The sequence below is a fragment of the Streptomyces sp. GS7 genome (assembly GCF_009834125.1).
In the GTDB taxonomy this organism is placed as follows: Bacteria; Actinomycetota; Actinomycetes; order Streptomycetales; family Streptomycetaceae; genus Streptomyces.
In genome coordinates this window covers 7,907,057-7,962,760 of record NZ_CP047146.1, presented here as the reverse complement: position 1 = coordinate 7,962,760, position 55,704 = coordinate 7,907,057, and the positions used below count along the sequence as shown (strand labels likewise).

Sequence of the window (55,704 nt, the reverse complement as noted above, 5' to 3'; positions counted from 1 at the left end):
TGACCGCCGTGGCCAGCACGAAGCCCAGCCGACGGAGCTTCGCCTGCGCTTCGCGCAGCTCCTCGGAGGGTTCATCGGGCGGATCGGACCACAGCATGACTTCGATCTTCGCGTCCGACACGGCGGCGGCGCCTGAGTACGCGTACTCAGGCGCCGCACCGCGAAGGACTAGTCAGTGCACGATGCACCGACCGGATCCCGCCAATGTCAGCGTGGCCAGAAACTGGTCCGCCAGGCCCCCGGCCCCGGGTGCGGCAGCCGCGAGCGCGCCGGGACCGTCGCCGCCGGATCCGCCCACTCCGAACGCCGCTCCGGCCTGCCCGGCGCGACTGCCGCGGCGGCGGCCGCGCGGGCCTGAACCACCGCCAGTGCGGCGGCCAGCTCCTCGGGTGTGGGATTGCCCCGTACGACCTTGATCATCGTCAACCGACCTCCTACGGCGGACTACAGCCGGACTACAGCGGGATGTTGCCGTGCTTCTTCGGCGGCAGCGCCTCGCGCTTGTTGCGCAGCGTGCGCAGCCCGCGGACGATGTGCCGGCGCGTCTCGGACGGCATGATCACCGCGTCGACATAGCCCCGCTCGGCCGCGACGTAGGGGTTCAGCAGGGTGTCCTCGTACTCCTGGATCAGCTCCTGGCGGCGGGACTCCTGCTGCTCCGGGTCCTCGATCGCGGCGAGCGTGCGGCGGTGCAGGATGTTGACCGCGCCCTGGGCGCCCATGACCGCGATCTGCGCCGTCGGCCAGGCCAGGTTCAGGTCCGCGCCCAGGTGCTTGGACCCCATGACGTCGTACGCGCCGCCGAACGCCTTGCGGGTGATGACGGTGATCAGCGGGACCGTCGCCTCCGCGTACGCGTAGATCAGCTTGGCGCCGCGCCGGATGATCCCGTCGTACTCCTGGTCCGTGCCCGGCAGGAAGCCCGGCACGTCGACGAACGTCAGCACCGGGACGTTGAACGCGTCGCAGGTGCGCACGAACCGCGCGGCCTTCTCGCTCGCGTTGATGTCCAGGCAGCCGGCGAACTGCATCGGCTGGTTGGCCACGATGCCCACCGAGTGGCCCTCGACGCGCCCGAACCCGGTGATGATGTTCGGCGCGAACAGCGCCTGGGTCTCCAGGAATTCGTTGTCGTCCAGGATGTGCTCGATCGCGGTGTGCATGTCGTACGGCTGGTTGGCCGAGTCCGGGATCAGCACGTCCAGCTCGCGGTCCGCGTCCGTCACCGCCAGGTCCGCCTCCTCCGGGAATGCCGGCGGCTCGGAGAGGTTGTTGGACGGCAGGTACGACAGCAGCCCCTTGACGTACTCGATGGCGTCCTTCTCGTCGCCCGCCATGTGGTGCGCCACGCCCGACGTGGTGTTGTGCGTCCGGGCGCCGCCCAGCTCCTCGAAGCCGACGTCCTCGCCCGTCACGGTCTTGATGACGTCCGGTCCCGTGATGAACATGTGCGACGTCTGGTCGACCATCACCGTGAAGTCCGTGATGGCCGGCGAGTACACCGCGCCGCCCGCGCACGGGCCCACGATCAGCGAGATCTGCGGCACCACGCCCGACGCGTGCACGTTGCGCCGGAAGATCTCCGCGAACAGGCCGAGGGCGACCACGCCCTCCTGGATGCGGGCCCCGCCGCCGTCGTTGATCCCGATGACCGGGCAGCCGTTCTTCAGCGCGAAGTCCATCACCTTGACGATCTTCTCGCCGTAGACCTCGCCCAGCGAACCGCCGAAGATCGTGAAGTCCTGCGAGTACACGCACACCGGCCGGCCGTCGACGGTTCCGTACCCCGTGACGACCCCGTCCCCGTACGGGCGGTTCTTCTCGATGCCGAAATTCGTCGACCGGTGCCGGGCGAACTCGTCGAGCTCGACGAACGAGCCCTCGTCCAGGAGCAGCTCGATGCGCTCACGCGCCGTCAACTTCCCCTTGGCGTGCTGCTTTTCGACCGCGCGGGCGGAACCGGCGTTCGTGGCTTCGTCGACCCGCCGCTGCAGATCCGCCAATTTGCCCGCGGTGGTGTGGATGTTTGCTTCCGGCTCGGACATCGGGATGCGGCTCCTGCTCGTCCTGGACTGGCACTCGTACGGAGGGTGGTACGGGTGTGGCTACCGACTCGTAGCGTATCGGCGGGACTGCTCTGCGGCACTGCGTCGTTGACCACACCTAGGCTGGCCCCATGACGCCTCAACCACCGGAAAACCGGGACAAAGACGCCGGCCGCTGGAGCGATCTGGACCGCCCGCCGCTGAACGCCGCCGCGCTGCGCCGGGCCCTCCTGCGCCCCGGCTCGCTCTGGTCCTCACTGGACGTCGTCCCCGTGACGGGCTCGACCAACACCGACCTGGCGGCGCGGGCCGGCAGCCTCACCGAGGGCGCCGTCCTGATCGCCGAGGAGCAGTCCGCCGGCCGCGGCCGCCTCGACCGCCGCTGGTCGGCGCCGCCCCGCTCCGGCCTCTTCTTCTCCGTCTACCTCACACCCCGCGTCCCGCAGGACCGCTGGGGCTGGCTGCCGCTGCTGACCGGCGTGGCCACCGCCTCGGCGGTCGCCCGCTCCGCCGGTGTCGACACCGTCCTCAAGTGGCCCAACGACCTGCTGGTCACGGTCGACGACACCGAGCGCAAGATCGGCGGCATCCTCGCCGAACGGGCCGCCGACGGCGTGGTCGTCGGCATCGGCCTCAACGTCTCGCTCACCGCCGAGGAACTCCCCGTTCCCACCGCCGGCTCGCTCGCCCTGGCCGGTGCCCGCAACACCGACCGGGACCCGCTGCTGCGGGCCGTCCTCCGCTCCCTGGAGCACTGGTACGGCGCATGGCAGGAGGCGAACGGCGACCCCGGCGCCAGCCGCGTCCAGGAGGCGTACGCCGCCGGCTGCGCCACCCTCGGCCGCTCCGTGCGCGCTGAGCTGCCCGGCGACGAGACCATCCAGGGCGAGGCCGTGGCCCTCGACGCGGACGGCCGCCTCGTCCTGGCCACCGCGGACGGCGTCCAACGGCCGGTGGCCGCCGGCGACATCATCCACCTGCGGCCCACCAGCGGGGACGGCTACTCCGCGCCGTGACGCGCCGCGGCGGACGGCGCGGCGCCCGCCCGTTGTGGCCGACGGCGGCCGGCGCCGCGCGGTTCCCTTCCGGCGCACGCCCAACACGTACGCGTCAGGGGAGCGCAGCGACCACGTGAGGCAGAGCACACCTGCCGTATCGTGGGGGCGGTCCGTCAGGGAACGGATCATGGGCGAGCAGTGATCGGAAGGGCAGTGCGCAGGGATCGGACAGGGAGCGGCCGGTGACCGGCGACGACGCGGGGGCCACCCCGCGCGACGCGGACACCGGGGGCGATGCGGTGGCCGTGCCCACCGGCGACCCGGCAAGTGACCCCGCGGGGACCGGAACGGACCCGGTGGGGACCGAGGGCGACGGCGGCACCGCCACCGAAGGCGGCACCGGCGACGCCGACGACACCGGCAACGACGGCGACAACGGCAACGACGGCGACGACAGCAACAACAGCAACAACATCGCCGTCAAGCTCGAACAACTCATCCTCGGCGCCGACCGCCGCTACACGCCGTTCCAGGCGGCCCGCAGCGCCGGCGTCTCCATGGACCTCGCGGCCCGCTTCTGGCGGGCGATGGGCTTCGCCGACATCGGCCAGGTCAAGGCGCTCACCGAGGCCGACGTGCTGGCCCTGCGCCGGCTGGCGGGTCTCGTCGAGGCGGGCCTGCTGAGCGAGGCGATGGCCGTCCAGGTCGCCCGGTCCACCGGCCAGACCACCGCCCGGCTCGCCGACTGGCAGATCGACTCCTTCCTGGAGGGGCTCACCGAGCCGCAGGACTCCGGGCTGACCCGTACGGAGATCACCTATCCGCTGGTCGAGCTGCTGCTCCCGGAGCTGGAGGAGTTCCTCGTCTACGTCTGGCGGCGGCAGCTCGCGGCGGCCACCGGCCGGGTCGTCCAGGCCCAGGACGACGCGGAGATGGTGGACCGGCGGCTCGCCGTCGGCTTCGCCGACCTGGTCGGCTTCACCCGGCTGACCCGGCGGCTGGAGGAGGAGGAACTGGGCGAGCTGGTCGAGGCGTTCGAGACCACCGCCGCCGACCTGGTCGCCGCGCACGGCGGGCGGCTCATCAAGACGCTCGGCGACGAGGTGCTGTTCGCGGCCGACGACGCGGGCGTCGCGGCGGAGATCGGGCTGCGGCTGATCGAGACCATGACCCACGACGAGACGATGCCCGAACTGCGCGTCGGCATCGCGTTCGGCACGGTCACGACCCGGATGGGCGATGTCTTCGGCACCACCGTCAATCTGGCCAGCCGGCTCACCTCGATAGCGCCGAAGGACACCGTCCTGGTCGACGAGGCGTTCGCGGAGGAGCTGGGGCGCACGGGCGAGGCGCCGGTCTCCGAGGCGGACGCCGCGGCGGCGGAGAAGGCGGCCCAGGAGGGCACCGGCAGCCCGCCGCCCCCGTACCGCTTCGCGCTCCAGCCGATGTGGCAGCGCCCGGTGCGCGGTCTGGGCGTCGTGGAGCCGTGGCTGCTGACCCGGCGGGGCTGAGGGGCGCTCCGGCCGTTCGCCGGCGGCCCCTGCCGTAACGGGCGCCGGGATGACATCATCGCCGTCGGATCGTGTCAACGATCGTTAACCGGACGCGGTCGTGCCATCGGATGCGGGAGGGCTGTATGCAGCGGTACGGGGCGGATGAATGGGTCGGCGTCGAGCGCCACGGCTTCGTGGCGGAGCTGGTGATGGACCGGCCGAAGGCGATGAACGCGGTGTCCACGGCCATGGCGGAGGCGCTGGCCGAGGCGTGCGCCGCGCTGGCCGCCGACCCGTCCGTACGGGCGGTGGTGCTCAGCTCCACCCATGAGCGGGCGTTCTGTGTGGGCGCCGACCTCAAGGAGCGCAACTCCTTCACGGACGCGGACCTGATGCGCCAGCGCCCGCGCACCCGCGCCGCCTACACGGGCGTACTGGAACTGCCGATGCCCACCATCGCCGCCGTCCACGGCTTCGCGCTCGGCGGCGGCTACGAGCTGGCGCTGGCCTGCGACCTGATCGTCGCGGACGGCACGGCGGTGGTCGGACTGCCGGAGGTGTCGGTGGGCGTCATCCCGGGCGGCGGGGGCACGCAGCTGCTGCCGCGCCGGGTGGGTGCGGCACGCGCCGCCGAGCTGGTGTTCACCGCCCGGCGGGTGCCGGCGGCCGAGGCGGCCGGGCTGGGGCTGGTCGACCAGCTCGTGGCGGACGGCGAGGACCGGGCCGAGGCGCTGGCGCTGGCGGGCCGGATCGCCCGCAACTCGCCGGTGGGGCTGCGCGCGGCGAAGCGCGCCCTGCGGCTCGGGCACGGGCTGGATCTGCGGACCGGGCTGGATCTTGAGGACGGCGCCTGGCGGAGCGTGGCGTTCTCGGGCGACCGGGCGGAGGGCGTCGCGGCCTTCAACGAGAAGCGGGAGCCGGACTGGCCCGGGGAGTGAGGCCGGCGCCCGACCCGCCGGGCGGGCCCTGGGGCGCCGCCGGGGGCTCGGCGGTCCGGCGGTCGCCCCTGAGAGTGTCGGTTCTCCGCCGGAAGGGGCGAATCGGGCCAATCATTCCTACGCTGTAGTACAGAGCGTGCTCACGGTGACGGAATGCGAGGATCCGGTGACGGGCGAGGGCGAGGGCGATGCGAGGCTGCGGGCCGTGGTGGAGCTGGCCCAGGCGATGGCCGCCGTGCACACGCCGTGCGACTCGGCGCGGGCGGCGGCGCAGGGGGCGCGCCAGGCTCTGGGTGGCTCCTTCGCGGCGATCTCGCAGTGGGAGCGTGAGCTGGGGCAGCTCCGGGTGCTGGCCAATGTCGGCGAACTCGCCCCGGGGGAGACGGAGTTCCCGGACGACGAGACGTATCCGGTGCACGAGTTCCCGGAGATCGTCGGCTTTCTGCACGAGCAGTGGGCGGGCGGCGGCGAGCCCAACGCCTGGGTGGAGGTGGCCGAGGGCGAGCCCGGCGGCGTGCCGCCCGCGGAGGGCCGCTACAACCACCAGAGGGTGGCCGCGCTGCGCCGCCGCGGCCGGGGCTGCTGCGTGGTGGCGCCGATCGTGCTGCACGGCCGGGCGTGGGGCGAGCTGTATGTGGCGCGGCGGGCCGGGGAGCCGGTGTTCCGGCGGGCGGACGCCGACTTCGCGACCGTGCTCGCCGCGGTCACGGCCGCGGGCATCGCGCAGACCGAACGCCTGGCGGAGGCCCGGCTGCTGGCCTTCACCGACGCGCTGACCGGCCTCGCCAACCGCCGGGCCGTCGACATGCGGCTGGACGAGGCGCTGGAGCTGCACCGCGCGGAGGGGGCGGTGGTCAGCCTGGTGGTGTGCGACCTGAACGGGCTGAAGCGGGTGAACGACTCGCGCGGCCATGCGGTCGGCGACCGACTGCTGGAGCGCTTCGGTTCGGTGCTGTCGCTGTGCGGGGCGATGCTGCCGGGCACCCTCGCGGCGCGGCTCGGCGGGGACGAGTTCTGTCTGCTGGCGGTCGGGCCGCGGTCCGACGAGGTGGTCAAGGTGGCCGGTGAACTGTGCGACCGGGCAGGTGAGTTGGACCTGGGCGAGGGGGTCGCGGTGGGGGTCGCCTCGACCGGCGACCCGATCGGCGCGGTGCCCAGCGCGCGCCGGCTCTTCCGGCTCGCGGACGCCGCGCAGTACCGGGCCAAGGCGGCGAAGTCGGGGGAGCCGGTGGTGGCCGGGCGGCACGGCGGGGCGGACGACCCGGTCGTACGGCTGGCGGACTCGCCGGAGCCGCCGCCGGGGCCGGAGCGCCGGCGGTTCCGGAGATGAGCTGCCGGGGCGCGGCGGCGGAGGGGTGTCCCGGGGGCGGTGATCGGTAAGGGGTGATCCGGAAATCGGGTGGTGACATCCAGCGATTCAGTCTCTAGGGTGCCTGAATATGGATATGCACACTGTGGTGCTGGGGACGTCCGGCACCACCGCACAGGACGTCATCGCGGTGGCCCGCGGCGCGGCCCGGATCGAGCTGTCCGAGGAGGCCCGCACGGCCGTCGCCGCCTCCCGCGCCTTCATCGACGAGCTCGCCGCCAAACCGGACCCGGTCTACGGCGTCTCCACCGGCTTCGGCGCGCTCGCCGTACGCCACATCAGCCCCGAGCTGCGCGCCCAGCTCCAGCGCAACATCGTGCGCTCGCACGCGGCCGGCATGGGCCCGCGGGTGGAGCGCGAGGTGGTCCGCGCCCTGATGTTCCTGCGGCTGAAGACCCTGGCCTCCGGGCACACCGGCGTCCGCCCGCTGGTCGTCGAGACCATGGCCGCCCTCCTGAACGCCGGCATCACCCCGGTCGTGCACGAGTACGGCTCCCTCGGCTGCTCCGGCGACCTCGCGCCGCTCTCGCACTGCGCGCTGACGCTGATGGGCGAGGGCGAGGCGGAGGGCCCCGACGGCGTCGTACGGCCCTCCGGCGAGCTGCTCGCGGAGCACGGCATCGCCCCCGTCGAGCTGCGCGAGAAGGAGGGGCTGGCCCTCCTCAACGGCACCGACGGCATGCTCGGCATGCTGGTGATGGCCTGCGCCGACCTCGCCCGGCTGTTCACCTCCGCGGACGTCACCGCGGCCCTCTCCCTGGAGGCGCTGCTCGGCACGGACAAGGTCCTCGCCCCCGAGCTGCACGCCATCCGGCCGCACCCCGGCCAGGCCGCCTCGGCCGCCAACATGCTGAAGGTGCTGGCCGGATCCGGCTTCACCGGCCACCACCAGGACGACGCCCCGCGCGTTCAGGACGCGTACTCGATCCGCTGCGCCCCGCAGGTCGCCGGCGCCGGCCGGGACACCCTCGACCACGCCCGCCTGGTCGCCGACCGCGAGCTGGCCGCCGCCGTCGACAACCCGGTCGTGCTGCCCGACGGCCGCGTCGAGTCCAACGGGAACTTCCACGGCGCACCGGTCGCCTACGTCCTGGACTTCCTGGCCGTCGCCGCCGCCGACCTGGGCTCGATCGCGGAGCGCCGCACCGACCGGCTGCTGGACAAGAACCGCTCGCACGGGCTGCCCGCCTTCCTGGCCGGGGACCCCGGCGTGGACTCGGGCCTGATGATCGCCCAGTACACCCAGGCCGCGCTGGTCAGCGAGCTGAAGAGGCTGGCCGCGCCGGCGTCGGTGGACTCCATCCCGTCCTCCGCGATGCAGGAGGACCATGTCTCGATGGGCTGGTCGGCGGCCCGCAAGCTGCGGACCGCGGTCGACAACCTGACCCGGGTCCTCGCCGTCGAGCTCTACGCGGCGACCCGCGCCATCGAGATGCGCCAGGGCCTGACCCCGGCGCCGGCCACCCGCGCCGTCGTGGACGCCATACGCGCCGCGGGCGTCCAGGGGCCGGGCGAGGACCGCTTCCTGGCGCCGGACCTGGAGGCCGCGTACGCCTTCGTCCGGGACGGGAAGCTGGTGGACGCCGCCGAGTCGGTGACCGGGCCGCTGGTGTGACGCTCCGTCAGGAGTGCGGTCCGGCAGGCGGTCCGGCGGGATGACGCGCCGGACCGCGGCCGGACGGACCGCGGCCGGACGGACCGCGGCCGGACGGACCGCGGCCGGACGGACCGCGGCCGGACGGGCCGCCGTCGGCGGGTCGTCCGGGTCCGCGCGCGGGCTCAGACGGCTTCGTCGCGGGTGCGGCGTACCGAGTAGCTGACCAGCGCGGCGCCGAGCGCCAGGCAGGCGGCGCCGCCGATCACGTACGGCGTGGTGTCCGGGCTGCCGGTGTCGGCGAGGCGGTGCCCCCGGCCGCCGTCGGGCGCGGTGCCGCCGGGGTGCGTGGTGGTGGAGTGGCTCTCGGCGCTCTGCCGGTCCCGTGCGGCGCCGCCCGGGTGGCCGGCCCGGCCGTCCGCGGCACCCGATCGGCCGGGTGTCCCGGAGAGTTCCGCCCGGCCGGCACGGGCCGGTGCGGAGGCCGTCCGCAGACCGGAATGTGTCGCTCCGTCATCTCCCACGATCGCGTTGGCGGACGGCACGAACCACAGGGCGAGCAGCACCGATCCCGCGGCAGCGGCGGTCAGTAGTGGTCGTCGTGCGGTCACGAAAGCTATCCCCCTTGTGGGTTCGGCGAATTGGCCGTTGACCGCAGATGTTAGTGACCGCCGCGGGTCGCGGGGAAGTCGGGACCCGTACGTGCTTACGCTCCGTGCTATGAGCAATGGTGAGACATCACGTTTTGTGCGGCTTCACGTCGAACTGGTCATGGAGATCACCGACGCCGACCAGCTGACCGGCGCCGCTCTCGACCACATCAACGCCGACCCGACGCTCCCGGAAGAAGAGCGCCGGCAGTCCGAGGAAACGGTGAGAGACGATCCGGCGGAGGCGCTGGCCCACCTCGTCGATCCCTTCGACCTGGTCACCAGAGTGCCCGGTACCGAACTCGCGCAGGCTTCCTGGAGCAGCGAGGAGATGACCGACTACGACCCCGACGCCGAGTGGGACGCGGCGGAGTGGGATCTGGCCGACGACGCGGACGGGGAGGGCTGACCGGGCGACCGCCGCCCCCGTCCCCGCCCCGCCGGCCGGCGGCGCACCCACCGCCCGGCGACCACGCGACGACCACCCCGCGGCCCCCGTACGGCACCCCGCCGTACGGGGGCCGATGACGTGATGGGCGGAGCGTCGTTATACGCCGTCGGGGACTGTGACGCCGGCCATGGTCGGACGGCGGGGGGTGTGGCACGATCTGGAGCAATTCCCGAATATTGGCCTTTTTGCCGCATTGAGTGGCCTTCCCCACATTCCTCCGAGGGGCGGAACGGGTGAATCGGAAAAGGCGTTCACAGGGAGTCGGCCGGAATGCCTGCGTCCAGATATGCCTGCGTTCAGTTGGCGGCTCGCTCGGGGATTTTTCGCAATCTGTAGCAATGGAGAAGCGTGTGATGACGGACAGCAAGCGCCGCAAGGGCCTGATAGCCAGTGCCGCGCTGCTCGGGGGCGTACTCACGGTCGCCGCGGGTGGTACCAGCAGCGCCGCCGACCACAGTGACGCCGCGAACGCCGGCCACCACGAGAGCACCCAGCAGGTGGACGACGCGGCCTCCCAGGCGGCCTCGCAGGCGAACATCGACATCGTGCCGGGGGACGGCGCGACCGACGTCGGCACCGGCGGCACCAAGGTGACGGTCAGTGGCGGCAAGCTCACCGACGTGACCATGGCCACGGTGAACGGCGGCCGGACGGTCGCCGGCACCCTGTCCGCCGACGGCACCTCCTGGCGGCCCCAGCAGGCGCTGGCCCACTCGACCGCGTACAAGATCACCGCACAGGCCGTGGACTCCAAGGGCCGCAAGGCCGTGGCGAACTCGACCTTCAGCACCGGGTCCCCGGCGAACATGTTCATCGGGCACTTCACGCCGGAGGACGGATCGACCGTCGGCGTCGGCATGCCGGTGTCGATCAACTTCGACAAGCCGATCAGGAACCGCGCGGCCGTCCAGTCCGCGATCAGCGTGGTGTCGAGCAGCAACCAGCAGGTCGTCGGCCACTGGTTCGGCGACAAGCGGCTGGACTTCCGCCCGAAGGACTACTGGAAGCCGAACTCGCACGTCACCATGAAGCTCGGCCTCAACGGCGTCGCGGCGTCCCCCGGCGTCCACGGCGTCCAGAACAAGACCGTCGACTTCACCGTCGGCCACTCGCAGGTCAGCACCGTCGACACCAAGACGCACATGATGACCGTGGTGCGCGACGGCAAGGTGCTCAGGACCGTCCCGATCTCGTCCGGCGACAAGGACCACCCGACCTACAACGGCCAGATGGTCATCTCCGAGAAGTACCAGCAGACCCGGATGAACGGCGCGACCGTCGGCCTCACCAAGAAGGACGGCAAGGGCGAGTACGACATCCCCGACGTCCCGCACGCCATGCGGCTGTCGAACTCCGGCACCTTCATCCACGGCAACTACTGGGGCAAGGGTGTCTTCGGCAAGGTCAACACCAGCCACGGCTGCATCGGCCTCCAGGACGTCCAGGGCGCCAAGGACCAGTCGACCGACGGCGCGTGGTTCTTCAACAACTCGCAGCTCGGCGACGTCGTCAAGGTGATCAACTCCCCGGACCGGACCATCCAGCCGGACAACGGGCTCAACGGATGGAACATGTCCTGGACCCAGTGGGTCGCGGGCAGCGCCGTCTGACCGCCCCCCCCCCCGGCGGGGTGACCGGACCTGAACGACGCCCGGCGTCGCCGTGATCGCGGCGCGCCGGGCGTCGTGCTGTACGTACCGCACGGGGCGGCGAGCGGTGTGCGGCCGGCGGCGCCGACCTCCAGGTGCGGAAGGCCGCCTCGCACGCCCTGGCGCGTACCGATCCGGGCGTGGCCCGCGGCCATCTCCCGCTGCTGGTCGAGGCGTTGGGCGACGACGGCATCGGCGTCTGACGGGACACCGCCTGGGTGGCGGACGAGGCGGTCCGCGCGGCGCTGACGGAGGCCCTGGCGGCAGCCACCCGGGCCCTCCGTACAGTGACCGGGTGAGCGAGCACGCAAGAGGCAGCCGGCGCGACGGCCGGGGCACCCGCGCCACCCCGCCCGCCGACGCGGCCGCCGAACTGGTCGGCGGCGTCCTGGGCCGGGTCCGCTACGCGGCGGACGGGGCGGCGGCCGAGGACGCCATGGAGGCTGGAGCCTCGGTGCTGGCCGCCGCGGCGCCCGGATGGGAGGCCGTGAGCGGGGCCCTGCTGGCCGCCGCGGCGGACGCCGTACGGCGGTGCTGGGTGGGCGGCTGGCAGCCCGCGGACCTGGAGCGGATGGTCCGGCGGGACGCCCCTGACGCCACACTGGCGGCGCTGGCCGTCGACGCCGTCGCCGCCGAGGAGGCCCGCCGTCCCGCGGCCGGCGCACCCCACGACCCCCGCTGGCAGGCCCAGCTGGACCGCCTCGGCGCGCGCGTCTGGTGGGACGCCGACCGCGGCTACCTCGACGCGCTGGCCGCCCGCCGGCGCACCTCCCGCTTCGAGACCGCGTACGACGTGCTGGCCGTGCTGCGGCTGATCGCGCGGCTGCCCCGTATCACCCCGCTCCCGCCGCCGCCCCACCCCTCCGCCGCGTCCGCGGCGGGCGCCCACGGAGGGAGCGCCGCCGCCTCCCGCGCGCTGGGCCGGATCCGCGGCCTGCTGGCCAAGGCCGAGGCCACCACCTTCGCGGAGGAGGCCGAGGCGCTGTCCGCCAAGGCCCAGGAACTGATGGCCCGTCACAGCATCGACGAGGCCCTGCTCGCCGGCGCCGGCGACCCCCGGGGAGCCGGGACCGCCGACGGCCCCGCGGCGATCCGCATCGGCATCGAAGGACCCTACGAACAGGCCAAGGCCCTGCTCCTCGACGCCGTCGCGGCGGCCAACCGCTGCCAGGCCGTCTGGGCCTCCGACGTCGGCTTCTCCACCGTCATCGGCTTCCCGCCCGACCTGGAGGCCGCCGAACTCCTCTACACCTCACTGCTCCTCCAGGCCACCTCCGCCATGAACCGCGCGGGCGACGACCACCACGCCCGCGGCCGCTCCCGGCGTACCCGCGACTTCCGCCAGACCTTCCTCGTCGCCTACGCGGACCGCATCCGCACCCGGCTCGCCGCGGCCACGGAAGCCGCCACCGCCGCCGCGTCCGCCGAGTCCCCGGCGCCGGACCGCCTCCTCCCGGCCCTCGCCGCCCGCGCCCTCGCCGTCGACGAGACCGCCGGCGCCCTCTTCCCGGACACCGCCCCGGTCCGCCTGCGCGGGGTGCGCGACGCGGCCGGCTGGCACCAGGGCACCGCCGCGGCGGACCGGGCCCGCCTGGGCCGCACCCCGCCGGACGGGGAGTCCTAGGGCCTGTCCGACGGGTCCTGGCCGGGGCCGCGGCGCTTCCCCGGCTGCCGCTGGGAGGTGCCCCCAGGCACGGCACTTCCCCAGCTCACGTGAAGGGGCGGCTCCCGGGGATTCCGGGAGCCGCCCCTTGCCATCGCCCTCGTCGTGGTCAGCGCGTGACCTCGCGGTTGAACACGGCGCGCGACCAGAGGTAGCCGACCAGGCTGAGGCCCGTGCACCAGGCCAGCGCGATCCAGCCCTGGTTGCCGATCGGGGTGCCGAGCAGCAGGCCGCGCAGGGTCTCGTTGATCGGCGTGAAGGGCTGGTACTCGGCGAACCAGCGCAGGCCGGTCGGCATGGAGTCCGGGGTGACGACCGCGCTGCCGAGAAAGGGCAGGAAGGTCAGCGGCAGCGGGGCGTTGGACGCGGACTCGACGGTCCTGGCGCCCATGCCCATCGCGGCGGAGAGCCAGCCCAGACCGAAGGCCAGGAAGACCAGCAGGCCGAACGCGGCGATCCAGTCGGCGGGTGCGGCAACGGGCCGGAAGCCGATCGCGAGGGAGACGCCCATGACCAGGACGACGACCGCGGTGACCTGGATGACGCTGCCGAGGACATGGCCGGTGAGCACGGAGCCGCGTGAGATCGACATCGTACGGAAGCGGTTGATGATGCCCTCCGTCATGTCGGTGCAGACGGACACGGCGGTCGCGACGGCCCCGGAGGTCGCGGACATCAGGATGATGCCGGGGACCACGTAGTTGACGTAGGCACCGCGGTCGGCGCCCGCCCCGATGCCGGTGCCGAGCGCCCCGCCGAAGACGTACACGAACAGCAGCAGCATCAGGATCGGCATCGTGACGATCGAGATCGTCATCGACGGGTAGCGCCGCATGTGAGTGAGGTTGCGGCGCAGCATCGTCATGGCGTCGCGCAGGGCGTACGAGCGGGTGGGGGTGGCCGGTGCGGTGGCGGTCGCGGCACTCATCGGGCCGACTCCTTCTGCGAGTTGGGGAGAGCGGGGGCGTTCTGCTGGCCGGTGAGGGTGAGGAAGACGTCGTCGAGGTCGGGGGTGTGCACGGTGAGCGACTCGGCCTGCGCGCCGGTGCTGTCGAGGGCGTCGAGGACGGCACGGAGATGGGTGAGGGTGCCGTCGCCGGGGATCCGCAGGCTGAGCGACTCGTCGTCGCGGGCGGCCACGCCGAAGACGCCGGCCGCCGTGGCGAGATGGGCCTCGTCGGAGAACCGGAGGCGGACATGGCCGCCCGGTATCCGGCGCTTCAGTTCGTCGGAGGTGCCTTCGGCGACCAGCCTGCCGTGGTCCAGCACGGCGATGCGGTCGGCGAGTTGGTCGGCCTCCTCCAGGTACTGCGTGGTGAGGAAGACGGTCACGCCCTGATCCGTCACCAGGTCCCGGATGAGTTCCCACATGACGCGGCGGCTGCGCGGGTCGAGGCCGGTGGTCGGCTCGTCGAGGAAGATGATCCGCGGCCGGCCGACCAGGGTCATCGCCAGGTCGAGCTTGCGGCGCATACCGCCGGAGAACGTGGCGACGTTCTTGCGGGCCGCCTCGGCCAACTCGAACCGCTCCAGGAGCTCGGCGGCGCGACGGCGGCCCTCGCGCTTGCCCAGGTGGTGCAGGTCGGCCATGAGGAACAGGTTCTCCTCGGCGGTCAACAGCCCGTCGACGGCGGCGAACTGACCGGTGACGCCGATCAGGCGGCGCACCGAGCCGGCGTCGGCGGCCACGTCGATGCCCGCGATCCGGGCCTGGCCCGAGTCGGCGGTGATCAGCGTGGAGAGGATCTCCACGGTGGTGGTCTTGCCGGCGCCGTTGGGCCCGAGCAGGGCGAAGATCGTGCCCTCGGGGATCCGCAGATCGATGCCGTCGAGCACCACCTTGTCGCCGTACGACTTGCGCAGGCCGCTCGCGGAGATCGCGGCCGCTCGCGCGGTGGTGGACACCTGGGTCGCGGTGTTCATGGTGGGCGGGCCTTTCTTCAGGGAGTCCGGGGGACTGGCGAACCCGGAGGACGGGGACGGAAGCGGCCGAAGGGCCGTGGCGCAGGAACGGAGCAGGAATGGAGCAGGAATGGCGCATGCCTGGTGCGTGTCTGGCGAGTGCCTGGCGAATGTCTGACGCAATCCACGGGATGTCGTGTCGCGCCGTGCTCGCGTCACCATGATGGCACATCAATGGCGCCATTGCGAGCCGGAATGGCACCATTCTTCGTTCGGGAGTCGTGCCACCGTGTCTGACCTGCAGGGATCTACATCCGGATGTGCGCCTGGACGCACATCCAGACGTGCATCCAGACGTACGTCACATGCAAACGCCCCCGTACCGGCCTGGGGCCAGTGCGGGGGCGCCATAGTGGTGCCACTCGGTGGGGATGACGGGCTTCTCGCCCTCGACATCCACCGCCTCGGCGGGGAGTGCTCCTGGGGTGGGTCGGTTAACGGGGTTTCGGGTCTCAGGGTCGGGCGCGGCGGATGTCGATGTTGCCGTAGCGGGTGCGGGCGTGGACCTTGACGGTGTCCTCGGTCTCCGGCGGGGCTTCGGAGGCGGCGAGGGTGTTGCGCACCTGTCCGTGGCTGGAGCTGACGTCGAGCCAGGCGGCGGTGCCTTCGTGGATGCCGATGTCGATGGCGCCGTAGGAGGTCTCCAACTGGATGGTGCCGCGGGTGACTTCGGTGACGCGCAGGGTGCCGTGGGCGGTGGTGGCGGTGACCGAGCTTTCGGCGCGGGTGATGTCGATGTCGCCGTTGGCGCCGCTGACCCGCAGGTCACCGATGGCTGCGCCGACGGTGGTGGAGCCGTGCGAGTTCTTCAGGACGGCGGGGCCGTTGACGGTGCCGACGCGCAGGCTGCCGGAGCTGGTGGTGATCTCGGCCATGCCCTCGATGCGGTCGACGGCGATCGAGCCGTGGGAGACGGTCAGTTGCACCGGCCCGGTGGTGTCGAGGCGGACGTCGCCGGTGGAGGTCTTGACGCGGACCTCGCCGAGCCGGCCCTCGCCCAGGACCTGGGTCCAGGAGCCGGTGGTGTCGATGTGCGAGCCGGTGGGCAGTTCGACGGTCACGTCGACGGTGCCGGTGCGGCCGACGAAGTAGCGCTGCTTGGGCGTCCTGACGCTCAGGGCGCCGCTCGCGTAGGTGACTTCGGTCTGGTCGGCGGCTCGTACGTCCGACTCGCGCTTGGGGTCGCGGGGTCGTACCTCGACGACCGTGTCGAGGCGGTCGCCGGCGGCGAACCGGATGGAGCCGGCGGTCACGTGCGCGGTGGCGGAAATCGCTTCGGGAGTGTCGAAAGAAGGCATGGCTCTACTGTCCTCATAAGTCCTTGGACGTCCCCCGTGGGACGTGGAGTGGCCGTCCCTGTGGGACGCGGTGTGGGCGCAGCGGAGCGGGCACGGGCGGCGGGTACGGACGATGGGTGCGGGTGCGGGTGCGGGTGCGGGTGCGGGTGCGGGTGCGGGTGCGGGTGCGATGCGGGCACTGGCGCTGGCGCTGGCGCGGTCAGCGCACCCAGCCCGTGAAGCCCTGTCCGGTGGTGCGGGCCTGCTCCGTCGTACGCGGCCGCGTGCCGCCGCCGACCGCGGCCGACACCGCCCGCACCAGCCACGCGTTGACCGACAGGCCCTCGCGACTCGCGGCCTCCTCCGCACGCGCCTTGAGGTGGGCCGGCAACCGCAGATTGACCCGAGCGGTGCCACCCTCATCGCCATCGGCGGGCGCCGGCCCCCCGACCGCCTCGACGGGCACGACCGGCTCCACGGAGGCGCCACCACCGACCGGCGGCGGCGTCACCACGAAGTCGGGATCCAGCCCCCGCAGCCGCACGTCGACCGAGCCCGGCGCCAGCTCGCGAGTGATCTCGTCCATCGCGGCGGAGAGCACATTGAGCATCGTCAGACGGGTCGCCGACTCCAAAGGAGCAGTGAGCCGCTCGGCCAGCTCGCGAGCATCTTCCCCGCCGGCCTCGGCGGCCACCGCCAGTTCCCGCCGCAGAGTGTCGACATACGGAGTGAGGTCCATGACGTCATGATGGCACCATTATGGCGCCATGGGCAAGTCTGGGCACCGGCCTGTGCGGGGCCGACTTGCGTGCGGCCACCCTGAGCTGGCAAAAGCGAAGAGGTCAAAGAGGCCAACCAGAGTCAATACGGCACCATGCAGGCCCACTTGCCCCTCGGAGCGCGGAATGACACGGACACCGGGCGCGATCGCGGTACGTGGCTCCGAGAACAACTCTCCGTGAGACGCCGCGCTTTACCGCAGCCGAGTGGTCCGTGTTCCACAGTGGCATCACGGCCGGCGAGTTCGAGAGCCGGGCGCCGAGGAGAAACGTCGACGGGCCCGGCTCCGGGCTGTCGCCGCCGAACCCGTCGAACGGGGCCCTCAATCGGTCATGGCCGCCGACTCCCGCATGTCGCGGGCAGGGGCGCGAAGTAGCGTGAAGTCAGCCGTCGGCACGCCCTTGTAGGCTTCCCGCATGCCACAGTCCGTAGAACCGCAGCCACTGGTGAGCGGGAGTCACGTGCGGCAAGCCGTGGCCCACTGTGTCGAGGCCCTCACCGGCCTCCCCGCGGCCCATTGGAATGGACGGGCCGGCTGCCTGGAGTGGACATGCCGGGAGACTCTGGAGCACCTCGCGGATGACTTGTTCACCTACGCACTGCGGTTTGGTCTCGCGCAGCCGATGGACGTGCCACGCGTGCCCCTACGCGTCTCTCGTGATCGGCCCCAGGGTCCGGCCAACGTCATCTTCGGCGACGAAGAGGCAGGACCCGAGGGACTCCTGACCGTCGTGAAGGCGTGCGGCGGACTGCTGGCAATCGCCGTCGACGCCGCACCTCCCACCGTCCTGGCGCCGCACGTCTTCGGCGCATCCGACCCGGAGGGGTTCGCGGCGATGGGCGTCGTCGAAACCCTCGTCCATACCCACGACATCGCTCAGGGCCTGCAGTGCGCGTGGGAGCCTCCGCAGGACCTGAGCGAGCGAGTTCTCCTGCGGCTGTTCCCTGACGTTCCCATCACCGGTACTCCGTGGTCGACCCTGCTGTGGGCTACCGGACGCATCGAGATGCCTGACATCCCCCGCCGGACGAACTGGCGTTGGCATGGCGCACCGCGTGGCGGCAGCTGACTCTCACCACAGCGGAAGACGCCGAAGAGCCGTAGCACGACGCTCAGGGCTGCGCCCGACATACCGACGCCCGCCGGCGCGAGCGCTACCGCGTCGCCGGGCGTCGGTACGGATCGGCATCAGCCGACCGTGTACCCAACCAGGTACGGGACCAGCCGCTATGAGATCAGCCCTCGGCGGGAGCCACGCCGACCGGGCAGGACACGCCGGTCCCGCCGATGCCCTCGTGCCAGGCAGCCCCTGGCACGAGAGATGTTCGGTGTGATGGCTACAGAGCGTTGAACGGTGGCACGATACGGACGATGATGATCAGCGGGTCGCGCGGAGCCACCAGGAAGTAGAACCAGCCGCCAGCGGCGTCCATGCGACGCAGTCCGCCCGGTCGGGGACCGTTGCCGAAGTCGCTGACGTCGATGCCCGTACTTGCCAGGTCGACGAGTTGGCCGGCCAGACGTTCCACTTCCGCCACCACGTGAACGGGGATGCCGTCCGATACATGGCGGTGGTCGGGATCGTACTCCCAGCGCCAGCCAGCGCTCACCGGGTCGGGAGGCCGACGGCGGCGTGGGCTTCGTCCAGGATCCTGCCGATCTCGGAGGCGGCCTGCCGTGCCTGAGCCGCGTCGCCCGACGCGGCGGTGTCCTCCCACCGGCGGAGGTCCGCTGCAGCGTCGGGCCGACGCTGGATGTGGACATAGACGGCCCACTGGGCGATGAACCGCTGGAGCGGTGCCAGGTCGGAGCCCTGCCGGGACTGGTCGGCCGCTTGGTCCAACTCGCGGGTGAACGCCGGCAGCGCTGCGGGCGCGATCTGACTGATGGCCTGCCGCAGCGCGGCAACCGTGGCAGGGGGCTGGGGAATGAGTGGCTGCCCAGCGGCGGAGGTGGTCATGGCTGCTCCCATGGGCGCGATTCTGGTCCCGTGCGTCAGCGTATCGGGCGTGAGTGCTCTCCCTCCGCTCGAACGAGTGAGGGAGAGGCAATACGGCTACCAGCGCCCGTCCCGGCTTGGCGGGCGTGGTGGAGACCGACCGGCGCCTGGAGCGTTCTACTGCTCCGTGACTTCCGGGGCGGGCGCGATCCCCGTGGGGCAGGACCGACCCCAGTTCGTCTCCGACGGGGCACTCAGCTTGACGCCCGTCCCGCCGATGCCGCAGTACCCGGCGGGGTTCTTGTCCAGGTACTGCTGGTGCAAGAAGTGCTTGCCAAGTTCGATGACGCTCACGCCCGCGACAAGGCTCTCTACCTGTCGTGGCTAGGCGATTCCTATCTTGCCGCCGGAGAGGTCGAGCAGGCCGCAACCCTCACCAGCCGCGTCCTGGACCTCTCCGCCGGAGTGGCATCGGTACGCCCACGCGAGCGCGTTGCCCCCGTTCTGCGGCAGCTGGCGTTGCACAGGGATCTGCCGCAGGTAGCCGAGGCTCTGGAAAGGGCCAGGGGGTGACTTCTCAGACCGCTTGATCGGGTCCAGTGGTCTTGGCCACCCAGCTCAGATACGTGTCGGAACCTTGGGTGATCGGCACGGCCGAGATCTCAGGGTTCGTCCAAGGGTGGTGTTCCAGCAAATGTGCCTCAAGGTCGGCGTAGCGGTCGGCACGCGTCTTGAACAGCAGTTGCCATTCCTCCCCGGTCCCGAACTCCCCTTGATGTCAGAACACCGAGACCACCGGCCCGATGATCTGTGCCCCCGCCGCGAGCCGGGCCGCCACCACCGACCGCGCGAGCTTCTCCGCTGCCTCGCGGTCCTCTGTCGCCGTTGACACCTGCACGAAGTCCGTCATACCGCCGAGCCTAACCACGGCCGCCGCTCTTTAAGCGGTCCGCTCCAACACCCACGAGCCCGACCAACAGCTGTGCTGCCGTGCCGAAGGTTGACCGATCTCACTGAAGGTTGATAACCCGTCGTTAGTCTCAGCAGAGATTAACCGCGCGTGCCCGCCGCCGCGTTTAGGTGGCGCGAGGGCGGGTCGGGCCGGTGGGCCTGGATGGTTACCGCTTGCCGCTCTTGAGGCGGGTGCCAGACCAGTCCTTGGCGACGCTGACGGCCTTGGCTGGGGAGAGACCCGCGGTCTGTGCGGCGTCATTGATGTCGCTGGGTTCGACGTATCCGTCTCGGCCGTTCTTCGGGGTGAGGAGCCAGATCGTGCCGCCGTCTTCAAGCAGTCCGATCGGGTCGACCAAGGCGTCGGTGGGGTCGCCGTCATCGTCGCGGAACCACAGGAGTACGACATCGGCGACTCGTCGTAGTCCTCGTCGACCAGGTCCTGGCCGATCAGCGACTCGATGCCCTCGCGGAGGTCCAGGTCGACGTCATCGTCGTAGCCGATCTCCTGGACGACCTGACCAGGCTCGAAGCCCAGCCTCCCCGCAGGGTTGGTCCGCTCTTCCGCACGGTCCGCCGTAGCGCTCATCACTGCCTCCTGCGTCACGGGGACGCGCCTGCCGCGCCCCTTCCTGTAGCCAACCAGACACGCAGCGTGGTTGTGAGTGATCCACTCGGATCAGGGGCTGTCCAGAAGAGGTATGCCGCGAGCGAGGTCAAGCTTCAGTGAGATCGGTCAATCTTCGCCGAGACGGGGCAACAGCCAAGGGCATTGCACGGCGTTGGGCCCCTGTCCCGTCTCCAGCGATCTGGTCCGCGACTCAGGTGATCTGGTCCGACCCGTTTCTGGTCTCAGGTGATGTAGTTCGCCGACGTGTTTGAGAGGTGTTGTCTTACCGGATGTGATCAAGGCGAACGCCAGCGCCCACCGGGGCGGCCCTCGGAACCGGCGGCTGTCCCAGAAGTCGCGCCATGCCATGGCTGCCTCCTTCGGCCCACGACGGGACGGGGGCGCGAAACCGCATCCGCACCCAGCCCCGTCCGCGCGCCTCCCGGCAGTCCCACCCGCCGCGGTCCACACCGCATTCCAGAACCGGGCCCCCTACTCACACACATTGCGCACCTCCAACGAGATGTAGTACTTCTTATACATGAGCGAGCAGGTGCACAATAGACTGGCGATGGTCCGGGCAGACCGCAAGGTGTCCCGTGCCCGTCTGGCCGAGGCCGTCGGTGCCCACTACCAGACCATCGGCTACATCGAGCGCGGCGAGTACAACCCGAGCCTCGATCTGGCGTTGAAGATCGCCAAGTTCTTCGAGCTGCCGGTCGAGGCGCTGTTCTCCTTGGAGCCGTTCCGGCCGCTCACTGACGAGGTTTACGGGAGGAAGTCATGACCGCACGACAGACCGCAGCGCCCACGCGCTATGACCGGCGCATGCTCGCCATCATGAACAACCCGGCTGGCAGGCCCTATTACGCCACGAGCGCCCGCCGCCGCACCTTCGTCGCCGCGCATATCGCGCTGACGGCAGGGCTGTTGACCACGCACATCGGCGGTGTCGCGGCGCGCCAGCCGTGGCTGATGGTAGCCGGAGTGCTCGTCGTGCTGCCGCTGTGGTGCATAGCGACGGGCATCATCAACGGCTCCACCCGCGGACTGCTGGAACTGCGCGCCCGCGTCCTCGACGAGCGTCAACTCGCCGAGCGGCAGCGGGTCCACGCCCTTGCCCACCGTATCTCCGTCGTCATGCTCTTCGGCGCGGTCCTCGCCGTCGGCGCGCTGCACTGGGTGGGCAGCACGATCCCCGCGGGTGCGCTGCCGGCCGTTCTGGTCGTCGCCCTGGTGACGTTCTGGCTGATGCCGCTGTGGACGGCCGGTCTGACGGCCCGGGACGAGGTGGCCGACGACGTTATCGACGAGGCCGCCGACCGGTTTGCCACCGGCCACTAGGGTCTGTGTGACGTTGTGATCAATCTTCGGGTTCCGCCCTTGGACGGCGACGGAACCCGGGAGAACGCTGGGCGTGATGCGCAGGCAACTCAGTGATGAGCAGTGGAAGTTCATCGAGCCCTACCTGCCGATCGGCGGGCTCGGCCCGTAGGTCGAGCGGCTGCGGGACCAGATCATCTGAGAAAACCGCCATCTCGGCGTCTCAACCCATCTGGCCGCCGCAGGTCGCAGCCCTGATCACGGACCAGATCTTTTGTGACGGGACAGCCGCACCCGTCTTGCCGTGATCACCACCCTGCATCTGAAAGGACTATGAACACGGCTTGACATGGATCAAGCCGTCGGGCAGGCGGTCTCAGCTATCGGTCGGCGCGATTCCCGTCGGGCACGACCCGCCCCAGCTCTCCCCGGATAGCCCACTTAGCTTGACGCCCGACCCACCGAGCCCGCGGTAGGCAGTGCTCCATGGCCATAAGGAGCCGCCGCGGCGTAGGCAACGAGGTGTGCGAAGCGTAGCCACATGAGCAGGTAGCCGTTGAGGGGCGTGCAGCTCGGACGGACAAGGCGCTCGATTGCGCGGATGGTCTGAGCCAGGGAGTCCCGTGTCGGGGCTTCTACGTGGCCGAGGTTCGTGAGGTACGTGGTGGCGTAGGCGTCGAGGTGGGAGTGCAGGCCGGCCAGTTGCGGTGCCTCGCTGTCGCGGTACAGCGTTTCGTCCGGGTAGGGGAGGCGCCGGAAGTCGGTATGGCGGTCGGCTACGGCGGCGACGAGTCCCAGGCGGGAGGGCGCCGTTTCGCTCGGCCAGTGAGGTCCCCGCAACTGCGTTGTGTCGGTGGGGCGTGGGGTCCGTCGGCCGGCTGCTTTCTCCGCGTGGCGTCGGGTGGCGATGGCGTCGATCTCGTTGAGCCGGAGTGTTCGGCTGTCTTCCAGGGTCTGCAGTGCGCGCAGCAGGGCCGCCGGGTCCCTGCGGAGATCGGGGGAGGGGCGTGCGGTCGCAGTCAGGTAGGCCCAGGTCGCGTTGAAGCCGAGCGGGCAGTAGTGCCCGACGGCACACCTCAGGGCCGTGTGCCGTCGGGTGAGTGGCAACTGCTCGTCGCGCACTCTGCGTGCATAGATTCTGAAGCCCATGCGGTGACGTCAGTCGTCGGCCTTGGCCACGCCGACAGGGCAGCTCACGCCTGTCCCGCCCAGCCCGCAGTAGCCGTTTATGTTGCGCGAAAGATACTGCTGGTGGTAAGCCTCCGCCGGGTAGAAGGGGCGGGAGGCGTCGGCGGGGAGGATCTCGGTGGTGATGTCGCCGTAGCCGGAGGACGTCAGGACCTTGCGGTAGGCGTCGCGGGAGGCTTCGGCGGCCTGCTGCTGGGCGGGGGAGTGGGTGTAGACGGCGGAGCGGTACTGGGTGCCGACGTCATTGCCCTGGCGGAAGCCCTGCGTCGGGTCGTGGGACTCCCAGAAGAGCTTCAGCAGCGCGGTGTACGGGACGACGGCCGGGTCGAAGACGACGCGGACGGCCTCGGTGTGGCCGGTGTGGCCGCTGCACACCTCTTCGTAGGTGGGGTGCGGGGTGTGGCCGCCCTGATAGCCGACGAGGGTGGTCCAGACGCCGTCGGTCTGCCGGAACTTCCGTTCGGCGCCCCAGAAGCAGCCCAGGCCGAAGTCGGCGATCTCCAGGCCCTCGGGATACGGGCCGAGCAGCGGGTTGCCGAGGACGGTGTGCCGGTCGGGGACGGCGAAGTCCCGCTCGGGGCGGCCCGGAAGCGCTTCCTCGGGGGTGGGGAGATGGGTCTTGAAGCGGGAGAACAGCATCAGGATCGTGCTCCAGGGGGAGGGGCGGACACGGGCGTGGGGCGGGGGTGGGGGTGGGGCGATGTGCGGATTCGGGTGTGGGGGTGGATGCGGGTTCGGGTGCGGGTACCGGTGAAACGTGTGGGGGTGGGTGGGCATTCCTTCGGGGGCTGCTGATGGACGGCGGAGCCGGGCCCGTTGGCTACCCGCGGGGTCGGAAGTCCGCCGACGTCCCGCCGAGCTGTTCCCAGCCGGCGATGGCCAGTGCCCGGTACGCGGCGTACTCGGCGGCGGGGCTGCGCCCGTACGACCATGGGACGGCGCCCACATGGCCGTCGACGAGGCGGAGCTGCTCCATCGCCTCGGCGAAGCGCTCGGCGCGGACCAGGAACCAGACGAGCAGATGCCGCACGTGCGGCGCCATCGGGTGGTCGGCGGGGGCCTGGCGCAGCGCGAAGTGCGCGCCCTCTATGGCGCGCTCGATGACCGCGCTCTGGTAGAGCCCGCGGACCATGTTGGCCTCGGGGAGGTGCTCGTAGACCGCGAACAGCGGCAGCGCCGGCAGCAGGCTCGTCGCCGGGGCACCGGAGGCGGCGCGCTCGGCGAAGGCTTCGGACTCCTTGCGGGAGCCGTGCCACTTCTCCGACCAGTACGGGAGCGCGGCCAGATGCGCGCCCATGTGGTGCGGCGCGCGCTGCGCGACCTTGGACCACAGCTCCTCGTAGTCGGCGGGGCGCTCGCCCAGGCCGCGGGAGACGGCCAGCTCGGTGATGTACGGGATCGGGCTGCCGGGCGCCAGCAGGCCCGCCTCCCGGCAGACCGTCCGGGCCTCCTCCAGGATCATTCGGAAGTCCTGCGAGCCGGGGTCGCGGAGCGCCTGGACGACCAGGAACTGGGCGTGCGTCTGGGCGCCGCCGGGGTCCTTGGGCGCCTCGGCGCGCCAGGTGCGCAGCCAGATGCCGCCGGTCCGCCGGCCGCCAGCGCCTGCCGGGTCCCCGGCCAGTTCGAAGGCGGCGGCCCCGGCCAGCGACTGCACGCGCTGCCAGCGGCGCTCCCAGTCGTCGCCGGTGGACCGGAGCAGTTCGGCGGCCGGGCGCCAGTCGTGCGTCCGCCGCATCTCGGCCAGTGCCTCGTCCAGCTCGGGGTCGGGGCCCGGCAGTCGGACGTCCAGCTCTTCCAGGGGGACGAAGCCGTAGCCCGCCATCGGGTCGCCGGCCACCACCAGGCCCTGCCGGGCGTGCTGTACGGCCCGCCGGCGCCGCATCCAGGGCAGGAAGACGAAACCGCCGAGCGTGATCGCGGCGAGGAGAACCAGCAGAGCGTCCATGTGGTGTGTCCCGGTTGGAGGGGCGGAGGAGTGGAGGAGTGGAGGAGTGGAGGAGTGGAGGGGCGGGCGGGGGGAGAAGTCGAGAGGTGGCGAGCGGAGGGCCGGGCGGCCGGTTCGCGGTGGCGGGTGCCGGATGCGAACCGGTGTCCGGCCTCCCGTATGTATCCACTATCCAGCGAACCAGAAAGTTCCGAAAAGTTCGGCCGCGCGGCCGACTACCCTCGGCAGACATGAGCGATCAGCGCGACGAGCGCCACCAGCACTTCGAAACCCTCGCCATCCACGCAGGTCAGGAGCCCGACCAGGCCACCGGCGCGGTGGTACCGCCCATCTATCAGGTCTCTACGTACAAGCAGGACGGAGTGGGCGGGCTGCGCGGCGGCTACGAGTACAGCCGCAGTGCCAACCCGACCCGTACCGCCCTGGAGGAGAACCTCGCCGCCCTCGACGGCGGTCGCCGCGGCCTGGCGTTCGCCTCCGGCCTCGCCGCCGAGGACTGCCTGCTGCGCACCCTGCTCGCCCCCGGCGACCACGTCGTCATCCCCAATGACGCCTACGGCGGGACGTTCCGCCTGTTCGCGAAGGTCGTCGAGCGGTGGGGCGTGGAGTGGTCGGTTGCCGACACCTCCGACCCGCGGGCCGTACGCGACGCGGTGCGGCCCCGTACGAAGGTGATCTGGGTGGAGACGCCCAGCAACCCGCTGCTCGGCATCAGCGACATCGCGGCGCTGGCCGGTGTCGCGCGGGACGCCGGGGCCAGGCTCGTGGTCGACAACACCTTCGCCAGCCCCTACCTCCAGCAGCCGCTCGCCCTCGGTGCGGACGTGGTGGTGTACTCCACGACCAAGTACATGGGCGGGCACTCGGACGTCGTCGGCGGCGCGCTGGTCGTGAACGACGACGCGCTCGGTGAGGAACTGGCCTACCACCAGAACGCGATGGGCGCGATCGCCGGCCCCTTCGACGCCTGGCTGGTGATGCGCGGCATCAAGACGCTGGCCGTGCGGATGGACCGGCACAGCGCCAATGCGGCGCGCGTCGCCGAGCTGCTGACCTCCCACAAGAAGGTGACCCGGGTCTACTACCCGGGGCTGGCCGAGCACCCTGGCCACGAGATCGCCGCCAAGCAGATGCGGGCCTTCGGCGGCATGGTGTCGTTCCAGGTCGCGGGCGGCGAGGCGGCGGCGGTGGAGGTCTGCAACCGCGCCGAGCTGTTCACCCTCGGGGAGTCGCTGGGCGGTGTGGAGTCGCTGATCGAGCACCCGGGGCGGATGACGCACGCCTCGACGGCCGGTTCGGCGCTGGAGGTGCCCTCCGACCTGGTCCGCCTGTCGGTCGGCATCGAGTCCGCCGACGACCTGCTGGCCGACCTCACGCAGGCGCTGGGCTGAGCCGGTAGCGGTCCCCGGCCCATGGCCCCCGGCCCCTGGTCACCACCCCTCCACGGGAGGGGTGGTGCGGGCCGGCGGGGGACGCCAGGGCTGCTCAACTGCCGCCCAGATCAGCAGGGTTGTCAGTGCCAGCAGGGCGAGCAGCGTACCGGTGCGGTGCAGCACCCGGCGCCGGTCCCGCAGTCGGCGGCCGCGGGCGGCGGCCCGTGCGGCCAGGTCGGGCGGTACCGGCGGATGCGGCCCGGCCCGCAGCGTCCGCCGCGCCTCGGTCTCCGTACGGTCGGGCAGCCGCCATTCCGGCGGGCCCCAGAGGTCCGGTCCCGGCGGACCGCGGAAGTCCGGTTCCCGGTCTGCCGGTTCCCACTCGGCGAGGCCCCAGTCGGGCGGGTCCGCCCCGGGCGGTCCGCTCGCCGGCCGGTGCGGTTCCGGTGTGCCCGGGACGGTCGGGTTCACGGCGCCGCGGCCGGTGCCGGGCGGGGGCTGCGCAGTGCGGCGACGGCGTGCCGGCACAGCTCGTGCACCCGCTCGGCGGGCAGGCCCAGTTGGGCCGCGGTCTGCTCCTCGGCGATGCCCTCGTGATGCCGTAGCACCAGCACCAGGCGCTCTTTCGGGGTGAGTCGACAGAGCAGCCCGCCGCGCGGTCGGCGGTGCCGCCGGCCGGTGTGCGCGAAGTGCGCGGCCAGTTCCCGGCGGGTCCGCTCGTACGGGTCCTCGCCGTGCAGCCGGTCCCATGCGGCGTAGGTCCGCGCCAGCGCGCGGATCAGCAACTCCTCGGCGGCCGGGACGGGTTGGGCGGCGGGCTCACCGGTCAGCAGGGCGGCGAGGTGCAGCAGCCGGCCGGCCGCGCCCGCCGCGAAGAACTCGAACTCCCGGTCCCGGCGCCGCTCCCGCGCCCACCGCCGCTCTCCCACCGCGCCTCCCGGATGACGGGCATCCGACGCCCTGGGCTCCTATGGCACGGCAGTCCGGGAGCGGGGTCAAGGGGTGCGACGGCGTTCCGCTTCGCGGGCGGCGCCCCGGCACGCGGGGAGCGCGGCGACACCGGCCTTCGTACGCACCGGCCCCCCCCGCCGCGGTACGCACTGGCCTTCGCCTCTGTACGCACCGGCCCCCACCTCGGTACGTGTCGGCACCCGTCCCACGTACGCGTGCTGCGTCGACCGCCCGTGTGCCGGGCCGGCCGCCCCCCGGTACGCGTCAGGACGAAGCCGGTCCGACCTGTCCGATCTGTCCGACCGGAGCGGCCGGGCCGCCCGGCGCGAGTCCGGTGAGGTCGGCGAGGGAGGCGTTGAAGCGTGTCAGGAGCGTGCAGAACGCGGTGCGTTCGTCGTCGCTCCACTCCTCCGTCACCAGCGCCATCAGCGCCCGCCGGGAGGCCCGCACCTCGTCGAGGCGGGCATGGCCGCGCTCGGACAGTTCGAGCACCACCGCGCGGCCGTCCTCGGGGTGGGTGGCGCGGCTGACCAGCCCGGCGTCGACCAGCGGGGCGACCTGCCGGGTGACCGTGGAGGAGTCGATGCCCATCCCGCAGGCCAGGGCCTTGACGCCCATGGGGCCTTCCTGGTCCAGGCGGTTGAGCAGCAGATAGGCGGCGCGGTCCATGGAGTTCCGCGCCTGCCCGACGCCGCCGAGCCGGCTCTGTTCGGCGCGGCGGGCGAAGACGGCCACTTGGTGCTGCAGCGCGTCGAGGAGAGCGGGGTCGGTGTGGGTCGTCATGTCCGGAGAGGTGGGCATGGCCGGGGCTCGCTTCATGGAGGTGCGTATGGATGGGGTGACAGCGTACGCGGACCCGGCGCGGACCGTACCGGCGCTGCCGCGTGCGGTCACGTTGCGTACGGGTTCACGGCACGGCACGTCGGCGTGAAGGGCGCCGGAACGGCCGCGGGCGGGCGGGCCGTTCCAGGTCGGGTGCCCGCCCGCTGCCGTCCCCGACCGGGCGCCTGCGGGATACCCGGCGCACCGCACGGCCCGCGGGTGTCCGCCATCCGGCCAAAAAAGCCTGTTCGTGGCCGAACTGCGAGACTGGCCGCATGGCCGACCACACGCCGGGTGTCCCGCAGGGGCCCACCGGATCCGCGCCCGCCGCCGAGGAACCGCTCGCCGGCATCACGGTCGAGGACGTACGCGAGGCGCACAAGCTGCTCTCCGGCGTCTCCCGCGCCACCGCCATGGAGGGCAGCCGCTATCTGTCCGGGCTGGTCGGCGCCCCGGTCCACCTCAAGTGCGAGAACCTCCAGCGCACCGGTTCGTTCAAGATCCGCGGCGCCTACGTACGCATCGCCGGGCTCAGCGCACAGGAGCGGGCGGCCGGTGTGGTGGCGGCCAGCGCGGGCAACCACGCGCAGGGGGTGGCGCTGGCGGCGTCCCTGCTGGGCGTCCGCTCGACGGTGTTCATGCCGGTCGGCGCCCCGCTGCCGAAGGTCGCGGCGACCCGCGAGTACGGCGCCGAGGTGCGGCTGCACGGCCATGTCGTCGACGAGACGCTGGCCGCCGCCCAGGAGTACGCCCGGCAGACCGGCGCGGTCTTCATCCACCCCTTCGACCACCGCGACATCATCGCCGGCCAGGGCACGGTCGGCCTGGAGATCCTGGAGCAGTGCCCGGAGGTGCGGACGGTCGTCGTCGGGGTCGGGGGCGGCGGGCTCGCGGCGGGCATCGCCCTCGCGGTCAAGGCGCTGCGGCCGGATGTGAAGGTCGTCGGCGTGCAGGCGGCGGCCGCGGCCTGCTATCCGCCCTCGCTCGCGGCCGGGCACCCGGTGGCCGTCGAGCCGCTGACGACGATGGCCGACGGGATCAAGGTCGGGCGGCCCGGCGATGTGCCGTTCGGGATCGTCAACGCCCTGGTGGACGAGGTCCGTACGGTCTCCGAGGACGAGCTGTCCAGCGCCCTGCTGCTCTGCCTCGAACGCGCCAAGCTGGTCGTGGAGCCGGCCGGCGCGAGCCCGGTGGCGGCGCTGCTCTCCGCGCCCCGCTCCTTCGAGGGGCCGGTGGTGGCGGTGCTCTCGGGCGGCAATGTCGACCCGCTCCTGATGCAGCGCATCCTCCGCCACGGCATGGCCGCCGCCGGCCGCTACCTCTCGCTGCGGCTGCGGCTGACCGACCGCCCTGGCGCCCTGGCCAACCTCCTCGGCATCCTGTCGGTCGTGGACGCCAACGTCATCGACGTCGGCCACGTCCGCACCGACCCGCGCCTGGGCCTCACCGAGGTCGAGGTCGAACTCCACCTGGAGACCAAGGGCCCCGTCCACTGCACGGAGGTCCGCGACGCGCTCCGCGAGGCGGGGTACGACGTCGTCGCGGACTGATCCGGCAGGGACCGGCGCCGGCCGAACGAATCTGCCATTTGTATCGCGATGTATCGCGTTCAGGAGTAGCATCGGCGCGCAGCGGCACGGTCGCGGGGGGCCGTCGCGCCAGGGTGCCCCGCGGCGGGAGAAATGCCGAAATCGCGTAGACAGCTGCGCCAAAGCGCCAAACGTAGTATTCGACCTGGAACTGACCCAAATCATGGGGGTACCCATATGCCAGGCGCCATTTATGCCGAAGGCCTGGTGAAGACCTTCGGCGAAGTGCGGGCACTGGACGGCGTCGACCTCGACGTCCCCGAAGGAACCGTCCTCGGAATGCTCGGCCCGAACGGTGCGGGCAAGACCACCGCCGTACGGGTCCTGACGACCCTGCTCCGACCCGACCGGGGCACGGCACGGGTCGCCGGCATCGACGTCCTCGCGCACCCCGACGCGGTGCGCCGTTCGATCGGCCTGTCCGGCCAATTCGCGGCCGTGGACGAGTACTTGACCGGCCGGGAGAACCTGGTGATGGTCGGCCAGCTCTACCAGATGAGCGGACGCGACGCCCGGCGTCGGGCCGGTGAGCTGCTGGAGCGGTTCAGCCTCTCCGACGCCGCCGACCGCATCGCCAAGACCTACTCCGGCGGGATGCGCCGCCGGCTCGACCTCGCCGCCGCGCTGGTCGTCAGCCCGCCCGTGATGTTCATGGACGAGCCGACGACGGGCCTGGACCCGCGTAACCGCCAGGCGCTGTGGGACGTCATCCAGGAGCTGGTCGCGGGCGGCACCACCCTGCTGCTCACCACGCAGTACCTGGAGGAGGCCGACCGGCTGGCGCACGACATCTGCGTCGTCGACCACGGCAGGGTCATCGCCCGCGGCACCTCCGACCAGCTCAAGGCGCGCACCGGCGGCGAGCGGGTCGAGGTCGTGGTGCACGCCCCCGAGCACCTCACCGTCGCAGACCAGGTGCTGCGCGCCTTCGCCAAGGGGGAGGGCACGGTCGAACCGCACACCCGCAAGCTCACCATCCCGGTGACCGGCGGCGCCAAGCTGCTCGCCGAGGTGATCCGCGAACTGGACACCCGCGGGGTGGAGATCGACGACATCGGGCTGCGCCGCCCGACCCTCGACGACGTCTTCATCTCGCTGACCGGGCACACCGCCGAGGCGGCGGACGAGAACGGCACCGACGGGGACGGGGACGACGCCGGGCGTACCGCCGGCGAGGCCGGCAGAAAGGCGGGAGTGAAATGACCGCGGTGACCGAAGCGGCCGGGAGCGAGGCCCACGTCCGGAGCCCGCGCCCGGGCGGCGGCATCGGGCAGTCGGTGCGCGACTCCCTGGTCGTCGCCAAGCGCAATCTGCTCCGGATGCTGCGGATCCCCGAGGTGGTCCTTTTCGGGCTGATCCAGCCGGTCATGTTCGTCGTGCTGTTCAGCTATGTGTTCGGCGGCTCCATCAACGTCCCGGGTGCGGGCCTCAGCCCTTCCGGATACCGCGAGTTCCTGATGGCGGGCATCTTCGCACAGACCGTCACCTTCGCCACGGCCGGTGCCGGCGCGGGGATCGCCGACGACATGCACAAGGGTCTGGTCGACCGGTTCCGGTCCCTGCCGATGTCCCGCGGCGCGGTGCTCACCGGCCGCACCCTCGCCGACCTGGTGCAGACCGCGCTGACGCTGGTGGTGCTGGCGGTGGTCGCGCTGCTGATCGGCTGGCGCAGCCACGAGAGCATCGCCCAGGTGCTGGGCGGCTTCGCGCTGCTGCTCCTGCTCGGCTACGCGTTCTCCTGGATCGGCGCGCTGATCGGCCTGTCGGTCCGTACGCCCGAGGCGGCCACCTCCGGCGGGCTGATCTGGCTCTTCCCGCTGACCTTCATCTCCAACGCCTTCGTGCCGTCGGAGAACATGCCCTCGTTCCTGCAGGCCATCGCGAACTGGAACCCGTTCAGCGCGACGGTCATGGCCTGCCGCGACCTGTTCGGGAACCTGCCGCCGCACTATCCGGTGCCGGATGCCTGGCCGATGCAGCACCCGGTGCTGGCCTCGGCGCTCTGGTCCGTACTGATCATCGCGGTCTTCCGGACGCTGGCGGTGCGCAAGTACCGGTCGGCGGCGGCCTGAGGCCCGCCGGGACGACCGGCGCCGCGCGCACACGGGAAGCGGCCCGGAGCCTGTCGCTCCGGGCCGCTTCCGTGGCGTCGTCTTCGATCTATCCGGTGGCTCAGCCGGTGTACGGCTTGGCGTCGAGGATCTTCACGCTCGCCTTCTTGCCGTTGGGGAGCTCGTACTCCGCGTCGGCGCCGACCTTCTTGCCGTTCACGCCGGACCCCAGCGGCGACTGCGGGGAGTAGGTCTCGATGTCCTCGCTCGCGTACTCCCGCGAGGCCAGCAGGAACCGCAGGGTGTCGTCCGGGTCTCCGTCGAACGCGATGGTGACGACCATGCCGGGAGCGACCACGCCGTTCGCCGCCGGGGCCTCGCCGACCTTCGCGCTCTCCAGCAGCTGCTTGAGCTGGCGTACGCGGAGCTCCTGCTTGCCCTGCTCTTCCTTGGCCGCGTGGTACCCGGCGTTCTCCTTCAGGTCACCTTCCTCGCGGGCCGCAGCGATCTTCTCTTTGATGTCGTCGCGTGCGGGACCAGACAGGTGCTCCAGCTCGGCCTTGAGCTGGTCATACGCCTCCTGGGTCAGCCAGGTGACGTTTTCGCTGGTCTGGGTCACAGGTGCTCCTCGTCGGTACTGGGGATAAATCAAACGCCCTACCAGGAAGCTTTGCGCCTCCACAGGTGGGCGAAACCACGAGCCTAACAATTCCGGCACAAAAGGGGGAAGAGGAAATTCACAGTGGCGGCACAGAAACGCATCACCGCTGATCAGAGGCGGTCATCGGACGGCCCGCGGGTCGTCCGTCCGTGTCGGCCGCCGCCGGACGCCCTCCGCGGCAGCCGCTCCGGCCGCCCGGCCGGGCCGGTCAGCCGTTGCCGGACGACGCCGCCGTGCAGCCGACCAGGACCGCGTTGGTGGCCCGCTTCGTGGTCCGCAGCGTGACTTCGGTGTCGACCTGCCCGGAGCGCTGGTCGATGGTGACGTCCTTGCGCCCGACCTCGGAGCCGTCCACGGCCTGTGAGCGGAGCGTGCAGACGCCCTTGTCGTCCTTGCCCTTGACGACTTCCAGGTGCACCTTGACGGCGTGGTCGGAGACCGCGTCCCAGGTGATGATGCGCCCGCTGAGCTCCTGCCCGGAGATGTACGAGACGCCCGCCCAGCCGATCACGCCGAGCAGCGCGACGCCCAGCACCGAGCCGATGATCTTGAGTTTGCGGTCCGCGCGCTCATCCGCGGAGCGGCCGTAGCGTCCCTCGGGAAGCCCTTCGCGCACCGCGGCCATGATCCATCCTCCTGCTACGGGGACCGGGAAACAGAACCCCCGGGGGGTCCCCGCCCCAGGGAATACAGCGCCCCCTCGCTTCGGTCACTATAGGAGGCATCTTCTCCGGCGCTTCACTGAGGATCGAGTCTTGACTGAGCAGCTGCGTTTGATGGCGGTCCACGCCCACCCCGACGACGAGTCGAGCAAGGGTGCGGCCACCATGGCCAAGTACGTGTCCGAGGGGGTGGACGTGCTGGTCGTCACCTGCACAGGGGGCGAGCGAGGGTCCATTCTCAACCCGAAACTCCAGGGCGATCCGTACATCGAGGAGCACATCCACGAGGTACGCAAGAAGGAAATGGACGAGGCCCGGGAGATCCTCGGCGTCAAGCAGGAGTGGCTGGGCTTCGTCGACTCCGGGCTGCCCGAGGGCGACCCGCTGCCGCCGCTGCCCGAGGGCTGCTTCGCGCTTGAGGACGTCGAGGCCGCGGCCGGGCGCCTGGTCAGGCTGATCCGGGAGTTCAAGCCGCAGGTCATCACGACCTACGACGAGAACGGCGGCTACCCGCACCCGGACCACATCATGACCCACAAGATCACGATGGTGGCCTTCGAGGCGGCCGGCGACCCGGAGAAGTACCCGGAGGCCGGCGAGCCCTGGCAGCCGCAGAAGCTCTACTACAACCAGGGCTTCAACAAGCCGCGCACCATCGCGCTCCACGAGGCGCTGCTGGCCCGCGGCATGGACTCGCCGTACGGGGAGTGGCTGGAGCGCTGGAAGCAGTTCGAGCAGCGCGAGCGCACCCTGACCACCTACATCCCGTGCGCCGACTTCTTCGAGATCCGCGACAAGGCGCTGATCGCGCACGCCACCCAGATCGACCCCGACGGCGGGTGGTTCCGGGTCCCGATGGACATCCAGCGCGAGGTCTGGCCGACGGAGGAATACGAGCTCGCGAAGTCGCTCGTGGACACTTCCCTCCCCGAGGACGACCTCTTCACGGGCATCCGCAACAATTGAGGCCATGATGAGCGCGACCAGCACCCTCGCCCTGACGCACTTCGTCACCCTTGCCGACAGCTTCGACAAGGACAAGGTGACCCCCGGCGTCCTCGGCTTCATCGTCTTCGCGATCATGGGCGGTGTCACCTGGCTCCTGCTGAAGTCCATGAACAAGCAGATGCGGAAGGTGAACTTCGAGGAGGCGCCGGAGGACGGCGAGGCGGGCACCACCCCGGCCGCCGCGGCGGCCTCCGATCCGAAGACCACCTGACGCCCGGAGACCCCAAGCCCCGGCGGCCCGCGGGGGCGATGACCGGGTGGCGGCCTGGGGCCGGCCGTCTGGCAGCGGTCGGCCGGCGCGCCCGGCGGCTCGCTGACCCGAGCGGTCAGCGAGCCGTACCGTGATGCCGTGCGACGCTGACGCGCCGTACGCCGACGACGTCAGTCCACGGCCGACGGCGCGACCGGCACCCCCATGATCTCCCGGGCGTGGCGGTTCGGCACCATGCCGAGCCGCCACGCCTGCCATCCCGTCTCCGGCTCCACACCGCGCTCCAGCAGCAGCGCGAAGGTCTGCGCGCAGTCCTCCAGCTTGGAGTCCCGGCCGTCGTGCGACTCCCGGATCAGCTGGGCCAGCTCCTCCTGCGCCACGGCCACACCCACCACCGAACCGCCCGGTGAGGCGAACGGCAGCAGGGTGCACCGCAGGAAGCGCGACCAGTCCTCGCCGCGCTTGTCGCCGTATCCGGCGAAGATCTGCGCGGCCTCGTCCGCCAGCTCCAGAGCCTGGGCCGCGCGGCCGTTGCCGGCGTCGATGATCACCAACTCCAGCAGGGACCACGCCTCACCGTGCGCCACCCCGATCCGCTGGAAGTCCTTGCGGGCGTCCTGGAGCAGCTGCCGGGCGAAGCCGCTGTTGCGCAGCGAGCCGGTCTGCTCGGCCCGCAGGTCCCGGGTGACCCGGCCCGCATGGTGCCGGGCGCAGGCGAGGCCGTACGCGTCCTGCATCCGGCTGAACATGTTCCGCGAGCGCTCCAGCTGCCGCAGCGCCGCGTCGTGCTCACCGCGCTCCTCCAGGGCCTGGCCGAGGTAGTACATCGTCCACGCCTCACCGCGCGCGTCCTCGTGCTGGTGGTGCAGCGGCAGCGCCTGGCGCAGCTGGTCCACCGCGGGGCCGGGGTCGCCGTCCACCAGGCGGGCCCGCGCCAGCTGGGTCATCGCCCAGGCCGTGCCCCGGTCGTCGTGGGTACGGCCGTAGAGCTCCATCGCCGACTGGAGCGCGGCCTCGGCGCGGGGGACGTCGCCCATCCGGAGATACACCTGGCCGCGCTGGAAGTGCGCCCACGCCTGGCCGTGGATGCTCTCGCTCTCCTCATGGAGCTCCAGCGACTCCCGCAGCATGGTGAGCGCCTCGGAGATCCCCGCCCGGTCCCGCTCCACCGCGGCCAGGGCGTGCAGCGTCCACGCCCGGTCGCCGTGCATGTCGGGGCCGGCCTGGAGATCCAGCGCCTCGCGCAGCTTGGCCGCGGCTTCGGTGAGGTTGCCCTGGTGCTGGAGCGTGATGCCCAGGTCGCGCAGCGCACGGGCGGCGCCCACCGGGTGCTGCGCCTCGAAGTAGAGGTCGACCACCGACGACAGGGTCGTCCGGGCCCGGTCCAGCTCGCCCAGCTGCCGGGCGGCGACACCCGTGCGCCACTGCACCGAGCGCACCAGCAGCCCCTGGCCGACCGCCCGGGTCAGCTCGCTCAGCTCGCCCAGGCGGTAGAGGTCGCCGCGCAGCAGGCAGTAGTCGCACAGCGCGCCCAGCAGATGCGAGACCGTCGCCTGGTCGACGTCCTGATCGGCGTGCCGCAGCGCGGCCGTGATGAAGCTGGTCTCGTCGTCCAGCCACTGCAGGGCCGCGTCCAGGGACGTGAAGCCGTGCGAACCGAAGCGGTCGGCGCGGGTCGACGTGTTGCCGTCCACCAGCCGGATCACCGAGTCGGCCAGCTCCGCGTAGCCGCGGATCAGCCGCTCCTGGGCCGCGCTGCGCTCGGCCGGCTCCTCCTCGGCCATCAGCCGGGCGTGCGCGAAGCCGTGCACCAGCGCGTGCAGGCGGTAGCGCTCACCGCGGACGTGCTCGATCAGGCCGGCCCCGACCAGCGCCGCCAGCCGCTGCTCCGCCTCCGAGTTCGCCACGCCCAGCAGCGCCGCGGCGGCGGCCACGCCCAGGCTCGCCCGGCCCACCAGGGCCAGCCGGCGCAGCAACTGCCGGGCCTGCGGCGCCTGGTCCGCGTAGCGCAGCGACAGGGCCCGCTCCACCGGCCCCCCGTCGTGGGCGGCCAGGTCCGTGGCCAGCGAGGCGGGCGAGCGCGTCTCCAGCGACGAGCCCGCCACCCGCAGCGCCAGCGGCAGGCCCGCGCACAGCTCGGAGATCCGGTCGATCGCCTGCGAGTCGTACGGGGCCGTCTCGCCCGGCGGCTCGTCCCCGGAGGCGGCCGACCGCAGCAGTTCCTCGGTGCCCGCCGCGTCCAGCGCGCCCACCGGCAGCTGGTGCACCCACGCTTCCAGGTCCGCCGGCAGCTCCAGCGGCTCCCGGGAGGTGACCAGCACCAGGCTGTCGGAGCGGTCCGGCACCAGGGCGCGCACCTGCTCGGCGTCCGAGGCGTCGTCCAGCAGCACCGTCACCGGCAGGCCGGTCAGATGCTGGTGGTAGATCTCGGTGAGCCGTTTGACGTGCTGCTCCTGGGACGGGCGCTCGCGGAACAGCAGCTGCTCGCGCGGGGCGCCGAGGCGGTTGAGCAGATGCATCAGGGCGTCCCGGGTCGGCAGCGGCACCTCGCCAGGGGTGTCACCGCGCAGATCCACCACGCACGCGCCGCGGAACTGATCGCGCAGCTGATGCGCGGCCCGCACCGCGAGCGCCGTCCGCCCGGAGCCCGGCTCGCCGTGCAGCACCACCACGATCGGCTTGGTCTCGGTGCTCGCGCGGCCCGCGTGCACCCACTGCGCGATCTGCGTCAGCTCGGCGCGTCGCCCGGCGAACGGGCCGTCCGGGCGCGGGAGTTGCGTGAACGACTGCTCCAGCACGGACCGCTGGCGGGCCGCCGCGCTGCGGTCCGCGCCGCGCAGCTGAGGCCCCCGGGCGGTCTTCGAGGCGGTGGGCTTGGACTTCGAGCCGCCGCCCCTCGCCGCCGCCGTCAGCATCCGCTGCTGGTCGAGGAACGGCCGGATCCCGCGCACCTCCAGAGCCGTCAGCCACTGGAGCCGCAGCTGCTCCGGGCCGCCCGGCTGGCCGCGCAGACCGGCCTGTTGGTGCGCCGCCGGGAAGTGACCAGCGGTCAGCTTCAGGACCGTCGCCACCGCGCCGGCCACCAGGACGGCCGAGCCGGCGGCGAGCGCCGGGCCGCCGCCCGTGCCGTACAGGAGGTCCGTACCGAACGCGGCCACCGCCGCCACCAGCGTCGTCACCGTCGGGGTGCTCAGCTGCTTGCGCGACAGCCGCCCGGAGAGCGACTGCCGACCGGCCGCCGCCTCGTCCAGCGCGCGGACGTACGCGTCGTACTCCTCGGCCGCGGAGGCCGCCAGATCGTCCAGCGCCGCGCGCGCCCGGCTGAGCAGCGCGGCCCCGTCCAGCCGGCCGCCCGAGCGGCGCACCTCCTCTTCAACGGCCCGCGCCAGCAGGTCTTCCGCTTCCTTCCGGTGGCTGTCACGCAGCACAGCCAGTGAGCCCGGCATGCCCGTCCCCCTCCAGCAGTCTCCAGTGTTTCCGGCAGTTCCAGCAGTTCCAGCAGTTCCAGCAGCTATTCCGGCGGTTCCAGCACGCGCCGGAGGTCACCCGGCACCTTGGGGAGGCGTCGTTGCGTCCCCGCGGTCCGCGCCGGCGGTGATCACCGGCGTATGCACAGTCTTCCGTCTCCGCGCCGATTCCGGCAGGGCTGTGGATAACTCCCTCCGCTCCCGGCACCCGCAGCCTCGTTGGGAGAGGATGGCCCCATGCCGAACCGCCTGGCTCATGAGACTTCCCCATATCTGCTCCAGCACGCCGACAACCCGGTCGACTGGTGGCCGTGGTCCGCCGAAGCGTTCGAGGAGGCGCGGCGGCGCGGTGTGCCGGTGCTGCTGAGCGTCGGCTACAGCTCCTGCCACTGGTGCCACGTCATGGCCCACGAAAGCTTCGAGGATCCGTCAACCGCCGCGCTGCTCAATGAGCACTTCGTGTCCGTCAAGGTCGACCGCGAGGAGCGCCCGGACGTCGACGCCGTGTACATGGAAGCCGTCCAGGCCGCCACCGGCCAGGGCGGCTGGCCGATGACCGTCTTCCTGACCCCGGACGCCGAGCCGTTCTACTTCGGCACGTACTTCCCGCCCAGCCCCCGCCACGGCATGCCGTCCTTCGGGCAGGTCCTGGAGGGCGTCCGCAGCGCCTGGGCCGACCGCCGCGACGAGGTCGGCGAGGTCGCCGGCCGGATCGCCGCCGATCTGGCGGGCCGCTCGCTGGCCGAGTCGCTGCCCGCCGCGGACCGCCGCCCGCCGCGCCCCGAGGAGCTGCACGCCGCCCTGATGGGCCTGACCCGCGAATTCGACGCGGTGCACGGCGGGTTCGGCGGGGCGCCCAAGTTCCCGCCGTCCATGGCACTGGAGTTCCTGCTCCGCCACCACGCCCGGACGGGCTCCGCCGGGGCGCTGGAAATGGTGCAGGCCACCTGCGCGGCGATGGCCCGCGGCGGGATCTACGACCAGCTCGGCGGCGGGTTCGCGCGCTATGCGGTGGACCGGGAGTGGGTCGTTCCGCACTTCGAGAAGATGCTCTACGACAACGCCCTGCTGTGCCGTACCTACGCCCATCTCTGGCGGGCCACCGCCCGCGGCGGAGCCGCTGGTGGACTCGGCGACCTGGCCCGCCGGATCGCCCTGGAGACCGCCGACTTCATGGTCCGCGAACTCCGCACCGACCAGGGCGGCTTCGCCTCCGCACTGGACGCGGACAGCGACGACGGCACGGGCAGCGGCCGGCACACCGAGGGCGCGTACTACGTATGGACGCCCGAGCAGCTGCGCTCCGTACTGGGCGAGAAGGACGCGGAGTTCGCCGCCGCCTACTTCGGCGTGACGGACGAGGGCACCTTCGAGGAGGGCGCCTCTGTTCTCCAGCTCCCGGATGCCGGCGGCCCGGTAGACGCCGAGCGGGTGGCCTCTGTCAAGGAGCGGCTGCTCGCGGCGCGCGCGGAGCGACCGCGCCCCGGACGGGACGACAAGGTCGTCGCCTCCTGGAACGGGCTCGCCATCGCCGCACTCGCCGAGACCGGCGCCTACTTCGACCGGCCCGACCTGATCCAGGCCGCCACCGACGCCGCCGACCTGCTCGTCCGCGTCCACATGGACTGGCAGGCGCGGCTGCACCGCACCTCCCGGGACGGCACCGCCGGCGCCAGCTCCGGTGTCCTGGACGACTACGCGAACGTCGCCGAGGGCTTCCTCACCCTCGCCTCGGTCACCGGCGAGGGCGTCTGGGTGGACTTCGCGGGCTTCCTCCTGGACACCGTCATCGTCCAGTTCACCGCCGAGGACGGCGCGCTCTACGACACCGCCGCGGACGCCGAGACGCTGATCCGGCGCCCCCAGGACCCGACCGACAACGCCACCCCCTCCGGGTGGACCGCGGCGGCCGGCGCCCTGCTCTCCTACGGGGCGCTGACCGGCAGTGCCCTCCACCGGGACGCCGCGGAGCGCGCCCTGGGGATCGTCACCGCCCTGGGCGGCCGGGCACCGCGCTTCATCGGCTGGGGGCTCGCCGTCGCCGAGGCCGCGCTGGACGGGCCGCGCGAGGTCGCGGTGGTCGGCCCGCGGGACGATCCGGCCACCCGTGCGCTGCACCGCGCCGCGCTGCTCGGCACCGCCCCCGGGACGGTCGTCGCGCTGGGCGCCCCCGGGGCGGACGACGCCGCGGAAGTGCCGCTGCTGATGGCGCGCCCCCTGGTCGACGGCAAACCGGCCGCCTATGTATGCCGCAACTTCACCTGTGAGCGGCCGGTCACGGACCCGGAGGAGCTGGCGGAGCGGCTGCGGGGGTGAGGCGTCGGGGCCGCCGGACCCGCCGGAGCCGTACGGCGATTCCCGCGGCCCCCGCCGCAAGTCCTAGGACCAGCGACCGGATTGACCTTGACGTGCGCGTCAGGTTCTAGCCTCGGGGCATGACGAACACGCACCGCGAAGTCCGCCTGGCCGCCCGCCCCACGGGGCCGGTCACCGACGACCTCTTCGAGATCGCGGAGGTACCGGTTCCGGAACCGGCTCAGGGCCAGGTACTGGTACGCAACACCCTGATGGGCGTCGCCGCCGTGATGCGCACCCTGATGGACGAGGTCACCTCCGTTCCCATGCCGTCCTTCGTCGTCGGCGAGGCGCTCAACGGCCCGGCCGTCGGCGAGGTGGTGGCCGCCCCGGGCACCGACCTCAGGCCCGGCGACCTGGTGGCGCACCGCCTCGGCTGGCGCGAACACAGCCTCGTCGACGCCGCGCAGGTCCAGCGGCTCGACCCCGATCTGCTGCCCGACCCGGCCGGTTACCTCTCGCAGGGGCCCACCGCCCTGATGGGCATCGACCGCGGCGCCGAAGTACGCCCCGGGGACACGGTGTTCGTCACCGGGGCGGCCGGCGGCGTCGGTTCGCTGGCCGGGCAGATCGCCAAACTGCGCGGCGCCGCACGGGTCATCGGCAGTACGGGTTCGCGACAGAAGGCCGACCGCCTGATCAAGGAACTCGGCTATGACGCGGTGGTGATCCGCGGCGCCGGCCCCATCGAGGAGCAGCTCCGCGCCGCCGCCCCGGAGGGCATCGACGCGCTCTTCGACAACGTGGGCGGCGAGCAGCTGGCCGCCGCGCTGGCCGTCGCCAACAGGGGTGCCCGGCTGGCCATCGTGGGCGCGCTGGCCACCCAGCTCTCCGATGGGCGACGGACCACCACCGAGATCGACACCCTGTCGCTGCTGTCCCGGAGCATCACCATGCGGGGGGTCGCCCTGTACGACCACCTGGACCTCATCCCGGAGTGGAACCGGATGCTCGGCCAGGGCCTGCGCGACGGCAGCCTCACCTTCCCGCACGCCCGGCTGCACGGCATCGAGGAGGCCCCGCGGGCGCTGCGCGAGCTGACGGAGGGGCGCCATCTGGGCGCCGTACTGGTGGAGTTGTGAGAGCGCGGCGCCAGAGGGAGCGGTCGCGGACGGGAACGCCCGCGGGCGTCGATCGTCCGGGGGATCGCCGCGCCCGGCGGTAGCCTGCACGGGTGACGACCTTGCTGGGGTACCGCTCTCTTGTCCGGGAGGCCGCGGCGCTGCGGTCCGGCGCGTCCGACCCCGTCGACGCGGTGCACCGCTCGTGCAACCGGATCGACGCCGTCGATCCGTACGTCCGGGCCTTCGTGCCGGAGGACGGGCGGCGCGCGCGGCTCCTGGAGGCGGCGCGGGAGCTGGCGGCGGGCGGCCCGCCGGACCCCGCCACGCGGCCCGCCCTCTATGGAGTACCGGTCGGGATCAAGGACATCGTGCACGTCGACGGCCTGCCCACCCGGGCGGGTTCGGCGCTGCCGCCCGAGGAGCTGGGCGGCGCTCAGGCCGCCGTCGTGGACCGTTCCCCAAGCTCTCAACTGCGTTCGAGCAGGGGAGACCCCAATCGCGCCGCCGGGGCGCTGATCGCGGGCAAGACGGTGACCGCGGAGTTCGCGGTCACCGCCCCCGGGCCGACCCGCAATCCGCACAACCCGGCGCACACGCCCGGCGGTTCGAGCAGTGGATCGGCCGCCGCGGTCGCCGCCGGGTTGGTGCCGCTGGCCATCGGGACGCAGACCGTCGGTTCGATGATCCGCCCCGCCGCGTACTGCGGGGTGGTCGGCTTCAAGCCGTCCTACGGGCGGATCCCGGTCGGCGGGGTGATTCCCAACGCCGTCAGTTTCGACACCCTCGGGTGCTACGCGGCGGATGTGGCGGGGGTTGCGCTGGCCGCCGCGGTGCTCTGCGACGGCTGGGAGCCGGACGCGGACGGGCCGCGGCGGCACCCGGTGCTGGGCGTGCCGGCCGGCCCCTATCTGGAGCGGGCCGGGGCCGAGGCCCTGCGCGCCTTCGAGAAGCAGCGGGCGACGCTCGCCGCGGCCGGGTACGAGGTGCGCGAGGTGCCCGTGCTGGACGACTTCGAGCAGGTCGTCGAGCAGCTCTTCGCGATGAACCGCTACGAGGTCGCGCGGGCGCACGCCCGGTGGTTCGAGCAGTACGCCGACCGCTACCGGGAGCAGACCGCGGCGGCCATCCGCCGGGGTCACACGATCGGGGACGCCGACTACGAGGCGGCCCGGGTGCGGCGCGCCGCCTTCCGCGAGCGGCTCGCGGACGACGCGGCGACCGCCGGGATCGACCTGTGGATCGCCCCGTCGGCCACCGGCCCGGCGCCCGCCGACCTCACCACCACCGGGTCGTCGATCATGTGCCTGCCCTGGAGCAACGCCGGGCTGCCGGCCGTCGGCCTGCCCGCCGGCCGCGCCGCCAACGGGCTGCCGCTGGGGCTCCAACTGGTGGGCGCGTTCGGCGCGGACGAGGAGCTGCTGTACGGGGCGGCCGGTGTCGAGCGCGCGCTCGACGGGGCGGCGCGGGCTTATGCGGACCCGGCGGATCGGCCCTAGCAGGACGTTACGGGGCGAAGGGGGAGGGCGGATGCGTATCGGGGACGCGGCGGCAGCCGCCGGGCTGACGCCGCGGGCGGTGCGCTACTACGAGCAGCAGGGGCTGGTGACCGCCCGGCGGACGCCGTCGGGCCACCGGGTGTACGACGCGGAGGACGTCCGGCGGCTGCGCGCGGTGCGCGAACTGCGCGAGGCGGGCCTGACGGTCGGGGATGTCCGGACCTTCGCGCACCTGCTGCGCACCCTGCCGCCCGACGGGGTCCCGGCACTGATCGCGACCAGTTCGGGCTCGGGGCGGTGCGCGGCGGCGGAGGCGGTGGCCCGGCGCCGGCTGGCCGAACTGGACGGCCATATCGCGCGGTTGTCGCGGCTGCGGGCCCGGCTGGCGGCGCGGCTGGGCGAGCCGGACGGGCCGGCGGTGAACGTTCCCGGGGCCGCTGCCGCCGTTGCGGGGGACGACGGGCGCGCGGTCACAGGGTGAGGCCGCGCGCCAGCACGTCCAGCGTCCGGTGGATCAGCTCCTCCAGGCTCGCGGACGGACCCTCCGCCACCCAGCGCAGCATCGCCTCCTGGAGGGCCGCCAGGATGGCCGCGCTGATGACCCGTACCTCCAGGTCGTCGGCCGGGCGGCCGGTGCGCTCGGACAGGGCGGCGCCGATGATCTCGGCCTCCCGGGCGTGGTTCTCCGCCGTCCGGCCGCGGATGGCGGGCACGTCGCGGATCAGCCGGGCGCGCTGGGCGAGTTCGGTCCGGTCCGCCGCGGTGATCCGGTGCAGCGCCTCGACGGCGACGTGCCGCACCGACTCGACCATCGGCTCGCCGGCGGGGCGGGCGCGGATCCCCGCCTCCAGTACGGCGTCGTAGTCGTCGGTGAGCACGATGTCTTCCTTGGTGGGGAAGTAGCGGAAGACCGTGCTGGGCGAGACGTCGGCGGCGGCGGCGATCCGGTCGACGGGGGTCGCGTCGTACCCCTGCTGCTCGAAGAGCCGGAAGGCGGCCCGGCGGATCGCCTGCCGGGTCTGGATCTTCTTCCGCTCCCGCAGTCCGGCCTTTGGTGTCCCGGGCGCTGCTGAGGTGGTGGTGCGTGCGAAGACCATGCGGATCATTGTCGGGCATCGGGTCGCGCCGGGACCATGGGCGTGCCGCGTGTCATGCCCGTGCCACGCCTTTTTCCGGGTCGGGTCCGGTCCGGCGATTTCGCGCCCTGCTTCCCGCTCCCTCGCGCCAGGTATGTGCAGACATCGGCGCATTGGTAAATCTCCGACTGTCAGTGGCGTGTGTCACGCTGCAGGGCGGGCATGATTACTGTCAGTGACATTCGGAGGGAGGGGTTGAGATGCGATCGGCCGTTCATGGGTATGCCGCGCTCGCCGCCGCGCTGTGTGTCGGCGGCTTCCTGATCGGCGGAGGTGTGCTGGTCTCCGCCCTGGTCGTGACCGGGCTGGCGGTCCTGACATGGCAGGTGGCCGCGGCCTCGCGGCCGCGGCCACGGTGGCGCGGAAGACCGGCCGGGGAGCCGGCGGGGAGATCGGGAGGTGCCGGCCGTGCGGGGCCCGGCCGCCTCAGGCGTGTGTATACGCCACGAGGGAGATGCCGACGTAGTGCACGGCGAAGGCCGCCAGCGTGAAGGAGTGGAAGACCTCATGGAAGCCGAACCACCGCGGTGAGGGGTTGGGGCGTTTGATGCCGTAGATGACGCCGCCCGCGCTGTAGAGCAGCCCGCCCACGATGACGAGGACGAGGACGGCGATGCCGCCGGTGCGCAGGAAGTCGGGCAGGAAGAAGACGGCGGCCCAGCCCATCGCGATGTAGCACGGGGTGTAGAGCCAGCGGGGCGCGCCGACCCAGAAGACGCGGAACGCGATGCCCGCCAGTGCGGCGGCCCAGACCGCCCAGAGGAGGGCCTGGCCGCGGGAGCCGGGCACCAGCAGCATCGTCAGCGGCGTGTAGGTGCCCGCGATGATCAGGAAGATGTTGGCGTGGTCGAGTCGGCGCAGGATGCCGTCGGCCCGCGGGCCCCAATTGCCGCGGTGGTACAGCGCGCTGACGCCGAAGAGCAGGCAGGCGGTGAGCGTGTAGATCGCGCAGGCCAGGCGTCCGCGGGGGCTGTCGGCGAGCGCGGTCAGCAGGATGCCGGAGAGGAGGACGGCGGGAAACATTCCCGCGTGCAGCCAGCCGCGCAGCTTGGGTTTGAGCGGCGCGGTCGCGGTGGCCGCCGCGGTGAGCGCGGAGTCCGCGTCGGACGGCGCGGACGGGGGGCGGCTTTCGGCGGCGTCAGGCGCGGAAGTCATGGCGCAATGCTACCTACGCAACCGTAAGTTACGGATCGTCCTGAAGTGGTGACGGTCACCACGGCGCCCCCTGGACAGAACCGAATCGGGGTCGGATGATCAAATGAGTGCGGTCGGCACCGGATGAGCGGTCACGAAGCATCCGGGTCGCGGCCCCCAAGGGGCAGACAAGTGAAATAAGCGGTTTCCTGGCATAGCAGGCAGAAGCCGTCCAGAACCCCTCAACTAGGAGCGATCGTGGCGCGCGACAACGCGGCTCCCCCCATCCCGACCCGTCACCAGGGCCTTGTCTCCTGGGTCGATGAGATCGCAGCGATCACCCAGCCCGACCGGGTCGTCTGGTGTGACGGCTCGGAGGCGGAGTACGAGCGTCTGTGCGAAGAGCTCGTCGACAAGGGCACGTTCAAGAAGCTCGACCCGATCAAGCGCCCCAACTCGTACTACGCCGCTTCCGACCCGACGGACGTGGCGCGAGTCGAGGACCGCACCTTCATCTGCTCGGAGAAGGAAGAGGACGCCGGCCCGACCAACCACTGGAAGGCCCCCGCCGAGATGCGGGCCATCTTTACCGGGGAAGAAGGAAACGGCTTCACCGGTGAGCAGGGCATCTTCCGCGGCTCCATGAAGGGCCGGACGATGTACGTCGTCCCGTTCTGCATGGGTCCGCTGGGCTCCCCGCTCTCCGCGCCCGGCGTGGAGATCACCGACTCCGCCTACGTCGCCGTCTCGATGCGCACCATGACGCGCATGGGCCAGGCGGTCCTCGACGAGCTGGGCGAGGACGGCTTCTTCGTCAAGGCCGTGCACACCCTCGGCGCCCCCCTGGCCGAGGGCGAGGCCGACGTGCCGTGGCCGTGCAACTCCACCAAGTACATCTCGCACTTCCCCGAGGCGCGCGAGATCTGGTCGTACGGCTCCGGTTACGGCGGCAACGCCCTGCTGGGCAAGAAGTGCTACGCGCTGCGCATCGCCTCCGTCATGGCCCGGGACGAGGGCTGGCTCGCCGAGCACATGCTCGTCCTCAAGCTGACCCCGCCGCAGGGCGAGGCCAAGTACGTCGCCGCCGCGTTCCCGAGCGCCTGCGGCAAGACCAACCTGGCCATGCTGGAGCCGACGATCCCGGGCTGGACCGTCGAGACCATCGGTGACGACATCGCCTGGATGCGCTTCGGCGAGGACGGCCGGCTCTACGCGATCAACCCCGAGGCCGGTTTCTTCGGCGTCGCGCCGGGCACCGGCGAGCACACCAACGCCAATGCCATGAAGACCCTCTGGGGCAACTCCGTCTTCACCAACGTCGCCCTCACCGACGACGGCGACGTCTGGTGGGAGGGCATGACCGAGGAGACCCCGAAGCACCTCACGGACTGGAAGGGCAACGACTGGACGCCCGACTCTGGTGTCCCGGCCGCGCACCCCAACGCCCGCTTCACCGTTCCGGCCGCCCAGTGCCCGACCATCGCGCCCGAGTGGGAGGACCCGAAGGGCGTGCCGATCTCGGCCATCCTCTTCGGCGGTCGGCGCGCCAGTGCCGTTCCGCTGGTGACCGAGTCGCTGACCTGGCAGCACGGTGTCTTCCTCGGCGCGAACGTGGCGTCCGAGAAGACCGCGGCCGCCGAGGGCAAGGTCGGCGAGCTGCGCCGGGACCCGTTCGCCATGCTGCCGTTCTGCGGCTACAACATGGGCGACTACATGGCGCACTGGATCAAGGTGGGCGCCGACAAGGACCCGGCCAAGCTGCCGAAGATCTACTACGTCAACTGGTTCCGGAAGGACGCCAAGGGCCGCTTCGTGTGGCCGGGCTTCGGCGAGAACAGCCGGGTGCTCAAGTGGATCGTCGAGCGGCTGGAGGGCAAGGCCGAGGGCGTCGAGACCCCCATCGGCGTGCTGCCCGCGAAGGGCGCGCTGGACACCGACGGCCTCCAACTCTCCGATGCCGACCTGGACTTCCTGCTCACCGTCGACAAGGACGTCTGGCGCGAGGAGGCGGCGCTGATCCCCGAGCACCTCAACACCTTCGGCGACCACACGCCGAAGGAGCTGTGGGACGAGTACCGCGCGCTGGTGGAGCGCCTGGGCTAGTCCGCGGCGCGGCCGTATCGCGTGGCGCCCGTCCGGGGTCCCGTGCCTGGCGCACGGGGCCCCGGCCCGTTTCCGGTTCGCCTTCGGGGTGGCCGGTCCGGGGCCGGGCTTCAGGCCGTGGCGAGGTCCCGGCCACCGGTCTCATGGGCGGCCAGCCGCTCCCCGGCCAGGGCGATGGCCGCGGCGTCGTCCCGGGAGGTGGCGACCGCCAGGGCGTTCCCGGCGAGGGTGCGGGCGCGCTGCCGGAGGGCCGGCACGCGGGACGGGGCGGTGCCGCCGGTGGGTTCGGCGCGCAGCGGGTAGTGGCCACCGGTCAGCCGCGCGACCTCTTCGGCGATACGGTCGGCCGCGTCGGCGAGCGCGTCGCGCTCCCCCTCGGACGTCGCCAGGGTGCGCAGCTCGTCGGTGACGGTGAGCAGTGCGGTCAGCTGCCCGGCCAGCCGGATGTCCAGCTCCTGCTCGCGGGAGCGGTGCGGCACCTCCGGGGCGGTGGCCATGCTGTGGACCGACTTGGTGCGGATCGGTTCGTACATGGGACGGCCTCCTGGAAACGTCTAGGAGGCCATCCTAGCTTGGACGGAGTCTAAAGTTGAGGGTCGTACAGAAGTCGCTGCGGTTCAGTACTGTCCGTAGCCGTCGAGGAAGGCGCCGATTCGGGTGACGGCGTCGGCCAGATCGTCCTTGCCGGGCAGTGTGACCAGGCGGAAGTGGTCCGGCTCGGGCCAGTTGAAGCCGGTGCCGTGGACGATCATGATCTTCTCGGCGCGCAGCAGGTCGAGGACCATCTGCCGGTCGTCCTTGATCTTGTACACCGCGGGGTCCAGCCGCGGGAAGGCGTACAGCGCGCCCTTCGGCTTGACGCAGCTGATGCCCGGTATCCGGATCAGGGCCTCGTAGGCCGTGTCGCGCTGCTCCAGCAGCCGGCCGCCGGGGAGCACCAGGTCGTTGATCGACTGCCGGCCGCCGAGGGCGGTGGCGACCGCGTGCTGCGCCGGCATGTTGGCGCACAGCCGCATGTTCGCGAGGATCGTCAGCCCCTCGATGTACGAGGCGGCGTGCGCCTTGGGGCCGCAGACCGCCAGCCAGCCGCTGCGGTAGCCGGCGACGCGGTACGCCTTGGACAGGCCGTTGAAGGTCAGCGTCAGCAGGTCGGGGGCGAGCGCGGCGAACGGGGTGTGGGTGGCGTCGTCGTAGAGGATCTTGTCGTAGATCTCGTCGGCGCAGACGATCAGGTTGTGCCGGCGGGCGATCTCCGCGATGCCGCGCAGCAGCTCGTCGCCGTACACCGCACCCGTGGGGTTGTTGGGGTTGATGACGACGATGGCCTTGGTGCGGTCGGTGACCTTGCGCTCGATGTCGGCGAGGTCCGGCATCCAGTCGGCCTGCTCGTCGCAGCGGTAGTGCACGGCGGTGCCGCCGGAGAGCGAGACCGACGCCGTCCACAGCGGGTAGTCGGGGGCCGGGACCAGCACCTCGTCGCCGTCGTCGAGCAGCGCCTGCATCGACATCTGGATCAGCTCGGAGACGCCGTTGCCCAGATAGATGTCGTCGACGGAGAGCTCGATGCCCTTGGTCTGGTAGTGCTGCATCACCGCGCGGCGGGCGGAGAGCAGGCCCTTGGCGTCGCCGTAGCCGTGCGCCGTGCCGATCGAGCGGAGGACGTCCTCCAGGATCTCGGGCGGGCACTCGAAGCCGAACGCCGCCGGATTGCCGGTGTTCAGCTTGAGGATGCGGTGACCTGCCGCTTCGAGCCGCATGGCCTCCTCAAGGACCGGGCCGCGGATCTCGTAGCAGACGTTGGCGAGCTTCGTTGACTGGATCACCTGCATGACGGCCACTTTACGGGCGCGTATCGGCGCCCGCCCGGTGTTTTTCCCCACGTCACCCGCGGACGGCGTGGGGTTCCTCACGTGGGGTGACGGGCCGGGCCCGGTGCCGGAGGCGCGGGTTCCGCGGACGGCGGGCCGCTCAGCGCCGTTTCGGGGTCCGCCGGACCGCCCGGCCGGCCAGTACGTCCGTGCGCCGGCCGTCCGCCATGACGAAGCGGCCGTCGATCAGGACGTGCGGGATGCCGGCGGGCAGGGTGCGCGGGGCCTCGAAGGTGGCGCCGGCGGCGACCGTCTCCGGGTCGAAGAGGACCAGGTCGGCGCGGTGGCCCTCGCGCACCAGACCGCGGTCGGGCAGCCGCAGCCGGGCGGCCGGGCGCGAGGTCAGGTGCGCCACGCACTCCTCCAGGGACAGCACCCCGAGTTCGCGGACGTATGCGCCGAGGTAGTGGGGGAAGGTGCCGTACGCCCGGGGGTGCGGCTTGCGGCCCTGGAGGATGCCGTCGCTGCCGCCGGTGTGGACGCGGTGCCGCATGATCCGGCGGACGTTCTCCTCGTGGCCGACGTGCTGGAGGATCGTCGAGCCCAGCCGGTCGTCGATCAGCAGCCGGCGGGCGGTGGTCCAGGGCTCCTCGCCGCGCTCGGCGGCGACGGCGGCGACGGTCCTGCCGATGTGGCCGGTCAGCGCCGGGTCCGCGACGCCGGAGATCTCGACGGTGTCCCAGGCGATGGGGACGCCGTGGCACCCGTCGGACCCGGTCACCTCCAGGGCGTACCGGATGGCCGCGGCCGTCGTGTCGTCCCGCAGCCTCGCGAGGACCGCCTCGGGGCCGCCCTCGCCGGCCCAACTGGGCAGTATCGCCACGAGAGTCGTGCAGCCGGGGGTGTACGGATAGGTGTCCAGGGAGAGGTCGGCGCCGTCGTCCAGGGCCTTGTCCAGGAGGGCCAGCAGCTCGGGTGCCCGCCCCTTGTTGACGCCGAAGTTCATGGTGGCGTGCGCGAGATGCAGTGCGCAGCCCGCCTCGCGGGTGAGGGCGACCATCTCCGCGTACGCCTCCAGGGCGCCCGCCCCGTAGGAGCGGTGGTGCGGGCAGTAGTAGCCGTCGTAGCGGGCCACCACCCGGCACAGTTCGGTCAGTTCGGCGTCCGAGGCGTACATGCCCGGGGTGTAGGTGAGGCCGGAGGACAGGCCCACCGCGCCCTGCTCCAGGCCCTCGGCGACCAGCCGCCGCATCCGCGCCAGCTCCCCGGCGGTGGCGGCGCGGTCGTCCCAGCCGACCGCGAGCATCCGTACCGTGCCCTGGGGGACGAGGTAGGCGGCGTTGACGGCGATGCCGTCGCCGTCGAAGCCGTGGTCGAGGCGGTCGAGGTACTCGCCGACGGTGCGCCAGGTGAAGTCGACGGAGGTGTCGCCGGGCGCCCCGCCGTTCCAGCCGGTGATCTGGGCGCGCACCTCGGCGAGCGTGCGGTCGTCGACCGGGGCGTACGACAGCCCGTCCTGGCCGAGGACTTCGAGGGTGACGCCCTGGGCGACCTTCGCGGTGTGCGCGGGGTCGCGGAGCACGGCGAGGTCGCTGTGGGCGTGCATGTCGATGAAGCCGGGGGACAGGGCGAGACCGGCGCCGTCGACCGCGCGGGCGGCGGCCGGGCGCGGGCCGCCGTCCGTCTCGCGGTGGATCTCGGCGATCCGGCCGCCGGCCAGGGCGACGTCGGCGCGGTAGGACGGCCCTCCGGACCCGTCGACGACGCGTACGTCGCGGAGCACGGTGTCCATGGGGGGCCGCCTTTCCGGGGGGTGGGTCAGGGGCCGACCCGGGGGCGGGGCCGGGGTGGGATCGGGGGTTTTCCGGGGGTGCCGAGGGCCGGCGGCGGCACCCCCGCGGGTATCACGCGAGTGTCAGAAGAACGTGCGGATGAAATCGACGACGGTCCCGTCCTCCTCGACCAGCGGGATCAGCTGCCACTTGTCGAAGGAGGTGCAGGGGTGCGACAGACCCAGGCCGACCCAGTCGCCGACCTCCAGGTCGCCGGCGTGCTCGGTGCCGAGCCAGGCGTGCTGGTCGGACAGCCCGGTGACGGTGATGCCGGCCGCGGGCCGCACGGTGCCGTCCCGGCCGGACCGGACGACCTGTGCCCGCGGCAGGTCGAGGTCGTACGCCGCGTCCCGCTTGCCCGCGTTGACGAACGCCTGCTCGGGGGTGGGGCGGGAGACGACCTGGGCCCAGAGGCGGAAGGCGGGCTGGAGGGCGCCCTCTTCCGGTACGCGGTTGAAGGGGGTGAGGCGGCGGTAGTGGCCGTCGTCGTGCGAGACGTAGGCGCCCGAGCGCAGCAACTTCAGGACGGGTGCGGAGAGTTCCGGGATCTCGGCGAAGACCTCGGAGACCGCGTCGAACCAGGCGCTGCCGCCGGCACTGACCACGATCTCGTCGAGGTCGGCGAAGCGTCCGGAGGCGTCGAACTCCGCGGCCAGCCGGACCAGTCGGCGCAGCCAGGCGGTGACGCGGTCGTGGTCGGCCTGCGGCACCTCGCCTTCGTAGCCGGCGACGCCGACCAGGCGGAGGGTGTCCACGCCCGCGATGGCGTCGGCGAGTTCGAGGCATTCGGCCTCGCTGCGGACTCCGGTGCGGGCCCCCTCGCCGGCGCCCAGTTCGATGACGACGTCCACGGGGCGGCTGGCCTCCGCGGCGCGCAGCGCGGTGTCCATCAGCTCGATGCCGCGCAGCGAGTCGACGTAGCAGATGAAGCGGAAGTCCGGGTCGGCGTCCAGCTCGCCGGCCAGCCAGCGCAGCGCGGCGGCGTCGACGACCTCGTTGGCCAGGAAGATCCGCTGGATGCCGTAGTCGCGGTAGACGCGGGCCTGGTGGGGGACGGCCGCGGTGATGCCCCAGGCGCCGTGCTCCAGTTGGCGGGCGAAGAGCTGCGGCGCCATGCAGGTCTTGCCGTGCGGGGCGAAGGCCAGGCCGTGCCGGGTGGCGTAGGTCTCCATGAGGGCGAGGTTGTGCTCGACGGACTCGGCGGAGAGGGCCAGGACGGGGGTGGTGAAGCCGCCGGTGAAGAGGTTGCGGCGCTCGGCGGCCAGATCGCCGACCGTGCGCCCGTCGGCGTCCGGGGGGAGTGCCTTGAAGCGGTGATCGACCTTCTCGTCCGCGAGGTTCTTGAGTCCCTGCGCGAGCCGCTCGCCGGCCATGGAGCCTCCTCGAAGATTGTGTTGCACACTCTGCAACACGCATTGCGCATATCGCTTACAGCTGTCTAACATCCGAGCCATCGCCCGGTCAATGGTGGAGAAACGCGGGCAAGGGCGCCAGGAATGGCGCACAGAACGGTGCCCGTAATGGCGCGGAGAACGGCGTCGGGAACGGCCGCGGAGGACGGGCGGGTCGGCCCGGCGGGCACCCGGTGGAATTCCGGGCGGACATCCGGGCGGACCTTCCGCGGCGCGGCCGGACGCCGGCCCGCCTCAGAGGCACAACGGCACAACGGCACAGCGAAGGAGCGCAACCGATCGTGACCAGGTCCTCGAACGTCGGCGGCACCCCCGTTCCGGACGGCACCGCCGCCCCGGACGCCGATGTCGTCTGCCTCGGCGAGTCCATGGTCACCTTCCTGCCCACCGCACCGGGGCGGCTCGCCGACGTGCCCGCCTTCGAGCGCGCCATCGGCGGCGCCGAGTCCAACGTCGCCTGCGCCCTGGCCCGCGCCGGCCACCGCGTCCGCTGGATCTCCCGCGTCGGCGCCGACGGCTTCGGCGACCATCTCGTCCGGGCGATCGGGGCGTACGGCGTCGACACCGGCGGCGTCCGGCGCGACCCCGCCCGCCCCACCGGCATTTACTTCCGCACCGCCGGCGACCGCGACACCGACGCCCATGAGGTCGCGTACTACCGCTCCGGCTCCGCCGCGTCCGCGATGTCGGTGGCGACCATGGACCTGGCCGCGCTGCGCGCCGGCCGGGTGCTGCACCTGTCCGGGATCACCGCCGCGCTCTCCGGCGACTGCCTCGCCCTGCTGCGCGAACTCACCGCCCGACCGGCGGCGGCCGGCCGCCCGCTGGTCTCGTTCGACGTCAACCACCGCCCCCGTCTGTGGGCCGACGCGCAGGGGCCGCGGGTCCTGCTCGATCTGGCGCGCGGCGCCGACATCGTGTTCGTCGGCGAGGACGAGGCGCGGGACGCCTGGGGCCTGCACGGCGGCCGGGCCGTGCGGGCAGCGCTGCCGGAGCCGGAGATCCTGGTCGTCAAGCGGGGGAGGGGCGGCGCGACCGTCTTCCGGCGGGCCCCCGCCCGGCCGGACGGCGGCCCGCCGGAAGACGACGTGGTCGGCGTCCCGGCCCTGAGGGTCGACGTGGTGGCCGCCGTCGGCGCGGGCGACGCCTTCGCCGCCGGGTTCCTCTCCGCCACCCTCCGCGGGCTGCCGCTGCGCTCCCGGATCCGGCACGGCCACCTGTGGGCCGCCGTCGCCCTCACCGTCACCGGCGACCTCGCCGCCCCGCCGCCCCGGCTCCTCGCCGACCGGCTGGCCGGGCTCGACGACGCCGCCTGGGGGAGACTGCACCTCGGCCCCGGCTGGACGGACACCAGAGAGGCCGTGGACCAGGAGGTGCGTACGCCGTGAACGAGCGCAGTGGGACAACCGTCGAGAGGTGCGCCCCCGACGCAGGCGGGGCCGGGCGAAGCGAGGCACGCACATGAGCGAGCGCAGTGAGCGAGTCGTGGAAGGGTGCGCGCCGAGCGCATGCGGAGCCGAGCGGAGCGAGGTGTCGGCATGAGCGAGCGGAGTGAGCGAGCCATGGAAGGGTGCGCGCTGAGCGAATGCGAGGCCGAGCGGAGCGAGGTGTCGGCATGAGCCAGACCGTCGACCGCGCGCTGAGCATCCTGCCGTTGCTCGCCGAGGGCCCCGCCGACCTCGGCCGGGTCGCCGACCGGCTCGGCGTGCACAAGTCCACCGCGCTGCGGCTGCTGCGCACCCTCCATGAGCACGGCCTCGTCTACCGCCAGCCCGACCAGCGCTACCGCCTCGGCGCCCGGCTCTTCGCGCTCGCCCAGGAAGCCGTCGAGAACCTCGACATCCGCGAGATCGCCCACCCCCATCTCGTCGAGCTCAACGAGCAGTGCGGGCACACCGTCCACCTCGCGGTCCACGAGGAGAACGAGGTCCTCTACATCGACAAGGTCGAGAGCCGCTACCCGGTCCGGATGTACTCGCGGATCGGCAAGCCCGTCGCGATCACCGTCGCCGCGGTCGCCAAGCTGCTGCTCGCCGACCTGCCCGAGCCCGAGCGCCGCGCCCTCGCGGAGAGGCTCGACTACCCCCGCTACACGTCGCGTTCGACACCCGACGCCGCGGCCTTCCTGGCCGAGCTGGCCAAGGTGCGCGCACAGGGCTGGGCCACCGACCTCGGTGGCCACGAGGAGTCCATCAACTGCGTCGGCGCCCCGATCCGCGGCGCGGACGGGCGCCTGGTCGCCGCCATGTCGGTCTCCGCGCCGAGTGTCGTCGTCAGCGCGGAGGAACTCCTCACCCTGCTCCCGCTGGTGCGCCGGACCGCCGACGCCATCAGCCGGGAGTACTCCGGTACCGCCAACGCCGGCCACCGACCGGCCCCATGAAGGACGTCCGAAGGACACGCATGAGCGAGAAGACCGCCCTCACCCCGGCCACCCACACCACACCGCCCGCCAAGTTCTCCCACGGAGTCAGGAAGGGCAACATCCTCCAGGTCGCCGGCCAGGTCGGCTTCCTGCCCGCCGTCGAGGGCCGGGCCCCCACCCCGGCCGGCCCGACCCTGCGCGAGCAGACGCTCCAGACGTTCGCCAACGTCAAGGCCATCCTCCAAGAGGGCGGCGCGAGTTGGGACGACGTGATGATGATGCGCGTCTACCTCACCGACGTCGCGCACTTCGCCGAGATGAACGAGATCTACAACGCCTACTTCGAGGAGCAGGGGCTCAAGGAGGCCCCCGCCGCCCGCACGACCGTCTACGTCGGTCTGCCCAAGGGCCTGCTCATCGAGATCGACGCCCTCGCGGTGCTGAGCTGAGGCGCCGGATTCCTTGCTCGGCCCGCCGTCAGCGCCGCCCTCGGCGCACCGTCCGCCGCACGGTGCGGCGTCCCGCAGCTCCGGGACGCCGTGCCGCGGTCCCCCCTGCCTGGATCGTGCTCACCAGGGGACAACCCGGTCTCCGGGCCCCTGCCGGACAACGGAGTCACCATGTTCCTCGCTGCCGCGGCCCCCACCCCACCGTCCCCACCGCATACCGGCGGACTGCTCGCCCTGATACCGGGCACCGCAGGGCTGCTGACCGTCGCCTCCCTCGGCGTCGCCCTGCTCCTCGTCCTGATCATCAAGGTCAGGCTGCAGCCGTTCGTCGCGCTGCTCGGCGTCTCCATCGCCGTCGGACTCGCCGCCGGCCTCTCTGTCACCGAACTCTTCGGCACGGTCCAGAAGTCCGACGTCGTCTCGATGATCGAGTCCGGCATGGGCGGGATCCTCGGGCATGTCGCCATCATCATCGGCCTGGGCACCATGCTCGGCGCGATCCTCGAAGTCTCCGGCGGCGCCGAGGTGTTGAGCGCCCGGCTGCTCGCCCACTTCGGCGAGCGGCGGGCCCCGCTGGCGATGGGCCTGACGGGACTGCTCTTCGGCATCCCGGTCTTCTTCGACGTCGGCATCTTCGTCCTGGCGCCGATCGTGTACGCCGCAGCCAAGCGGAGCGGACGGTCGATGGTGCTGTACGCCATGCCGCTGCTGGCCGGGCTCTCCATGACCCACGCCTTCCTGCCGCCGCACCCCGGCCCGGTGGCCGCCGCCGGGCTCTTCAAGGTGGACCTCGGCTGGCTCATCCTCATGGGCGCCGTCTGCGGTGTCCCGGCGGTCCTGGCCGCCTGGGGCTACGCCGCCTGGATCGGCAACCGCCTCTTCGTCCCGGTGCCGCACGACATGGCCGAGGCCGCCGCGGAAGCCAGGGC

51 protein-coding genes and 3 pseudogenes (2 of these 54 only partly in view) are annotated in these 55,704 nt (G+C 72.2%); 26 read left to right on the top strand and 28 right to left on the bottom strand.

What is annotated here, in order from left to right; translation table 11 throughout:
* The 3 genes from mmpB to GR130_RS34535 form a co-directional block, all read right to left on the bottom strand.
* Positions 1–97 carry the 5' portion of a morphogenic membrane protein MmpB gene (gene mmpB, locus GR130_RS34545; protein WP_426794927.1) on the bottom strand. Its footprint begins 32 nt before the window's first position, so 97 of the gene's 129 nt are visible here — the first part of the coding sequence; the start codon lies at positions 95–97; its stop codon lies off the left edge, out of view.
* Between the two features lie 110 nt (positions 98–207).
* Positions 208–420 (bottom strand): acyl-CoA carboxylase epsilon subunit, encoded by a 213-nt coding sequence (locus GR130_RS34540; protein WP_159510402.1) that lies wholly within the window; start codon positions 418–420, stop codon positions 208–210.
* A gap of 35 nt (positions 421–455) precedes the next feature.
* Positions 456–2,045, bottom strand: a complete 1,590-nt coding sequence (locus GR130_RS34535; protein ID WP_159508345.1) for an acyl-CoA carboxylase subunit beta — start codon at positions 2,043–2,045, stop codon at positions 456–458.
* A gap of 131 nt (positions 2,046–2,176) precedes the next feature.
* Between GR130_RS34535 and GR130_RS34530 the strand changes: the two genes are divergently transcribed.
* From GR130_RS34530 to hutH, 5 genes are all read left to right on the top strand, one after another.
* The gene (locus tag GR130_RS34530) at positions 2,177–3,061 is read left to right on the top strand and encodes a biotin--[acetyl-CoA-carboxylase] ligase (protein ID WP_159508344.1); all 885 of its coding nucleotides are present in this window, start codon (positions 2,177–2,179) and stop codon (positions 3,059–3,061) included.
* Between the two features lie 224 nt (positions 3,062–3,285).
* Positions 3,286–4,554 (top strand): adenylate/guanylate cyclase domain-containing protein, encoded by a 1,269-nt coding sequence (locus GR130_RS34525; RefSeq protein ID WP_159508343.1) that lies wholly within the window; start codon positions 3,286–3,288, stop codon positions 4,552–4,554.
* A gap of 125 nt (positions 4,555–4,679) precedes the next feature.
* The gene (locus tag GR130_RS34520) at positions 4,680–5,474 is read left to right on the top strand and encodes an enoyl-CoA hydratase/isomerase family protein (RefSeq protein WP_426794736.1); all 795 of its coding nucleotides are present in this window, start codon (positions 4,680–4,682) and stop codon (positions 5,472–5,474) included.
* A 226-nt stretch (positions 5,475–5,700) separates the two neighbouring features.
* Entirely contained in the window at positions 5,701–6,804 is a 1,104-nt protein-coding gene (locus GR130_RS34515; RefSeq protein WP_159510400.1) for a GGDEF domain-containing protein, read from the top strand.
* Positions 6,805–6,913: 109 nt separating this feature from the next.
* A complete protein-coding gene (gene hutH / locus GR130_RS34510; protein ID WP_159508342.1) occupies positions 6,914–8,458 on the top strand; it encodes a histidine ammonia-lyase in 1,545 nt (514 codons plus the stop codon).
* 164 nt (positions 8,459–8,622) lie between these two features.
* Here the strand turns inward: hutH and GR130_RS34505 are convergent, their stop codons facing one another.
* On the bottom strand, positions 8,623–9,048 hold the full coding sequence (locus GR130_RS34505; protein ID WP_159508341.1) for a hypothetical protein: 426 nt from the start codon (positions 9,046–9,048) through the stop codon (positions 8,623–8,625).
* Between the two features lie 109 nt (positions 9,049–9,157).
* Between GR130_RS34505 and GR130_RS34500 the strand changes: the two genes are divergently transcribed.
* The 3 genes from GR130_RS34500 to GR130_RS34490 all read left to right on the top strand — a co-directional run bounded on the left by GR130_RS34500 (position 9,158) and on the right by GR130_RS34490 (position 12,811).
* Positions 9,158–9,496, top strand: a complete 339-nt coding sequence (locus GR130_RS34500; protein WP_236573793.1) for a hypothetical protein — start codon at positions 9,158–9,160, stop codon at positions 9,494–9,496.
* A gap of 395 nt (positions 9,497–9,891) precedes the next feature.
* Positions 9,892–11,148 carry a L,D-transpeptidase gene (locus GR130_RS34495; RefSeq protein ID WP_159508340.1) on the top strand — a complete coding sequence of 419 codons (1,257 nt, stop codon included), beginning with the start codon at positions 9,892–9,894 and terminating at the stop codon, positions 11,146–11,148.
* Between the two features lie 334 nt (positions 11,149–11,482).
* Entirely contained in the window at positions 11,483–12,811 is a 1,329-nt protein-coding gene (locus GR130_RS34490; protein WP_236573792.1) for a DUF2786 domain-containing protein, read from the top strand.
* Between the two features lie 148 nt (positions 12,812–12,959).
* Here GR130_RS34490 and GR130_RS34485 read toward each other — a convergent pair whose 3' ends face one another.
* The 4 genes from GR130_RS34485 to GR130_RS34470 all read right to left on the bottom strand — a co-directional run bounded on the left by GR130_RS34485 (position 12,960) and on the right by GR130_RS34470 (position 16,828).
* Positions 12,960–13,778, bottom strand: a complete 819-nt coding sequence (locus tag GR130_RS34485) for an ABC transporter permease (RefSeq protein ID WP_159508339.1) — start codon at positions 13,776–13,778, stop codon at positions 12,960–12,962.
* A complete protein-coding gene (locus GR130_RS34480) occupies positions 13,775–14,773 on the bottom strand; it encodes an ATP-binding cassette domain-containing protein (RefSeq protein ID WP_159508338.1) in 999 nt (332 codons plus the stop codon). The genes GR130_RS34485 and GR130_RS34480 overlap by 4 nt, the downstream gene beginning before the upstream one ends.
* A gap of 491 nt (positions 14,774–15,264) precedes the next feature.
* Positions 15,265–16,110: a DUF4097 family beta strand repeat-containing protein gene (locus GR130_RS34475; RefSeq protein WP_159508337.1), complete on the bottom strand. Its 846-nt coding sequence runs from the start codon at positions 16,108–16,110 to the stop codon at positions 15,265–15,267.
* A gap of 199 nt (positions 16,111–16,309) precedes the next feature.
* Positions 16,310–16,828: a toxin-antitoxin system HicB family antitoxin gene (locus tag GR130_RS34470; RefSeq protein ID WP_159508336.1), complete on the bottom strand. Its 519-nt coding sequence runs from the start codon at positions 16,826–16,828 to the stop codon at positions 16,310–16,312.
* Positions 16,829–17,285: 457 nt separating this feature from the next.
* Here GR130_RS34470 and GR130_RS34465 point away from each other — a divergent pair, with 457 nt between their 5' ends.
* Positions 17,286–17,939 (top strand): maleylpyruvate isomerase N-terminal domain-containing protein, encoded by a 654-nt coding sequence (locus tag GR130_RS34465; RefSeq protein WP_159508335.1) that lies wholly within the window; start codon positions 17,286–17,288, stop codon positions 17,937–17,939.
* Between the two features lie 268 nt (positions 17,940–18,207).
* Here GR130_RS34465 and GR130_RS34460 read toward each other — a convergent pair whose 3' ends face one another.
* The 5 genes and pseudogenes from GR130_RS34460 to GR130_RS34440 form a co-directional block, all read right to left on the bottom strand.
* Positions 18,208–18,480: a hypothetical protein gene (locus GR130_RS34460; RefSeq protein ID WP_159508334.1), complete on the bottom strand. Its 273-nt coding sequence runs from the start codon at positions 18,478–18,480 to the stop codon at positions 18,208–18,210.
* Positions 18,477–18,830: a DUF6247 family protein gene (locus tag GR130_RS34455; RefSeq protein WP_159510397.1), complete on the bottom strand. Its 354-nt coding sequence runs from the start codon at positions 18,828–18,830 to the stop codon at positions 18,477–18,479. The genes GR130_RS34460 and GR130_RS34455 overlap by 4 nt, the downstream gene beginning before the upstream one ends.
* Positions 18,831–18,986: 156 nt before the next feature.
* Positions 18,987–19,130, bottom strand: a pseudogene (locus GR130_RS34450) (peptide-methionine (S)-S-oxide reductase MsrA); the annotation flags it as partial.
* A 256-nt stretch (positions 19,131–19,386) separates the two neighbouring features.
* Positions 19,387–19,719: pseudogene (gene cutA / locus GR130_RS34445) on the bottom strand (divalent-cation tolerance protein CutA).
* 208 nt (positions 19,720–19,927) lie between these two features.
* Positions 19,928–20,349: pseudogene (locus tag GR130_RS34440) on the bottom strand (DUF3052 domain-containing protein).
* Positions 20,350–20,911: 562 nt separating this feature from the next.
* Here GR130_RS34440 and GR130_RS34435 point away from each other — a divergent pair.
* Positions 20,912–21,157: a helix-turn-helix transcriptional regulator gene (locus GR130_RS34435; RefSeq protein WP_159508333.1), complete on the top strand. Its 246-nt coding sequence runs from the start codon at positions 20,912–20,914 to the stop codon at positions 21,155–21,157.
* Positions 21,154–21,714 (top strand): hypothetical protein, encoded by a 561-nt coding sequence (locus GR130_RS34430; RefSeq protein WP_159508332.1) that lies wholly within the window; start codon positions 21,154–21,156, stop codon positions 21,712–21,714. The genes GR130_RS34435 and GR130_RS34430 overlap by 4 nt, the downstream gene beginning before the upstream one ends.
* A 420-nt stretch (positions 21,715–22,134) precedes the next feature.
* On the opposite strand, the gene GR130_RS34425 is transcribed toward GR130_RS34430, so the two are convergent.
* From GR130_RS34425 to GR130_RS34415, 3 genes are all read right to left on the bottom strand, one after another.
* The gene (locus GR130_RS34425; protein WP_159508331.1) at positions 22,135–22,815 is read right to left on the bottom strand and encodes a hypothetical protein; all 681 of its coding nucleotides are present in this window, start codon (positions 22,813–22,815) and stop codon (positions 22,135–22,137) included.
* Positions 22,816–22,851: 36 nt separating this feature from the next.
* Positions 22,852–23,520 carry a peptide-methionine (S)-S-oxide reductase MsrA gene (gene msrA, locus GR130_RS34420; RefSeq protein ID WP_159508330.1) on the bottom strand — a complete coding sequence of 223 codons (669 nt, stop codon included), beginning with the start codon at positions 23,518–23,520 and terminating at the stop codon, positions 22,852–22,854.
* Positions 23,521–23,701: 181 nt separating this feature from the next.
* The gene (locus GR130_RS34415) at positions 23,702–24,826 is read right to left on the bottom strand and encodes a hypothetical protein (RefSeq protein ID WP_159508329.1); all 1,125 of its coding nucleotides are present in this window, start codon (positions 24,824–24,826) and stop codon (positions 23,702–23,704) included.
* Positions 24,827–25,056: 230 nt separating this feature from the next.
* Between GR130_RS34415 and GR130_RS34410 the strand changes: the two genes are divergently transcribed.
* Positions 25,057–26,217 (top strand): cystathionine gamma-synthase, encoded by a 1,161-nt coding sequence (locus GR130_RS34410; RefSeq protein ID WP_159508328.1) that lies wholly within the window; start codon positions 25,057–25,059, stop codon positions 26,215–26,217.
* A 39-nt stretch (positions 26,218–26,256) separates the two neighbouring features.
* Here GR130_RS34410 and GR130_RS42125 read toward each other — a convergent pair whose 3' ends face one another.
* From GR130_RS42125 to GR130_RS34395, 3 genes are all read right to left on the bottom strand, one after another.
* A complete protein-coding gene (locus GR130_RS42125; protein ID WP_443043715.1) occupies positions 26,257–26,670 on the bottom strand; it encodes a hypothetical protein in 414 nt (137 codons plus the stop codon).
* Positions 26,667–27,128 carry a sigma factor-like helix-turn-helix DNA-binding protein gene (locus GR130_RS34400; protein WP_159508327.1) on the bottom strand — a complete coding sequence of 154 codons (462 nt, stop codon included), beginning with the start codon at positions 27,126–27,128 and terminating at the stop codon, positions 26,667–26,669. Before GR130_RS34400 ends, GR130_RS42125 begins: the two co-directional genes overlap by 4 nt.
* Positions 27,129–27,414: 286 nt before the next feature.
* The gene (locus tag GR130_RS34395; protein WP_159510395.1) at positions 27,415–27,951 is read right to left on the bottom strand and encodes a MarR family winged helix-turn-helix transcriptional regulator; all 537 of its coding nucleotides are present in this window, start codon (positions 27,949–27,951) and stop codon (positions 27,415–27,417) included.
* Between the two features lie 296 nt (positions 27,952–28,247).
* Here GR130_RS34395 and ilvA point away from each other — a divergent pair, with 296 nt between their 5' ends.
* From ilvA to GR130_RS34380, 3 genes are all read left to right on the top strand, one after another.
* On the top strand, positions 28,248–29,522 hold the full coding sequence (gene ilvA / locus GR130_RS34390; RefSeq protein ID WP_159508326.1) for a threonine ammonia-lyase: 1,275 nt from the start codon (positions 28,248–28,250) through the stop codon (positions 29,520–29,522).
* Positions 29,523–29,738: 216 nt separating this feature from the next.
* Positions 29,739–30,764 (top strand): ATP-binding cassette domain-containing protein, encoded by a 1,026-nt coding sequence (locus GR130_RS34385; protein WP_159508325.1) that lies wholly within the window; start codon positions 29,739–29,741, stop codon positions 30,762–30,764.
* Positions 30,761–31,633, top strand: coding sequence for an ABC transporter permease (locus tag GR130_RS34380; RefSeq protein ID WP_159508324.1), 873 nt, complete (start codon positions 30,761–30,763; stop codon positions 31,631–31,633). The genes GR130_RS34385 and GR130_RS34380 overlap by 4 nt, the downstream gene beginning before the upstream one ends.
* A 100-nt stretch (positions 31,634–31,733) precedes the next feature.
* Here the strand turns inward: GR130_RS34380 and greA are convergent, their stop codons facing one another.
* Positions 31,734–32,231: a transcription elongation factor GreA gene (gene greA, locus GR130_RS34375; protein ID WP_159508323.1), complete on the bottom strand. Its 498-nt coding sequence runs from the start codon at positions 32,229–32,231 to the stop codon at positions 31,734–31,736.
* A gap of 250 nt (positions 32,232–32,481) precedes the next feature.
* Complete coding sequence (locus GR130_RS34370) at positions 32,482–32,898, bottom strand: DUF4307 domain-containing protein (protein WP_159508322.1); 417 nt, start codon at positions 32,896–32,898, stop codon at positions 32,482–32,484.
* Between the two features lie 130 nt (positions 32,899–33,028).
* On the opposite strand from GR130_RS34370, the gene mca reads away from it, so the two are divergent.
* Positions 33,029–33,901 (top strand): mycothiol conjugate amidase Mca, encoded by an 873-nt coding sequence (gene mca / locus GR130_RS34365; RefSeq protein ID WP_159508321.1) that lies wholly within the window; start codon positions 33,029–33,031, stop codon positions 33,899–33,901.
* Between the two features lie 4 nt (positions 33,902–33,905).
* Positions 33,906–34,154, top strand: coding sequence for a hypothetical protein (locus GR130_RS34360; protein WP_159508320.1), 249 nt, complete (start codon positions 33,906–33,908; stop codon positions 34,152–34,154).
* A 170-nt stretch (positions 34,155–34,324) separates the two neighbouring features.
* On the opposite strand, the gene GR130_RS34355 is transcribed toward GR130_RS34360, so the two are convergent.
* A complete protein-coding gene (locus GR130_RS34355) occupies positions 34,325–37,600 on the bottom strand; it encodes a tetratricopeptide repeat protein (RefSeq protein ID WP_159508319.1) in 3,276 nt (1,091 codons plus the stop codon).
* Between the two features lie 258 nt (positions 37,601–37,858).
* Here GR130_RS34355 and GR130_RS34350 point away from each other — a divergent pair, with 258 nt between their 5' ends.
* The 4 genes from GR130_RS34350 to GR130_RS34335 all read left to right on the top strand — a co-directional run bounded on the left by GR130_RS34350 (position 37,859) and on the right by GR130_RS34335 (position 43,017).
* On the top strand, positions 37,859–39,937 hold the full coding sequence (locus GR130_RS34350) for a thioredoxin domain-containing protein (RefSeq protein WP_159508318.1): 2,079 nt from the start codon (positions 37,859–37,861) through the stop codon (positions 39,935–39,937).
* 119 nt (positions 39,938–40,056) lie between these two features.
* Positions 40,057–41,058 (top strand): MDR family NADP-dependent oxidoreductase, encoded by a 1,002-nt coding sequence (locus GR130_RS34345; protein WP_159508317.1) that lies wholly within the window; start codon positions 40,057–40,059, stop codon positions 41,056–41,058.
* 92 nt (positions 41,059–41,150) lie between these two features.
* A complete protein-coding gene (locus GR130_RS34340) occupies positions 41,151–42,536 on the top strand; it encodes an amidase (protein WP_159508316.1) in 1,386 nt (461 codons plus the stop codon).
* 31 nt (positions 42,537–42,567) lie between these two features.
* Entirely contained in the window at positions 42,568–43,017 is a 450-nt protein-coding gene (locus GR130_RS34335; RefSeq protein WP_159508315.1) for a MerR family transcriptional regulator, read from the top strand.
* Here the strand turns inward: GR130_RS34335 and GR130_RS34330 are convergent.
* Positions 43,007–43,633, bottom strand: a complete 627-nt coding sequence (locus GR130_RS34330) for a TetR/AcrR family transcriptional regulator (protein ID WP_159508314.1) — start codon at positions 43,631–43,633, stop codon at positions 43,007–43,009. The genes GR130_RS34335 and GR130_RS34330 overlap by 11 nt on opposite strands.
* 465 nt (positions 43,634–44,098) lie before the next feature.
* Positions 44,099–44,827 (bottom strand): PAQR family membrane homeostasis protein TrhA, encoded by a 729-nt coding sequence (gene trhA / locus GR130_RS34325; RefSeq protein ID WP_159508313.1) that lies wholly within the window; start codon positions 44,825–44,827, stop codon positions 44,099–44,101.
* Between the two features lie 237 nt (positions 44,828–45,064).
* Here trhA and GR130_RS34320 point away from each other — a divergent pair, with 237 nt between their 5' ends.
* Entirely contained in the window at positions 45,065–46,909 is a 1,845-nt protein-coding gene (locus tag GR130_RS34320) for a phosphoenolpyruvate carboxykinase (GTP) (RefSeq protein ID WP_159508312.1), read from the top strand.
* 110 nt (positions 46,910–47,019) lie between these two features.
* Here the strand turns inward: GR130_RS34320 and GR130_RS34315 are convergent, their stop codons facing one another.
* From GR130_RS34315 to GR130_RS34300, 4 genes are all read right to left on the bottom strand, one after another.
* Positions 47,020–47,442: an SCO4983 family protein gene (locus GR130_RS34315; RefSeq protein WP_159508311.1), complete on the bottom strand. Its 423-nt coding sequence runs from the start codon at positions 47,440–47,442 to the stop codon at positions 47,020–47,022.
* Positions 47,443–47,526: 84 nt separating this feature from the next.
* Positions 47,527–48,738 (bottom strand): pyridoxal phosphate-dependent aminotransferase, encoded by a 1,212-nt coding sequence (locus tag GR130_RS34310; protein ID WP_159508310.1) that lies wholly within the window; start codon positions 48,736–48,738, stop codon positions 47,527–47,529.
* Positions 48,739–48,877: 139 nt separating this feature from the next.
* Positions 48,878–50,509, bottom strand: a complete 1,632-nt coding sequence (locus GR130_RS34305) for an N-acyl-D-amino-acid deacylase family protein (protein ID WP_159508309.1) — start codon at positions 50,507–50,509, stop codon at positions 48,878–48,880.
* 123 nt (positions 50,510–50,632) lie between these two features.
* Complete coding sequence (locus GR130_RS34300) at positions 50,633–51,922, bottom strand: amino acid deaminase (protein WP_159508308.1); 1,290 nt, start codon at positions 51,920–51,922, stop codon at positions 50,633–50,635.
* Positions 51,923–52,242: 320 nt separating this feature from the next.
* Here GR130_RS34300 and GR130_RS34295 point away from each other — a divergent pair, with 320 nt between their 5' ends.
* The 4 genes from GR130_RS34295 to GR130_RS34280 form a co-directional block, all read left to right on the top strand.
* Complete coding sequence (locus tag GR130_RS34295) at positions 52,243–53,349, top strand: sugar kinase (protein WP_159508307.1); 1,107 nt, start codon at positions 52,243–52,245, stop codon at positions 53,347–53,349.
* Between the two features lie 227 nt (positions 53,350–53,576).
* Positions 53,577–54,344 (top strand): IclR family transcriptional regulator, encoded by a 768-nt coding sequence (locus GR130_RS34290; protein ID WP_159508306.1) that lies wholly within the window; start codon positions 53,577–53,579, stop codon positions 54,342–54,344.
* A gap of 20 nt (positions 54,345–54,364) precedes the next feature.
* On the top strand, positions 54,365–54,775 hold the full coding sequence (locus GR130_RS34285; protein WP_159508305.1) for a RidA family protein: 411 nt from the start codon (positions 54,365–54,367) through the stop codon (positions 54,773–54,775).
* A 171-nt stretch (positions 54,776–54,946) separates the two neighbouring features.
* A protein-coding gene (locus GR130_RS34280; protein WP_159508304.1) for a GntP family permease crosses the window boundary here: on the top strand, positions 54,947–55,704 show its 5' portion. Its footprint extends 718 nt past the window's final position; 758 of the gene's 1,476 nt are visible here — the first part of the coding sequence; its start codon is at positions 54,947–54,949; the stop codon falls past the right edge of the window.

What these genes read in the sequence shown, in the direction of transcription:
- GR130_RS34380 (WP_159508324.1), top strand. Translation starts at nt 30,761, where the DNA reads ATGACCGCGGTGACCGAAGCGGCCGGGAGCGAGGCCCACGTCCGGAGC.
- GR130_RS34305 (WP_159508309.1), bottom strand. Translation starts at nt 50,509, where the DNA reads ATGGACACCGTGCTCCGCGACGTACGCGTCGTCGACGGGTCCGGAGGG.
- GR130_RS34335 (WP_159508315.1), top strand. Translation starts at nt 42,568, where the DNA reads ATGCGTATCGGGGACGCGGCGGCAGCCGCCGGGCTGACGCCGCGGGCG.
- GR130_RS34410 (WP_159508328.1), top strand. Translation starts at nt 25,057, where the DNA reads ATGAGCGATCAGCGCGACGAGCGCCACCAGCACTTCGAAACCCTCGCC.
- GR130_RS34285 (WP_159508305.1), top strand. Translation starts at nt 54,365, where the DNA reads ATGAGCGAGAAGACCGCCCTCACCCCGGCCACCCACACCACACCGCCC.
- GR130_RS34415 (WP_159508329.1), bottom strand. Translation starts at nt 24,826, where the DNA reads ATGGACGCTCTGCTGGTTCTCCTCGCCGCGATCACGCTCGGCGGTTTC.
- GR130_RS34345 (WP_159508317.1), top strand. Translation starts at nt 40,057, where the DNA reads ATGACGAACACGCACCGCGAAGTCCGCCTGGCCGCCCGCCCCACGGGG.
- GR130_RS34430 (WP_159508332.1), top strand. Translation starts at nt 21,154, where the DNA reads ATGACCGCACGACAGACCGCAGCGCCCACGCGCTATGACCGGCGCATG.
- GR130_RS34470 (WP_159508336.1), bottom strand. Translation starts at nt 16,828, where the DNA reads ATGGACCTCACTCCGTATGTCGACACTCTGCGGCGGGAACTGGCGGTG.
- GR130_RS34330 (WP_159508314.1), bottom strand. Translation starts at nt 43,633, where the DNA reads ATGGTCTTCGCACGCACCACCACCTCAGCAGCGCCCGGGACACCAAAG.
- GR130_RS34515 (WP_159510400.1), top strand. Translation starts at nt 5,701, where the DNA reads ATGGCCGCCGTGCACACGCCGTGCGACTCGGCGCGGGCGGCGGCGCAG.
- GR130_RS34500 (WP_236573793.1), top strand. Translation starts at nt 9,158, where the DNA reads ATGAGCAATGGTGAGACATCACGTTTTGTGCGGCTTCACGTCGAACTG.
- GR130_RS34370 (WP_159508322.1), bottom strand. Translation starts at nt 32,898, where the DNA reads ATGGCCGCGGTGCGCGAAGGGCTTCCCGAGGGACGCTACGGCCGCTCC.
- GR130_RS34385 (WP_159508325.1), top strand. Translation starts at nt 29,739, where the DNA reads ATGCCAGGCGCCATTTATGCCGAAGGCCTGGTGAAGACCTTCGGCGAA.
- GR130_RS34480 (WP_159508338.1), bottom strand. Translation starts at nt 14,773, where the DNA reads ATGAACACCGCGACCCAGGTGTCCACCACCGCGCGAGCGGCCGCGATC.
- GR130_RS34455 (WP_159510397.1), bottom strand. Translation starts at nt 18,830, where the DNA reads ATGACCACCTCCGCCGCTGGGCAGCCACTCATTCCCCAGCCCCCTGCC.
- GR130_RS34360 (WP_159508320.1), top strand. Translation starts at nt 33,906, where the DNA reads ATGATGAGCGCGACCAGCACCCTCGCCCTGACGCACTTCGTCACCCTT.
- GR130_RS34495 (WP_159508340.1), top strand. Translation starts at nt 9,892, where the DNA reads ATGACGGACAGCAAGCGCCGCAAGGGCCTGATAGCCAGTGCCGCGCTG.
- GR130_RS34520 (WP_426794736.1), top strand. Translation starts at nt 4,680, where the DNA reads ATGCAGCGGTACGGGGCGGATGAATGGGTCGGCGTCGAGCGCCACGGC.
- GR130_RS34485 (WP_159508339.1), bottom strand. Translation starts at nt 13,778, where the DNA reads ATGAGTGCCGCGACCGCCACCGCACCGGCCACCCCCACCCGCTCGTAC.
- GR130_RS34530 (WP_159508344.1), top strand. Translation starts at nt 2,177, where the DNA reads ATGACGCCTCAACCACCGGAAAACCGGGACAAAGACGCCGGCCGCTGG.
- ilvA (WP_159508326.1), top strand. Translation starts at nt 28,248, where the DNA reads ATGGCCGACCACACGCCGGGTGTCCCGCAGGGGCCCACCGGATCCGCG.
- GR130_RS34395 (WP_159510395.1), bottom strand. Translation starts at nt 27,951, where the DNA reads ATGCCCACCTCTCCGGACATGACGACCCACACCGACCCCGCTCTCCTC.
- GR130_RS34475 (WP_159508337.1), bottom strand. Translation starts at nt 16,110, where the DNA reads ATGCCTTCTTTCGACACTCCCGAAGCGATTTCCGCCACCGCGCACGTG.
- msrA (WP_159508330.1), bottom strand. Translation starts at nt 23,520, where the DNA reads ATGCTGTTCTCCCGCTTCAAGACCCATCTCCCCACCCCCGAGGAAGCG.
- GR130_RS34310 (WP_159508310.1), bottom strand. Translation starts at nt 48,738, where the DNA reads ATGCAGGTGATCCAGTCAACGAAGCTCGCCAACGTCTGCTACGAGATC.
- GR130_RS34535 (WP_159508345.1), bottom strand. Translation starts at nt 2,045, where the DNA reads ATGTCCGAGCCGGAAGCAAACATCCACACCACCGCGGGCAAATTGGCG.
- hutH (WP_159508342.1), top strand. Translation starts at nt 6,914, where the DNA reads ATGGATATGCACACTGTGGTGCTGGGGACGTCCGGCACCACCGCACAG.
- GR130_RS34435 (WP_159508333.1), top strand. Translation starts at nt 20,912, where the DNA reads ATGAGCGAGCAGGTGCACAATAGACTGGCGATGGTCCGGGCAGACCGC.
- GR130_RS34540 (WP_159510402.1), bottom strand. Translation starts at nt 420, where the DNA reads ATGATCAAGGTCGTACGGGGCAATCCCACACCCGAGGAGCTGGCCGCC.
- GR130_RS34290 (WP_159508306.1), top strand. Translation starts at nt 53,577, where the DNA reads ATGAGCCAGACCGTCGACCGCGCGCTGAGCATCCTGCCGTTGCTCGCC.
- GR130_RS34315 (WP_159508311.1), bottom strand. Translation starts at nt 47,442, where the DNA reads ATGTACGAACCGATCCGCACCAAGTCGGTCCACAGCATGGCCACCGCC.
- GR130_RS34465 (WP_159508335.1), top strand. Translation starts at nt 17,286, where the DNA reads ATGCCACAGTCCGTAGAACCGCAGCCACTGGTGAGCGGGAGTCACGTG.
- GR130_RS34350 (WP_159508318.1), top strand. Translation starts at nt 37,859, where the DNA reads ATGCCGAACCGCCTGGCTCATGAGACTTCCCCATATCTGCTCCAGCAC.
- GR130_RS34355 (WP_159508319.1), bottom strand. Translation starts at nt 37,600, where the DNA reads ATGCCGGGCTCACTGGCTGTGCTGCGTGACAGCCACCGGAAGGAAGCG.
- GR130_RS34300 (WP_159508308.1), bottom strand. Translation starts at nt 51,922, where the DNA reads ATGGCCGGCGAGCGGCTCGCGCAGGGACTCAAGAACCTCGCGGACGAG.
- trhA (WP_159508313.1), bottom strand. Translation starts at nt 44,827, where the DNA reads ATGACTTCCGCGCCTGACGCCGCCGAAAGCCGCCCCCCGTCCGCGCCG.